This is a genomic window from Phytoactinopolyspora halophila, from assembly GCF_003287285.1.
GTDB classification, from domain to species: domain Bacteria; phylum Actinomycetota; class Actinomycetes; order Jiangellales; family Jiangellaceae; genus Phytoactinopolyspora_A; species Phytoactinopolyspora_A halophila.
The window spans coordinates 1-57,671 of the sequence record NZ_QMIG01000024.1 but is presented as its reverse complement, the minus strand read 5'-3'; the positions used below and the strand labels follow the sequence as shown (position 1 = coordinate 57,671).

The 57,671-nt window shown below is 67.4% G+C and carries 49 protein-coding genes (1 of these 49 running past the window's edge); 29 read left to right on the top strand and 20 right to left on the bottom strand.

Annotated elements, in window-relative coordinates:
- Nucleotides 1–60: the 3' portion of an MBL fold metallo-hydrolase gene (locus DPM12_RS18340; protein WP_112259803.1), read on the top strand. It extends 639 nt beyond the left edge of the window; the window shows 60 of its 699 coding nt (coding positions 640–699); its start codon lies beyond the left edge, outside the window; its stop codon occupies nt 58–60.
- On the top strand, nt 54–1,325 hold the full coding sequence (hisS, locus tag DPM12_RS18335) for a histidine--tRNA ligase (RefSeq protein WP_112259829.1): 1,272 nt from the start codon (nt 54–56) through the stop codon (nt 1,323–1,325). Before DPM12_RS18340 ends, hisS begins: the two co-directional genes overlap by 7 nt.
- Before the next feature lie 137 nt (nt 1,326–1,462).
- On the opposite strand, the gene DPM12_RS18330 is transcribed toward hisS, so the two are convergent.
- On the bottom strand, nt 1,463–2,905 hold the full coding sequence (locus DPM12_RS18330; RefSeq protein WP_112259828.1) for an alanine/glycine:cation symporter family protein: 1,443 nt from the start codon (nt 2,903–2,905) through the stop codon (nt 1,463–1,465).
- A 410-nt stretch (nt 2,906–3,315) separates the two neighbouring features.
- On the opposite strand from DPM12_RS18330, the gene aspS reads away from it, so the two are divergent.
- From aspS to DPM12_RS18295, 7 genes are all read left to right on the top strand, one after another.
- Entirely contained in the window at nt 3,316–5,088 is a 1,773-nt protein-coding gene (aspS, locus tag DPM12_RS18325) for an aspartate--tRNA ligase (RefSeq protein WP_112259802.1), read from the top strand.
- Between the two features lie 439 nt (nt 5,089–5,527).
- Nucleotides 5,528–7,321, top strand: coding sequence for an ABC transporter substrate-binding protein (locus tag DPM12_RS18320; protein ID WP_158542945.1), 1,794 nt, complete (start codon nt 5,528–5,530; stop codon nt 7,319–7,321).
- A gap of 103 nt (nt 7,322–7,424) precedes the next feature.
- The gene (locus DPM12_RS18315; protein WP_112259800.1) at nt 7,425–8,426 is read left to right on the top strand and encodes an ABC transporter permease; all 1,002 of its coding nucleotides are present in this window, start codon (nt 7,425–7,427) and stop codon (nt 8,424–8,426) included.
- 5 nt (nt 8,427–8,431) lie between these two features.
- Nucleotides 8,432–9,400, top strand: coding sequence for an ABC transporter permease (locus tag DPM12_RS18310; protein WP_425467612.1), 969 nt, complete (start codon nt 8,432–8,434; stop codon nt 9,398–9,400).
- Between the two features lie 4 nt (nt 9,401–9,404).
- A complete protein-coding gene (locus DPM12_RS18305; RefSeq protein ID WP_112259798.1) occupies nt 9,405–10,355 on the top strand; it encodes an ABC transporter ATP-binding protein in 951 nt (316 codons plus the stop codon).
- A gap of 2 nt (nt 10,356–10,357) precedes the next feature.
- The gene (locus DPM12_RS18300) at nt 10,358–11,143 is read left to right on the top strand and encodes an ABC transporter ATP-binding protein (RefSeq protein ID WP_112259827.1); all 786 of its coding nucleotides are present in this window, start codon (nt 10,358–10,360) and stop codon (nt 11,141–11,143) included.
- Between the two features lie 77 nt (nt 11,144–11,220).
- On the top strand, nt 11,221–12,240 hold the full coding sequence (locus DPM12_RS18295; RefSeq protein WP_112259797.1) for a LacI family DNA-binding transcriptional regulator: 1,020 nt from the start codon (nt 11,221–11,223) through the stop codon (nt 12,238–12,240).
- 136 nt (nt 12,241–12,376) lie between these two features.
- Here DPM12_RS18295 and DPM12_RS23275 read toward each other — a convergent pair whose 3' ends face one another.
- Nucleotides 12,377–12,532, bottom strand: coding sequence for a hypothetical protein (locus DPM12_RS23275; protein ID WP_158542944.1), 156 nt, complete (start codon nt 12,530–12,532; stop codon nt 12,377–12,379).
- 70 nt (nt 12,533–12,602) lie between these two features.
- Between DPM12_RS23275 and DPM12_RS18290 the strand changes: the two genes are divergently transcribed.
- Both DPM12_RS18290 and DPM12_RS18285 read left to right on the top strand, forming a co-directional pair.
- Nucleotides 12,603–13,265, top strand: a complete 663-nt coding sequence (locus tag DPM12_RS18290) for a 23S rRNA (adenine(2058)-N(6))-methyltransferase Erm(C) (RefSeq protein WP_112259796.1) — start codon at nt 12,603–12,605, stop codon at nt 13,263–13,265.
- 238 nt (nt 13,266–13,503) lie between these two features.
- Nucleotides 13,504–14,865 carry a replication-associated recombination protein A gene (locus tag DPM12_RS18285; RefSeq protein ID WP_112259795.1) on the top strand — a complete coding sequence of 454 codons (1,362 nt, stop codon included), beginning with the start codon at nt 13,504–13,506 and terminating at the stop codon, nt 14,863–14,865.
- Nucleotides 14,866–14,924: 59 nt separating this feature from the next.
- Here the strand turns inward: DPM12_RS18285 and DPM12_RS18280 are convergent, their stop codons facing one another.
- Together DPM12_RS18280 and manD are read right to left on the bottom strand one after the other, a co-directional pair.
- Entirely contained in the window at nt 14,925–15,938 is a 1,014-nt protein-coding gene (locus DPM12_RS18280) for a ketopantoate reductase family protein (RefSeq protein ID WP_112259794.1), read from the bottom strand.
- Between the two features lie 56 nt (nt 15,939–15,994).
- Nucleotides 15,995–17,221, bottom strand: coding sequence for a D-mannonate dehydratase ManD (manD, locus tag DPM12_RS18275; RefSeq protein ID WP_112259793.1), 1,227 nt, complete (start codon nt 17,219–17,221; stop codon nt 15,995–15,997).
- A gap of 254 nt (nt 17,222–17,475) precedes the next feature.
- On the opposite strand from manD, the gene DPM12_RS18270 reads away from it, so the two are divergent.
- The 7 genes from DPM12_RS18270 to DPM12_RS18240 are packed head-to-tail and all read left to right on the top strand — an operon-like array spanning nt 17,476 to nt 24,078.
- Nucleotides 17,476–17,868, top strand: coding sequence for a DUF948 domain-containing protein (locus DPM12_RS18270; protein ID WP_112259792.1), 393 nt, complete (start codon nt 17,476–17,478; stop codon nt 17,866–17,868).
- The gene (locus DPM12_RS18265; RefSeq protein ID WP_112259791.1) at nt 17,865–18,182 is read left to right on the top strand and encodes a DUF6167 family protein; all 318 of its coding nucleotides are present in this window, start codon (nt 17,865–17,867) and stop codon (nt 18,180–18,182) included. The genes DPM12_RS18270 and DPM12_RS18265 overlap by 4 nt, the downstream gene beginning before the upstream one ends.
- Nucleotides 18,183–18,185: 3 nt before the next feature.
- Nucleotides 18,186–20,867 carry an alanine--tRNA ligase gene (alaS, locus tag DPM12_RS18260; RefSeq protein WP_112259790.1) on the top strand — a complete coding sequence of 894 codons (2,682 nt, stop codon included), beginning with the start codon at nt 18,186–18,188 and terminating at the stop codon, nt 20,865–20,867.
- Nucleotides 20,868–20,880: 13 nt separating this feature from the next.
- A complete protein-coding gene (ruvX, locus tag DPM12_RS18255; RefSeq protein WP_112259826.1) occupies nt 20,881–21,336 on the top strand; it encodes a Holliday junction resolvase RuvX in 456 nt (151 codons plus the stop codon).
- Nucleotides 21,336–22,493 carry an endolytic transglycosylase MltG gene (gene mltG / locus DPM12_RS18250; protein WP_112259789.1) on the top strand — a complete coding sequence of 386 codons (1,158 nt, stop codon included), beginning with the start codon at nt 21,336–21,338 and terminating at the stop codon, nt 22,491–22,493. The genes ruvX and mltG overlap by 1 nt, the downstream gene beginning before the upstream one ends.
- A gap of 20 nt (nt 22,494–22,513) precedes the next feature.
- Entirely contained in the window at nt 22,514–23,377 is an 864-nt protein-coding gene (locus DPM12_RS18245) for a shikimate dehydrogenase (protein WP_112259788.1), read from the top strand.
- A complete protein-coding gene (locus tag DPM12_RS18240) occupies nt 23,374–24,078 on the top strand; it encodes a prepilin peptidase (RefSeq protein ID WP_112259787.1) in 705 nt (234 codons plus the stop codon). Before DPM12_RS18245 ends, DPM12_RS18240 begins: the two co-directional genes overlap by 4 nt.
- Before the next feature lie 78 nt (nt 24,079–24,156).
- On the opposite strand, the gene DPM12_RS18235 is transcribed toward DPM12_RS18240, so the two are convergent.
- Both DPM12_RS18235 and DPM12_RS18230 read right to left on the bottom strand, forming a co-directional pair.
- Nucleotides 24,157–24,774: a DsbA family protein gene (locus tag DPM12_RS18235; protein WP_164465294.1), complete on the bottom strand. Its 618-nt coding sequence runs from the start codon at nt 24,772–24,774 to the stop codon at nt 24,157–24,159.
- Between the two features lie 69 nt (nt 24,775–24,843).
- Nucleotides 24,844–26,007, bottom strand: a complete 1,164-nt coding sequence (locus DPM12_RS18230; protein WP_112259786.1) for a serine hydrolase domain-containing protein — start codon at nt 26,005–26,007, stop codon at nt 24,844–24,846.
- 212 nt (nt 26,008–26,219) lie between these two features.
- Here DPM12_RS18230 and DPM12_RS18225 point away from each other — a divergent pair, with 212 nt between their 5' ends.
- Together DPM12_RS18225 and DPM12_RS18220 are read left to right on the top strand one after the other, a co-directional pair.
- On the top strand, nt 26,220–29,093 hold the full coding sequence (locus tag DPM12_RS18225; RefSeq protein ID WP_158542943.1) for a discoidin domain-containing protein: 2,874 nt from the start codon (nt 26,220–26,222) through the stop codon (nt 29,091–29,093).
- A 25-nt stretch (nt 29,094–29,118) separates the two neighbouring features.
- Entirely contained in the window at nt 29,119–30,345 is a 1,227-nt protein-coding gene (locus DPM12_RS18220; RefSeq protein ID WP_112259824.1) for an anhydro-N-acetylmuramic acid kinase, read from the top strand.
- Here DPM12_RS18220 and DPM12_RS18215 read toward each other — a convergent pair.
- Complete coding sequence (locus DPM12_RS18215) at nt 30,320–30,901, bottom strand: superoxide dismutase family protein (RefSeq protein WP_123788487.1); 582 nt, start codon at nt 30,899–30,901, stop codon at nt 30,320–30,322. The two genes, DPM12_RS18220 and DPM12_RS18215, sit on opposite strands and share 26 nt — an antisense overlap.
- Before the next feature lie 104 nt (nt 30,902–31,005).
- Here DPM12_RS18215 and DPM12_RS18210 point away from each other — a divergent pair, with 104 nt between their 5' ends.
- Complete coding sequence (locus DPM12_RS18210) at nt 31,006–32,316, top strand: UDP-glucose dehydrogenase family protein (protein ID WP_112259783.1); 1,311 nt, start codon at nt 31,006–31,008, stop codon at nt 32,314–32,316.
- A gap of 4 nt (nt 32,317–32,320) precedes the next feature.
- Here the strand turns inward: DPM12_RS18210 and DPM12_RS18205 are convergent, their stop codons facing one another.
- Both DPM12_RS18205 and DPM12_RS18200 read right to left on the bottom strand, forming a co-directional pair.
- The gene (locus DPM12_RS18205; protein WP_112259782.1) at nt 32,321–33,703 is read right to left on the bottom strand and encodes a serine hydrolase; all 1,383 of its coding nucleotides are present in this window, start codon (nt 33,701–33,703) and stop codon (nt 32,321–32,323) included.
- Between the two features lie 541 nt (nt 33,704–34,244).
- Nucleotides 34,245–35,657, bottom strand: a complete 1,413-nt coding sequence (locus DPM12_RS18200; RefSeq protein WP_211659115.1) for an HAD-IG family 5'-nucleotidase — start codon at nt 35,655–35,657, stop codon at nt 34,245–34,247.
- Between the two features lie 124 nt (nt 35,658–35,781).
- Between DPM12_RS18200 and DPM12_RS18195 the strand changes: the two genes are divergently transcribed.
- Both DPM12_RS18195 and DPM12_RS18190 read left to right on the top strand, forming a co-directional pair.
- Complete coding sequence (locus DPM12_RS18195) at nt 35,782–37,134, top strand: pyridoxal phosphate-dependent decarboxylase family protein (RefSeq protein WP_112259780.1); 1,353 nt, start codon at nt 35,782–35,784, stop codon at nt 37,132–37,134.
- Nucleotides 37,131–39,218: a PLP-dependent aminotransferase family protein gene (locus DPM12_RS18190; RefSeq protein WP_112259779.1), complete on the top strand. Its 2,088-nt coding sequence runs from the start codon at nt 37,131–37,133 to the stop codon at nt 39,216–39,218. Before DPM12_RS18195 ends, DPM12_RS18190 begins: the two co-directional genes overlap by 4 nt.
- Here DPM12_RS18190 and DPM12_RS18185 read toward each other — a convergent pair.
- From DPM12_RS18185 to DPM12_RS18150, 8 genes are read right to left on the bottom strand one after another with little or no spacing between them, the layout of a single operon-like run.
- The gene (locus DPM12_RS18185; protein WP_112259778.1) at nt 39,194–40,063 is read right to left on the bottom strand and encodes an ATP-binding protein; all 870 of its coding nucleotides are present in this window, start codon (nt 40,061–40,063) and stop codon (nt 39,194–39,196) included. The two genes, DPM12_RS18190 and DPM12_RS18185, sit on opposite strands and share 25 nt — an antisense overlap.
- Nucleotides 40,060–42,630 carry an acylphosphatase gene (locus DPM12_RS18180; protein WP_158542942.1) on the bottom strand — a complete coding sequence of 857 codons (2,571 nt, stop codon included), beginning with the start codon at nt 42,628–42,630 and terminating at the stop codon, nt 40,060–40,062. The genes DPM12_RS18185 and DPM12_RS18180 overlap by 4 nt, the downstream gene beginning before the upstream one ends.
- Nucleotides 42,631–42,678: 48 nt before the next feature.
- Nucleotides 42,679–44,085, bottom strand: a complete 1,407-nt coding sequence (locus DPM12_RS18175) for a GH1 family beta-glucosidase (protein WP_112259776.1) — start codon at nt 44,083–44,085, stop codon at nt 42,679–42,681.
- Between the two features lie 14 nt (nt 44,086–44,099).
- A complete protein-coding gene (gene yicI / locus DPM12_RS18170; protein ID WP_112259775.1) occupies nt 44,100–46,382 on the bottom strand; it encodes an alpha-xylosidase in 2,283 nt (760 codons plus the stop codon).
- A 30-nt stretch (nt 46,383–46,412) separates the two neighbouring features.
- Complete coding sequence (locus DPM12_RS18165) at nt 46,413–47,306, bottom strand: carbohydrate ABC transporter permease (RefSeq protein ID WP_112259774.1); 894 nt, start codon at nt 47,304–47,306, stop codon at nt 46,413–46,415.
- Nucleotides 47,303–48,256: a carbohydrate ABC transporter permease gene (locus DPM12_RS18160; protein ID WP_112259773.1), complete on the bottom strand. Its 954-nt coding sequence runs from the start codon at nt 48,254–48,256 to the stop codon at nt 47,303–47,305. Before DPM12_RS18160 ends, DPM12_RS18165 begins: the two co-directional genes overlap by 4 nt.
- A gap of 21 nt (nt 48,257–48,277) precedes the next feature.
- Complete coding sequence (locus DPM12_RS18155) at nt 48,278–49,612, bottom strand: extracellular solute-binding protein (RefSeq protein WP_112259772.1); 1,335 nt, start codon at nt 49,610–49,612, stop codon at nt 48,278–48,280.
- A gap of 7 nt (nt 49,613–49,619) precedes the next feature.
- Entirely contained in the window at nt 49,620–50,639 is a 1,020-nt protein-coding gene (locus DPM12_RS18150; protein WP_112259771.1) for a LacI family DNA-binding transcriptional regulator, read from the bottom strand.
- Nucleotides 50,640–51,008: 369 nt separating this feature from the next.
- On the opposite strand from DPM12_RS18150, the gene DPM12_RS18145 reads away from it, so the two are divergent.
- Nucleotides 51,009–51,311 carry a DUF4193 domain-containing protein gene (locus DPM12_RS18145; protein ID WP_112259770.1) on the top strand — a complete coding sequence of 101 codons (303 nt, stop codon included), beginning with the start codon at nt 51,009–51,011 and terminating at the stop codon, nt 51,309–51,311.
- Here DPM12_RS18145 and DPM12_RS18140 read toward each other — a convergent pair.
- On the bottom strand, nt 51,308–51,799 hold the full coding sequence (locus tag DPM12_RS18140) for a DUF3093 domain-containing protein (protein ID WP_112259769.1): 492 nt from the start codon (nt 51,797–51,799) through the stop codon (nt 51,308–51,310). The two genes, DPM12_RS18145 and DPM12_RS18140, sit on opposite strands and share 4 nt — an antisense overlap.
- 54 nt (nt 51,800–51,853) lie before the next feature.
- Here DPM12_RS18140 and dut point away from each other — a divergent pair, with 54 nt between their 5' ends.
- Genes dut through DPM12_RS18125 form a run of 3 tightly spaced genes read left to right on the top strand, consistent with a single transcriptional unit; the run spans nt 51,854 to nt 53,823 of the window.
- On the top strand, nt 51,854–52,309 hold the full coding sequence (gene dut / locus DPM12_RS18135; protein ID WP_211659114.1) for a dUTP diphosphatase: 456 nt from the start codon (nt 51,854–51,856) through the stop codon (nt 52,307–52,309).
- Nucleotides 52,310–52,336: 27 nt separating this feature from the next.
- Nucleotides 52,337–53,098: a DUF3710 domain-containing protein gene (locus DPM12_RS18130; protein ID WP_112259768.1), complete on the top strand. Its 762-nt coding sequence runs from the start codon at nt 52,337–52,339 to the stop codon at nt 53,096–53,098.
- Entirely contained in the window at nt 53,095–53,823 is a 729-nt protein-coding gene (locus tag DPM12_RS18125; RefSeq protein ID WP_112259767.1) for a DUF3159 domain-containing protein, read from the top strand. The genes DPM12_RS18130 and DPM12_RS18125 overlap by 4 nt, the downstream gene beginning before the upstream one ends.
- Here the strand turns inward: DPM12_RS18125 and DPM12_RS18120 are convergent.
- Together DPM12_RS18120 and DPM12_RS18115 are read right to left on the bottom strand one after the other, a co-directional pair.
- The gene (locus DPM12_RS18120) at nt 53,815–54,483 is read right to left on the bottom strand and encodes a potassium channel family protein (protein ID WP_112259766.1); all 669 of its coding nucleotides are present in this window, start codon (nt 54,481–54,483) and stop codon (nt 53,815–53,817) included. The two genes, DPM12_RS18125 and DPM12_RS18120, sit on opposite strands and share 9 nt — an antisense overlap.
- Nucleotides 54,483–55,148 (bottom strand): potassium channel family protein, encoded by a 666-nt coding sequence (locus DPM12_RS18115; RefSeq protein WP_112259765.1) that lies wholly within the window; start codon nt 55,146–55,148, stop codon nt 54,483–54,485. Before DPM12_RS18115 ends, DPM12_RS18120 begins: the two co-directional genes overlap by 1 nt.
- A 47-nt stretch (nt 55,149–55,195) precedes the next feature.
- Between DPM12_RS18115 and DPM12_RS18110 the strand changes: the two genes are divergently transcribed.
- Nucleotides 55,196–56,467, top strand: a complete 1,272-nt coding sequence (locus DPM12_RS18110) for a class I SAM-dependent RNA methyltransferase (protein WP_211659113.1) — start codon at nt 55,196–55,198, stop codon at nt 56,465–56,467.
- A 13-nt stretch (nt 56,468–56,480) separates the two neighbouring features.
- On the top strand, nt 56,481–57,404 hold the full coding sequence (locus DPM12_RS18105; RefSeq protein WP_112259763.1) for an LLM class F420-dependent oxidoreductase: 924 nt from the start codon (nt 56,481–56,483) through the stop codon (nt 57,402–57,404).
- The last annotated feature ends 267 nt before the right edge of the window (nt 57,405–57,671 follow it).

Sequence of the window (57,671 nt, the reverse complement as noted above, 5' to 3'; positions counted from 1 at the left end):
ACGCTGGGCAACCAGCGCCTGACCAACCCGTTCCTGCGGAATGTACGAGGACTATCGTGAATCAACCCCTGTTCGCGGCCCCGAAGGGCACGTTCGACCACGTACCGCCGCGTGCGGAGACGATTCTGGCCGTGCGCGATGCCATGGCTGAACAGGTACGGCGCGCCGGCTTCGGATACATCGAGACGCCCTCGTTCGAGGAGACCGCCTTGTTCGTCCGTGGCGTCGGCGAGTCGACCGACGTCGTGACCAAGGAGATGTACTCCTTCACCACCAAGGGCGGCGACGATGTCACGCTGCGCCCCGAGGGTACGGCTCCGGTGCTGCGTGCCGCGCTGGAGAACAACCTGCACCGCGGCGCGCTGCCGGTCAAGCTCTGGTATTCGGGCTCGTACTACCGGTACGAACGCCCCCAGAAGGGCCGGTATCGCCACTTCTCGCAGGTCGGCGCCGAGGTGCTCGGAACCGAGGACCCCGCCAGCGACGCCGAGCTGATCGTGCTGGCCGTCGACGCCTACCGGGCGCTGGGGATGACGGGCGTGCGCGTGGTCCTGAACTCGCTGGGCTCGGAGGAATCGCGTCCGGCGTACCGGGAGGCGTTGCGGGAATACCTGCGTGGCCTCGATCTGGACGAGCAAACCGCCGCGCGGGTGGAGGCGAATCCGCTGCGGGTGCTCGACGACAAGCGTCCGGAGATCCAGGCCGCGCTGGCCGACGCGCCAGTCGTGGCCGACTTCTTGTCCCCGGCCGACCGCACTCACCACGACACGGTGTGCGAGCTGCTGGCCGAGGCGGGCGTGCCCTTCGAGCAGGACCCCCGGCTCGTCCGCGGTCTCGACTACTACACGCGCACGCTGTTCGAGTTCGTCCACGACGGCCTGGGTTCGCAGTCGGCCGTTGGCGGGGGAGGGCGCTACGACGGGCTGTCCGAGCTGCTCGGCGGTCCGCGCTTGCCGGGTGTGGGCTGGGCGCTCGGTGTCGAGCGCACCGCCTTGGCCCTGGAAGCCGAAGGCGTGCCGCTTCCTGGCCAGAACGGGCTTGACGTTTATGCGGTGCCGCTCGGTGGCGAGGCCTCCCGGCACCTGTTCGGGGTCGCGACCGAGCTCCGCCGCGCAGGTGTGCGCACCGACATGGCCGTCGGCGGGCGCGGGCTGAAAGGCGCCATGAAGGCGGCGGATCGCAGCGGGGCGCGGTTCGCACTCGTCGTCGGCGAGCGCGACATCGCCGAGGACGAGGTCCAGGTGAAAGATCTGCGCTCGGGCGAGCAGGAGGCGGTGTCGTTCTCCGACGTGGTGCCTCACGTCACCCGGCGACTCGGGCACTGAACGACGGACCCGGACACTGAACGACGAGAGCTCGCCCTTTGGAACGCTTGAACGATGGAGAGCTCGCCCCCTCCCGGCCGGCTGCGCTGGTAGCCGGGGAGGGGCGAGCTCTCATTCGGCTCTGCGGATTGGGGTTCCTACTCCGCTTCTGGCTTGACCGTGATCAGCTTCCACTCGGGGCGGCTGAAGAACTCGATGTTGGTCCGGCGGACCGTGACGGCTAGCAAGATCAGCCCGACCAGGTTTGGCAGTGCCATCAGGCCGTTGAGGATGTCCGCGATGTCCCAGACCAGATCGAGGCTGGCGACCGAACCCACCAGGATGAACAGGCAGAACACGACCCGGTAGGGCGTGACGGCCACCCGGCCGAACAGCCGGTCCATGCAGCGTTCGCCGTAGTAGGCCCAGCCGAGCAGGGTCGAGAAGGCGAAGAACACGACGGCGAGCGACACCAGCGTGCCTCCCCAGTCTCCGGGCAGACCTTCGCGGAACGACTCGGCCGTGAGCACGGCGTCCTGCAGCTGCTCGCCCTCGTCGTCGACCTCGGTGTACATGCCCGTGGTGACGATGACCAGCCCGGTGAACGTGACCACCACGAGCGTGTCGAGGAAGGTCTGGGTCATCGACACCATAGCCTGGCGGACCTCGTGCGTGGTCTTGGCCGCAGCAGCGGCGATACCTCCGGTGCCCAGGCCCGACTCGTTGGAGAAGATCCCGCGCGCGACACCTTGGCGCAGCACCAGCAGGATGCCGGCGCCGAGGAACCCGCCGGCTGCCGCCTCACCGGTGAATGCGCCCTCGAAGATGGTCGCGATGGCCTGCGGCAGGTCGGCGATGTTGAGGAGCAGGATGACGGTGGCGCCCAGGAGGTAGAAGATCGCCATGAACGGCACGAACGCGGCCGTGAACCGGCCGATGGATTTGATGCCGCCGAGGATGACCAGGGCGGCTACGAGCATGAGCACCAGGCCGGTGGCCCACGTCGGGAATCCCCACTCGTTGTCGAGGGTGGACGCGACCTGGCCGGATTGCACGCCGTTGCCGATGCCGAACGCCGCAAGCGCTCCGAAGATGGCGAAGAGGATGGCCAGCACCTTGCCCAGGGCGGCCATCTTGCCGTCGCCGTACTTCTCGCGCAGCCCCTCGCTGATGTAGAACATCGGGCCACCGCTTTGCTCGCCGGCGGCGTCCTGCCGGCGGTACTTCACCCCGAGGAACGCTTCGGAGTACTTCGTGGCCATGCCGACCAGACCGGTGACCCACATCCAGAACAGCGCACCCGCGCCGCCGACGGCGATGGCGCTTCCGACACCGGCGATGTTGCCGACGCCGACGGTGGCCGCAAGGGCAACGGTGAGCGCCTGGTAGTGGCTGACGTCTCCCAGGGCGCCTTCCTCTTTGCGTTTGATGAGCGCGAGCCACAGGGAATAGAAGAGCTTGGTGAACTGCACGCCTCGCAGCATGATTGTCAGGAACAGGCCGGTACCGAGCAACAGCGGTACCAGCAACCCGAACTCGACAACGGGAATGTCCAGGCCACCCCAGACGAACTCCCCGATGTATCCGATGATGTCTTCCAACGTTTCCACGCGTCGCCTCCTCGTTCCCGCATGGTGAGCGGGTACGGACCAGTAGGAACGCTAGGGCGGCGCACCTGGTACGTGATCCGCCCTTCCAGTGCCGGCCGCCCCGTGAAACTCCGGCGCATGCGTTCCGGATCGGAATGACCGGGACCTTAACGGTCCAGGTACTGGACCGGCAAGAATCCGTTCGAGATCGTTACGGAGGGCCAGGCCGTGGAATCGGGAACAACCAGGTCGCGTGTGAACCTGTAGGCAGGTGGGTATAAACCTGTGGCCAGGTGCGTGTGAACTTATGGGCACGTCGCGTGTGAACCTATGAGCAACGTAGGATCACAGGCGGCGGGCCGCCCGCGCGGCCCGCCGCCAGCCAGTCCAGCCCGTTCACGACCGAGAAGAGGTTCATCGACGTGCTCCGCACCCACCACGCCGGAACGCTGCGTGCCGGCCACGCCGGCCAGACCGTCACGCTCGCCGGATGGGTCGCTCGCCGGCGAGATCACGGGGGAGTCGCGTTTCTGGATCTGCGGGATGCGTCGGGCGTGAGCCAGGTCGTCGTCCGGGACGAGTCTGTGGCCCACGAGCTGCGCAGCGAATACTGCTTGAAGATCACCGGCCAGGTGGAGAAGCGCCCCGAGGGCAACGAGAACCCGGCGTTGCCCACCGGAGATATCGAGGTCATCGCCGGTTCCGTCGAGATACTGAGCACGGCCGATCCGCTGCCGTTCCAGATTGACGACGCCTCCACCGCAGCGCCCGTGGGCGAGGAGGTGCGGCTGCGTCATCGCTACCTCGACCTGCGCCGCGACGGTCCCGCGGCCGCCATCCGGCTGCGCAGCGAGGCGAACCGGGTGGCCCGGGAAGAGTTACTCGCCGATGGCTTCGTCGAGGTCGAGACGCCCACGATGACCCGCTCGACGCCCGAGGGCGCGCGTGACTTCGTCGTTCCGGCGCGCCTGCGGCCCGGCTCGTGGTACGCGCTTCCCCAATCGCCGCAGCTGTTCAAGCAGCTGCTCATGGTGGCGGGCATCGAACGGTACTTCCAGATCGCGCGCTGCTACCGCGACGAGGACTTCCGCGCCGATCGGCAGCCAGAGTTCACCCAGCTCGACATCGAGATGAGTTTCGTGGAGCAAGACGATGTCATCGAACTGAGCGAGCGCGTGGTCGCGGCGTTGTGGAAGCTGATCGACGTCGACGTGCGTACGCCGATGCCGCGGCTGACGTACCGGGAAGCGTTCGACCGCTACGGTACAGACAAGCCTGACCTGCGGTTCGGCCTGCCGATCACGGAGCTGACCGACCACTTCGCCGACACGTCGTTTCGCGTGTTCCAAGCTCCTTACGTCGGCGGCGTCGTGTATCCGCGGGGCGCGTCGCAGACCCGCAAGGAGCTCGACGGCTGGCAGGACTGGGCGAAGGCGCGGGGCGCGAAAGGTCTCGCCTACGTTCTGGTCGGCGAGGACGGCGAGCTGTCCGGTCCGGTGGCCAAGAACCTCTCGGAATCCGAAAGGGCGGCACTTCCCGATCTGGTGGGCGCCGATCCCGGTGATGCGATCTTCTTCGCGGCCGGCTCCCGGAAACCGTCGCAGTCCCTGCTGGGGGCGGCACGCCTGGAGATCGGCCAGCGAACCGGACTGATCGACGAGGACGCGTGGTCGTTCGTGTGGATCGTCGACGCACCGATGTTCGAGGCGGTTGCCGACACCGACGACGTCGCCGTCGGTACGGGTGCCTGGACCGCCGTGCATCACGCCTTCACCGCTCCCAAGCCCGAGTGGCTGGACAGTTTCGACGCCGATCCGGCGAATGCGCTGGCGTATGCCTACGATCTGGTGTGCAACGGCAACGAGATCGGTGGCGGGTCCATCCGTATCCACCGCCGCGATGTGCAACAGCGGGTGTTCGATGTGATGGGCCTCTCGCCCGAGCAGGCGCAGGAGAAGTTCGGTTTCCTGCTGGACGCGTTCAAGTACGGCGCGCCGCCGCACGGCGGTATTGCCTTCGGCTGGGACCGTATCGTTGCCCTGTTGGCTGGCACGGAGTCGATCCGGGACGTGATCGCCTTCCCGAAGACCGGGGGCGGCTTCGACCCGCTGACCGGCGCTCCGGCACCGATCACCGCGCAGCAGCGCAAGGAGGCCGGGGTAGACGTCATTCCCGGCGAGGACGAGAGCTCCTGACCGCGTTCCGCAGCCGCCGGCACCGAACGTAGAGGTCGTCAACGAACCGACATTATCGAGGCCATGACCTCGATAATGTCGGTTCGTTGGTCGCCCCCTCCCATGATCATGAACACAAACCGGCCACATAGGTCGATAGGTGTTCATGATCATGGGAGGGGGCGTGACGACCTTATTCGTTTCAGTTCCTATTTCATCTTCGTAACGACCAACGTACGTGCGTATTGACGTCAAATGTCCGCTGTGTTTCTCTTTGCGTTAGTGATCCGGTTCAGTAGGTCGCTCTCGGCGCCTCGGGCGGCCTAGCAGAGTGTCTGCCAACGCGACATCCCCCAACACAGCCAAGACATCGAGGGGTATCCGAAGCTCCCTCGGGAGCGCTCCCGAAATGTCCCGCGAACGCCACCCGCGACGACGTACCCGAGAGAGGAGCGACACGATGCGTCAGTGGAGGAGATTTCTGGTTCCGCTTGCCGGCGCTGGCCTGGTGCTGGCTGCCTGTACCGAGGACGTGACCGATGATGTAGCCGACGGCGAGAACGTCGACGAGGCCGAGGACACTGACGACGCTGATAGTGCAAACGCCGGCGAGTTTCCACGCAACGAGACGGTGTATACCGGCGGTGCGGAGTGGGGCACGTACGAGGACTGGAACCCCAACACCGACGGTGAGGCAACGTTCGTGCGCGGATTCCTGTACGAGACGCTGTTCTGGTTCGATCCCTGGGAAGCCGAGCTGAAGCCGTGGCTGGCCGAGAGCGGCGAATGGATCGAGGAGGACGTCTACGAGGTCGCGCTCCGTGATGGGATCACGTGGCACGACGGCGAGCAGCTCACCGCCGATGACGTGAAATTCACCTTTGACCTGCGCGACGTTCCCGGCGTCGAGTTTCCCGAGCTGGACGAGTGGCTCGACGAGGTGGAGGTCGTCGACGATCTGACGGTGCGCTTCCACTTCTCCGACCCCCGTGCCGGGCAGTGGGACAACGTGCTCTACGACCGCGAGATCGTTCCGGAGCACACGTGGGGCGAGATGGATCGCGAGGAGATCCCGGAGGCCTCGGGCGAGGACATCACGATCGGAAGTGGTGCCTACGAATACCACAGCCACGACGAGAACCGGGCCCGGTACGAGCGCTACGACGACTGGTGGGCCACGGAGCATCTGGGTCTGGAGATGGCCGCGCGTTACGTCGTGGATTTCCGCAACGAGAGCAACGAAGTTGCGATGAGCCAGATCCTGCAGAACGAGCTGGACCTGAGCAACTTCTTCTTGCCGGGAATCAACCAGGTGCCTGAGTTCGGTGAGAGCGTGCACACGTTCTATTCCGAGGAGCCGTACATGCTCTCGGCGAATACGGCCTCCCTGATCCCGAATCACGACCGGTCGCCGACCGACGACGCAGACTTGCGCCGTGCGCTGGCCTTCAGCATCGACGTGGACGACATCGTCGACACGGGTTACCAGGGCATCGTCGAGAAGGCCGACCCCACGGGGATGCTGCCGCTGTGGCTCGACCAGGGATTCCGTGACGACGAGGTGGTGGAGGAACACGGCTTCAGCTACGACCCGGAGGAAGCCGAACGCATCCTGGATGAGGCTGGTTACGTCGACGAGGACGGTGACGGCTGGCGTGAGACGCCGGACGGTGAGGACATGGAGCTGGACTTCATCGTGCCGAGCGGGTGGACCGACTGGGAGCTGGCGGCCGAGGTCATCGAGGAGAACTTGCACGACGTCGGTGTGAATGTCGTGCTCGACTTCGTCGACCCCGGACAGGAGCTGGATCCCCGGCGCGACTCCGGCGACTACGATCTGGTGTTCGACAACCAGATGCTCCTGCAGAACCACCTGTTTGCCCAGTACTTCTACCTGTATGAGCTACCCGTCCTGGACGAGCAGGCGAACCGGGACAACCCTCACCGGGTGGAGAACGAGCACGCGTGGGAGCTCACGCAGGAGCTCGCCCGGCTGGGCACGCCGCCCACCGATGATCCGGATGACGACGAGCGCTTCATGGAGATCGTCTCCGAGTTGCAGGAGATCACGCTGGAAGACATGGTGATCATTCCGCTTTGGTACAACGGCCTGTGGTCGCAGGTGAACGACTCCACCTGGACGAACTGGCCGTCCGATGATCCGGATACGCCCAACTACTACCCGACGACGTGGGCCAACGAGTTCATGCTCGGTGGGCTGATGACGTTCACCGAGATCGAGCCGGCTGGCTGACCACCGATCCGTCGGTCCCGGCCGGCCCGGTGACGGTCCGGCCGGGACCGATGTCACCCGATCACGAAGGGGGCCGGACGCCGGCTCTGGTCGAGGAGGTCCTGTGGGGCGATATCTCGGACGAAAAGGGCTGATCTACGCCCTGACCCTGTTCGTTGCCGTGACCATCAACTGGATGCTTCCGCGGTTCATGCCGGGTGACCCGATCTCGGACATGGTGTCCCGGGCGGGGCTGCGCGATCCGGAGGCGGCAGCCCGCATGCAGGCATATTACGAGAACCTGTTCGGCCTCGACGTGCCGATCTGGCAGCAGTATCTCAACTACTGGGGCTCTTTGTTCTCGTGGCCGCCAGATCTGGGAATCAGCATGTGGTCGTTTCCCAGGCCCGTGGGCGATCTGGTGATGGGGGCATTGCCGTACACACTCGCGCTGCTGATTCCGGCGATCCTGCTGAGCTGGTACGTGGGCAACAAGCTTGGTGCGCTGGCGGCCCGGCGGAAGGCACTCGACAACACGGTGCTGCCCGTCTCGTACTTGCTGACCGCGACACCGTACATGTGGCTGGCGATCTTGCTGGTGTGGTTCGGCGGGATGCAACTCGGATGGTTCCCGAGCTCGCGAGCCTACTCCGGAAACCTGGTGCCGGAGTTCTCCATGTCCTTCATCGGCAGTCTGGCACTGCACTGGGTGTTGCCGTTCTTGTCGCTGTTCCTCGTCGCGCTCGGGGGTTGGGCGATCGGGATGCGCAACCTGGTGATCTACGAGCTGGAGTCGGACTATTCCAACTACCTGGGCGCCCTCGGCGCGCCGCCACGGCTGATTCGCAAGTACGCCTTCCGCAACGCGATGCTTCCCCAGATCACCGGCCTGGCTCTGCAGCTCGGCGTGGTGCTGACCGGGAACATCGTTACCGAGGTGGTCTTCAACTACCCAGGGCTGGGTTTGCTGCTGCTCAACGCCATCACCAGCACGGACTTCTTCCTGCTCCAGGGCATCGTGCTCTTCGTGGTGATTGGCGTGTTGATCTGCAACTTCGTCATAGACATCGTTTACGTCTGGGTCGATCCGCGTACCCGGACCGGGCTACAGGGGGCGAGCGCATGACCGACATGAAGTCCAGCCCTGCCGGTCGCTCCGGCGCGGCCGCGCCGGCTCCCGATCCTGCGAGTGCCGCACCAGGCCAGACGGCGACGACCGATCCGCTCGGCGCGGCTCCCGCACTGGCCGGGCGCCGGCGCTCGGAGATGCTCTACTTCGCGTTACGTAACCCGAAGGTGATCCTCGGCCTGTCCGTGATCGTCGCGTTCCTCCTCTTCGGGTTGCTGGGCCCGTTGTTCAGCGAGTTCGGGCCGCGCGAGCGCAACGCCGGACCGCTGGGAGCGGCGCCGTCCAGCGATTTCTGGCTCGGCACAACCTGGACCGGCCAGGACGTGTTCACCCAGCTCGCACACGGCACCCGGGCGACGTTCCAGGTCGCGCTCATGGCCGCTGCCATCTCCGCGTTCATCGGCATGACGATGGGGTTCGTCGCTGGATACCGGGGTGGCCGGCTTGACGAGATCCTGATGATGATCACGAACATCGTCCTCGTCCTGCCCGTGTTCGTCGTCGTGATCGTCGTGACCGCGTACCTCGGCATCTCCAACACCGCCACGCAGGCGCTCGTGATCGGTTTGTTCAACTGGACCTGGGTCGCCCGGGCGGTACGGGCCCAGACGCTGTCCCTGCGAGCGCGGGACTTCGTCGACCTCGCGCGGCTGAGCGGAGTGCGCACGTTGAGCATCATCCGCCGCGAGATCGCGCCCAACATGGCGTCGTACCTCGTCATGACCTTCATCTTGCTGTTCGCGGGTGCCATCGTGTTCGCCGCCACGCTCGACTTCCTGAATCTGGGCCCGCGCGGCGGCATGTCGCTGGGGCTGATGTTGCAACAGGCAAACCAGCAGGCCGCGATGTCGTTGGGCCTGTGGTGGTGGTTCGTCTTTCCGGGCGCGGCAATCACGGCGATCACCGGATCGGCATATCTCACCAACGTCGGCCTGGACGAGGTGTTCAACCCCAAGTTGAGGGAGATGTGAGCGTATGAGCCTGCACGTGGACGACCTGCGGGTCTATTACCGCACCGTGCACGGGGACGTACAGGCCCTCGACGGCGTCACGTTCACCGTGGAGGACGGCGAGATCATGGGGGTGGCCGGGGAATCCGGCTGCGGCAAGACGACGCTCAGCAAGAGCCTGATCCGCCTCGACGGCCGCATGCGTCACATCGGGGGAACGGTCGAACTTGACGGCTCCGTGTTGCCCCTGGAAGACGACCGCGCGATGAACCGGTTCCGGTTCACCGACGTGTCGATCATTCCGCAGTATGCCATGAGCGCGATGAACCCGATCCGCAAGATCGGCACGATGATGCGCGAGTTGTTGGAGTCGCGTGGCGTCGACTTCAAACAGCTCCGTCCCGAGCTGGAGCGTCGCCTGGAGCTAGTGGGCCTGTCCCGGGATGTCTTGACCATGTTTCCGATCGAGCTGTCCGGCGGGATGAAGCAGCGCACCGTGATGGTGCTCTCGACGCTGTTGAACCCGTCCCTGCTCATCGCCGACGAGGTGACGTCCGCGCTGGACGTGTCCACGCAGCGGGCAGTTGCCGAGACGATGGCGGAGTTCCGCGATCGGGAATTCGTGACCAGCCTGATCTTCGTCACCCACGACGTCTCGCTGGTCTACCAGATCGCCGACACGATCATGGTCATGTACGCGGGAAAGCTGGCGGAGAAAGCCCCCGCCGACACGCTGGTGAAACAGCCGCGGCACCCGTACACGCAGCAGCTCATCTCGTCACTTCCCGAGGTCGGCGTGCGCTACGAGGAGCAGCAACTTGCCGGGATTCCGGGAACGCCACCGGGATTGCTCGATCCTCCCGGCGGATGCCGGTTCCGCGCCCGGTGTCCGCTGGCGTTCGACAAGTGTGTGGAAGAGCCCCCGTTCGTGGAGATCGAGCCCGGCCACTCGGTGGCGTGCTGGAAGGCGATGTGACGATGTTGACGGTTGATCGAGTATCGAAGGTGTATCGGACGGGTGCGTTCGGCACGAACCAGCTGACGGCGGTGCAGGATGTCAGCTTCGACATCAATCCGGGCGAGGTGGTGTCCCTGATCGGGGAGAGCGGCAGCGGCAAGACGACGATCGGGAAGATGGTGCTGCGCCTGGCATCGATCACCTCGGGCACGATCACGCTCGACGGCGTCGACATCTCCACGTACCGGGGCCGCGGTCTGAAGAACTACTATCGCCACGTTCAAGGTGTGTTCCAGGATCCGTTCAGCTCGTTCAACCCGATCTTCAAGGCGGATCGCGTATTCGCGATGCTCAAGGGCCAGTACTTCTCGTCGATGGGCCGCGACGCGTGGCAGCACAAGGTGGAGGCCGCTCTCGACGCGGTGCGGCTCGACCCGGCGGCCGTGGTGAACAAGTACCCGCACCAGCTCAGTGGTGGCCAGTTGCAGCGCCTGCTGATTGCCCGCGCGTTGTTGCTCGACATCAAGGTCCTCGTCGCCGACGAGATCATCAGCATGCTCGATGCCTCCACCCGGATCGACGTGTTGAACCTGCTTGCCGAACTCAAGGCCGACGGACTGGGTATCCTCTTCGTCACGCACGATCTCGCGCTGGGCAACTACATCAGCGACAAGACCGTCATCCTGCAAAAAGGGGTCATGGTCGAGACGGGCGAGACGACGGCCGTGTTCACCGATCCCCAGCACCCGTACACGCAGCAGCTCCTGGCGTCGGTGCCGCGCCTGGATCGACGCTGGCAGAAATGAGTGTTGGTGGTGCCGACGCCGGTGGAATGATGACGGTGCGAAGCGCGTCGGAATGCGCAGAATTCTGGGGAGGATGAGTGACCAAGCCGCCGACGATCGCCGACATCGCCAAGCGTGCTGGCCTCTCCAAGGGTGCCGTGTCGTATGCGCTCAACGGCCGGCCAGGGGTGTCGGAGGCAACCCGGCAGCGAGTCCTCAAGCTCGCGGCCGAGATGAACTGGCATCCCAACAGCGCAGCGCGGGCACTGTCAGGGGCTCGTGCCGGCGCGGTCGGGCTTGCCCTGGCGCGGCCGGCGAGCGTCCTCGGCATCGAGCCGTTCTTCATGAGATTGATTTCGGGGATCGAGACGGCGCTGTCTGCCGCATCGGTGGCGTTGCACCTGCAGATCGTGAGTGATCACGAGGCGGAGATCGCGATCTATCGCAGGTGGTGGGCCGAGCAGCGTATCGACGGCGCGTTCATCGCCGATCTTTGGGTGGGCGACTCGCGACTTCCCGTCCTTGAACAGCTGGACCTACCGGCAGTGATCATCGGTGGTCCGGCCGAGCGCAGCACGTTGCCCGGCGTCTGGGTCGACGATTCGGCCGGCATGGCGATGATCGTCGAGTATCTCGCTGCCCTGGGACATCGCCGGCTCGCACATGTCAGCGGATTGCCGAGCATGTTGCATACCCAGCAGCGCCAGGCCGCCTTCGACGCCGCGGTGGCGCGGCTGGGTCTGGACGAGCCGGCCGGAATGAGCACGGACTACAGCGCGGAGCAGAGCTCTCAGGTGACGCGGCGGCTGCTCAGCCTCACGCCACGGCCCACGGCCATCATCTACGACAACGACGTGATGGCAGTGGCCGGCACGTCGGTTGCCCACGAGATGGGCGTCGACGTTCCGGGACAGGTCTCGATCGTGGCGTGGGAGGACTCCGTGTTGTGCCATATCGTGCACCCGCCGCTGTCGGCGCTGAGCCGGGATGTCGTGGCCCACGGTGCCCGCGCGGCCGAACACCTGCTCGCCAAGATCGGGGGCGAGGATGTCGACGACTATCAGGTGGACACTCCCGCCCTGGTCACGAGGGGAAGTACCGGCCGGGCACCACGCTGAGCGGTGTCCCGACCACCAGCGACCCGCACGGTCACCTCCCGCGATCGGCTCGCACCGTCCAACCGTCCACGTGTCGGCCGACCCCGCACCCCGGGGGCGACGGACGACGGCGATCGGTTATCATGAATGACGTGATTTACGGTATTGCAGGCACGGCCTCCTGCCGGCTGCGTCGCACCAGCGCGGCGTAGCCGAACAGCTGGCTGATCACACACTCGGCAAGCGCGGGTACGCCGCATACCGCGCAGGTCCCGGCGAACTCTCGTTCCCGGTCGACCGCGCGGTCGCGCATTTCTCGATGACCGGCGTAAGCGGTTCTGGCTATATCCGCCGAACCGTTTCTGACCCGAGACGGCCGTGTGATGACAACTGCATGGAACAGGCACAATCGCAATTCACCGAATAACTCTCCTGGAATTCACCTCCTTCGTGACGCGTCGGTCGCGCGGCGGCTCGTGACGTCCGCGGCGGTGACGACCGGAGATCTCGTCGTCGAGTTCGGCGCCGGAACCGGCGCATTGACGGCATATCTGGAGCGTACCGGGGCGCGGGTGATCGCCGTAGAAGATCACCCCCGGTTCGTCAGGCGTCTCGAACGGCGCTTCGCCGCGGGCGGCACCGTTCGCGTCGTCGCCGAGGACGCCCGTGCGGTCCCGCTGCCGAACCGGCCGTACAGCGTGGTCGCCAGTATCCCGTACGCGATCTCCACCCAGCTTCTGCGCCGCCTTCTCGGTCCGGACGACACCGCGCTCGTCGCGGCAGACCTCGTCGTGGAGTGGGGTTTTGCGAAGCGTGTGACGTCGAGCCAACCCCGGAATTTCGACGTGGCATGGTGGCAGGCCCGGTTCGACATGTGGATCGCGGCACGAGTTCCGGCACGCAGCTTCCAGCCCTCGCCCCAGGTCGATTCGGCTCACCTGGTGGTACGGCGTCGCCCGGGCACTCGTGGTGGGCAGGCGCGGCGCATCCGTCGCGACGTGCGCGCCGCATATGGAAAGAGTCCTAATAAAAGGCGGCGACGGTAAACCGGGAAGTGCGCGATTATCGCACGATCATTGCTTCTGATCTTGCTGGAGGTGTTGCCATCATGACATTCACGCGACTCGGCTTGACAAGGAGAGATACTTCTGAGATTCTCTAAATCAGAAGCAAGGCCCCCCAAGTCAGTGGCGTGGTATCCAATCTGGATGCCACGCCACTGTTCTTTTGTCACCATCGCCGTCGATGTCCAGCATGTCGTGACCAGAGCATAGGCTCGATGACATGCATCAAGAGGGTCTCTTCGGCGCCGGGCAAGCTCAACCTGCGACGCCTGCCGGGTCACTGGCGGGCGCGGACGAGGCGCATGAAGGCCAGCCGTTGGCGGTACGGATGCGCCCGCGCCACCTCGACGAAGTCATCGCCCAAGATCATTTGCTGGGACCGGGAACGCCGTTACGCCAGCTGGTCGAAGAGGACCAACCCATGGCGCTCGTGTTGTGGGGACCGCCGGGCACCGGCAAGACGACACTCGCGTACGTGGTCAGCCGCGCCACGCAGCGGCATTTCGTGGAGCTGTCGGCAGTGACCGCCGGGGTCAAGGACCTGCGCGAGGTGATGGAGCGGGCACGCCGCGAGCTCGTGCGCACGGGGACCGGCACCGTCCTGTTCGTCGACGAGGTCCACCGCTTCTCCAAGACCCAGCAAGACGCCCTGCTGCCGGGCGTCGAGAACCGATGGGTGTCGCTCGTGGCGGCTACCACCGAGAACCCGTTCTTCGCGCTGATCAGCCCGCTGCTGTCGCGCTCGTTGCTGCTCACCCTCGAACCGCTGGATTCCGACGGTATCGACGCCGTGCTGACCAAAGCTCTGCACGACGAGCGCGGCCTGGGCGGGACGGTGACAATGGAGGACGACGCGCGCGAGCATCTGGTCCGGTTGGCCGGCGGTGACGCCCGGCGCGCGCTGACGTACCTGGAAGCGGCGGCGGCCGCCGTGGCGGGAACGAATGGAGTCATCACACTCGAGGTCGCCGAGAAGGCGGTGGACCGCGCCGCCGTGCGGTATGACCGCGACGGCGACCAGCACTACGACGTGGCCAGCGCGCTCATCAAGTCGGTGCGGGGCAGTGACGTGGACGCCGCGCTGCACTACCTGGCCCGCATGGCTGAAGCTGGCGAGGATCCCAAGTTCCTGGCACGGCGGTTGATGATTCTGGCCAGCGAGGACATCGGTATGGCCGATCCATCCGCGTTGCAGACGGCCGTGGCGGCGGCCCAGGCCGTACAGATGATCGGCTGGCCGGAAGCGCAGATCACGCTGGCGCAGGCGGTGATAGCGCTTGCCTTGGCGCCGAAGTCGAACAGTGTGGTCAAGGCCATCGGAGCGGCCTCGCAGGATGTGCGCGCTGGGCTTGCCGGCGCCGTACCGCCGCATCTGCGGGATTCCCACTACCAGGGCGCGAAGAAGCTCGGCCACGGAAGCTCGTACGCGTATGCTCACGATGATCCACGCGGTGTGGTCGAACAGCAGTACGCTCCGGATTCGGTGATGGACAAGCAGTACTACGAGCCGGGTACGCGGGGCGCCGAGCGCGACTACGCCGAGCGATACGCGCGCCTACGCAAGATCATCCGAGGGGAGTGAGATCGGCCAGGCCACGACGTCGATGTCCAGGCGTGCACCGAAACGGCCAGATTGGCGAATCAGCGCACGTTTGAGGGTGGACGTTGCGAGTCGGTGTTCGCCGTGAGGCGTTCGAAGAACTCGTCCTGCGAGATGCCGCCGGCCGGGAGCCGGCCAGCGGCGACGTCGGCGGCAAGCCGCTGGAGCAGCGCGTTGACCGGCGTCGGCACCCGATGGAGGCGTCCGAGCAGCACGATCTCGCCGTTGAGGTAGTCGGTTTCCACCGACCCCGCGCCACGCGCCACGCTCTGCCAGGTTGAACTGCCCGTTCGCGGCTGGTCGCCCACGGGCCGGACGCTGAGCAGGTCGCCGCGTCGGGCCTCGTCCTCCTCGCGCGAGGCGAAGGGAATGCCGGCTGCTTCAAGGCAGGCCACGCCTTCGTCGCGGGCGCGGGTGGCGATCTCGGCGCCAGCACGGTCCAGATCGTCGTGCGGGAACACGATCTGGACCGCGTTGGCGAGGTTCAGCAACAACTTGGCGTACTTCCAGCGCATGATGTCGGTCATCGGCCGGCTGTCGAAGCTGGCGCCCGACAGCTCCGCCGTGACCTGCTCGACGACCGTGTCGACACCCTGTGGGTAGCGGCCGATGTCGAGCAGTCCGGAGATCGGTGCCGACCTGGCCTGTACCACTCCGGGTTCGAGATACGTCGCCGGGCACATGACGTGCATGGCATAGACGAAGGGGAACCGCCGCAGCGCCTGACGTTCGTTCTCCACGCCGTTCTGGGCGCACACGATCGGAAGGTCCGGGGGAGCGGAGACGACGAGATCATCGAGGGCGGGCACCGTGTCCTGGCTCTTCATGGCGAGGATGGCGACGTCGTCGGCCCGCCAGTCGACGTCGCTCACGTGAGCATGGACGGGAACATCCAGCGTCACGGTGTCGTCGGGGTCGTCAAGGCGAAGGCCACGTGTGCGCAGTGCCTCGTACTGGGCACCCCGCGCCACCAGGGCGACATCGCTGCCGTACTGGTGGAGCCGCCCTCCGATGAGACCACCGACGGCGCCGGCGCCGATGATGACATAGCGCATGATCCAGCCCCATTCGTCGTTTACGCCCGCGCATCAGCCCGGAGGCACGTCCGCGCTCACCAGTCGTGCACGGTGCCGTCGGTCAAGCGGCTCACCGGCAGATAGGCGGGCTCGTATGGGAAACGCGCGGCCGCGTCCTCGTCGTAGTCGACGCCGATGCCGGGGTTGTTGCCCGGGTGCAGTAGCCCGCCCGAAAAAGTGTAGCTGGTCCGGAAGACCTCCAAGGTCGCCGGGGAGTGCCGCATGTACTCCTGGATACCGAAGTTGTGGATGGCGAGGTCGAGATGCAGCGCCGCCGCCATGCCGACGGGGGAGACGTCGGTGGGGCCATGCATGCCGGACTTGATCTGGTACTGCGCGGCGAAGTCGAGGAGCCTTCGCATGGCCGTGATCCCGCCGGCGTGCGTGATGGCCGAACGCACGTAATCGATGAGCTGCTCGCCGATGAGCGTGCGGTAGTCGACGACGCTGTTGAAGATCTCTCCGATGGCCAGGGGCGTGGTGGTGTGCTGGCGTACCGGGCGCAGCGCCTCCGGGTTCTCGGCCGGGGTGCAGTCTTCCAGCCAGAACAGGTCGTACGGCTCGAGTGCCTTGCCAAGCTGGGCAGCCTGGATGGGCGTCATCCGGTGATGGCCGTCGTGCAACAGCGGAAGCTCGGGGCCGAACTCGTTGCGCACCGCCTCGAACACGCTCGGCAGGTGGCGCAGATACGCGCGGGTGTCCCATTCCTCCTCGCTGGGATACGCCCGGGGCTGCGCGGGTTCGTAGTCATAGCGCTGCCCGATCCCCGTGCTGGTCGCCACCCCGTAGACCTGGTCGAGGCCAGGCACGCCGGTTTGGATGCGCACGGCCCGGTATCCGAGTGCCAGATGCTCGCGGATCGAGTCGAACAGCGCCTCGAGATCGAAACCACTGGCGTGCCCGTACGCGAGGGCGCCGGTCCGGCTCGCGCCGCCGAGCAGCTGATACAGCGGGAGGCCGGCTACCTTGGCTTTGATGTCCCATAACGCGACATCGACGGCTGCGATCGCCGTCATGGTCACGGGGCCCCGGCGCCAGTACGCACCCCGGTACAGGTACTGCCACGTGTCCTCGATCTGGTGCGCATCGCGGCCGACGAGTAACGGTGCGACGTGGTCTCGCAGGTACGACACCACGGCGAGTTCCCGGCCGTTGAGGGTGGCATCGCCGAGACCAGTGACGCCGTCATCGGTGGTGATCCGGAGGGTGACGAAGTTGCGTCCAGGGCTGGTGACCAGGACATCCGCATGAGCGATCTTCATGCTCTTTGGCGCATTTCGTACGGCACGTCACCATACGCTATCAGCGCCCACGCGGGGACATCGCGGCGGTGACACGAGCGCCGATTCCGCGACCGGAACCGATCGGCGATGCGTGGTGACAACCGGCGGCACGGCCAGATGGAACCGGCGGCGCGGCCAGATGGAATCCGGGCGCCGTGAGGGCCTCGGGCGCGGTAAGGTCGGCCCTTGGAAAAGAAACCGAACCACCATCCGCATGGAAGGGCGGCACACCCATGTCCGTAGGCGAGATTGCCGGACTTATCGCGGCCGTGGCTTTCGTCGCGCTCGTCGCCATCCTCGCTTTGCCGATCATCAAGGTCGGCAAGACGGTGGACGAGCTGACCGCCACAGTCCGTGACGTGCGGCGCGAGCATGTCGCGAAGTCGGCCGTGACGGTCGACGAGACGAACACGCTGCTGGCATCGACCAACACGCAGCTTCAGCGGATCGACGCCATCACCGCCAACGCGCAAACGGTCACCACGAACGCCGCTGCGATGTCGTCGTTGTTCGCGGCGACACTCGGTGGTCCGTTGGTACGTGTCGCCGCGTTCACCTATGGCGTCCGCCGGGCCGTCGTCGGCCGGCGTGAGGGCCGCGGCCGCCGGTGGGGAGGAAACCGATGAAACGAGTCTTCTGGATCGCTCTCGGCGCGACCGCCGGTGTCATGATCGTGCGCAAGCTGACGAAAGCGGCAGACAGTTTCACCCCCGAAGGAGCAGCCGACCAGATGACGAAGGCGGCGGGAACGCTGTCGGAGGCCATCCGGGAGTTCGCCGAGGATGTGCGCGCCGGCATGGCCGAGCGTGACCAGGAGCTACGCGAAGCACTCGGAATTGTCGGCAATGACGCCGACAATGGAAGCAGTGGTGGCCGCGAACCGGACATGGCCGCCGTCGACGACCTGTTGTCCACTCATCAACGGAGAGGCACGTTCTAAGCCATGGAGACCGCCGAAATCAGGCGCCGCTTTCTCGATCATTTCGAGCGGAACGGCCACACGGTCGTGCCGAGCGCCTCGCTGATCTCCCCGGATCCGTCGCTGCTGTTCACGGTTGCGGGGATGGTGCCGTTCATCCCGTATCTGACCGGCCAGCAGGCAGCTCCGTGGCCACGCGCCACCAGCGTGCAAAAGTGCATCCGCACCCAGGACATCGACGAGGTCGGCAAGACCACCCGGCATGGCACCTTCTTCCAGATGAACGGGAACTTCTCGTTCGGTGACTACTTCAAGGAAGGCGCCATCGAGTTCGCCTGGGATCTGATCACACGATCCCAGGACGACGGAGGGTACGGCTTCGACCCGGCCAAGATCTGGGTCACCATCTACCACGATGACGACGAAGCGGCGGCGCTGTGGAAGAAGGTCGCGGATCTCCCGGAAGAGCGAATCCAGCGCCGCGGGCTGATCGACAACTACTGGCACACCGGCCAGGCCGGGCCGGGCGGGCCGTGCAGCGAGATCTACGTCGACCGCGGACCCGAGTACGGCCCTGACGGTGGCCCGCTCGTGGACGAGGACCGCTTCCTGGAGATCTGGAATCTGGTCTTCATGCAGGAGGAGATCACCGACGTCCGCGCCAAGGACGATTTCCGGGTGGTGGGCGATCTGCCGTCCAAGAACATCGACACCGGCATGGGCATGGAGCGTGTCTCCTACCTGTTGCAGGGTGTCGAGAACATGTACGAGATCGACCAGGTGTATCCGGTCATCGAGCACGCTTCCGAGCTCTCCGGCAAGCGATACGGCGCGGAGCACGACGACGACGTGCGGCTGCGGGTGGTCGGCGATCACGTGCGCAGTGCGTTGATGCTCATCGGCGACGGCGTAACGCCGTCCAACGAGGGCCGTGGTTACGTGCTGCGGCGCCTGCTGCGCCGCAGCGTCCGGGCGATGCGGCTACTCGGCTTCGACGATCCCGCCCTGCCCGAACTGTTGCCGGTCAGCCGGGACGCGATGAAGGCTGCCTACCCGGAGCTGGAGTCCGACTTCGCGCGGATCTCCACGATCGCGTACGCCGAGGAAGACACCTTCCGCAAGACCCTGCAGACCGGCACGCAGATCTTCGATCTCGCCGCCACCGAGACGAAGCAGGCCGGGCGGGCCACGCTGGCCGGCGACACCGCGTTCAAGCTGCACGACACCTACGGGTTCCCCATCGACCTCACCCTGGAGATGGCCGCCGAGCAGGGCCTGGCCGTTGACGAGGAGGGGTTCCGCCGGCTGATGGCCGAGCAGCGCGAGCGAGCCAAGGCGGACGCGCGCGCGAAGAAGACCGGCCATGGCGACATGAGCGCCTACCGGCAGCTACGCGACATCGGCGCGACACCGTTCACCGGCTACCAAGAGCTCAGCACCGACACCCGCATTCGTGGCCTGGTGCGTGACGGCGTGGGCGTGCCCGCGGCCAGCGAAGGCGAGATCGTCGAGGTCATTCTGGACCGCACGCCCTTCTACGCGGAGTCCGGCGGCCAGGAGAGCGACGCCGGCACGATCACGGCGGACGGTGCGGAGCTCGAAGTGCTGGACGTCCAGCGCCCGATCAAGGGCCTGGTGGTGCACCGCGTGCGTGTCGTGAGAGGTGAGATCACCACCGGTCAGGAGGTCCTGGCCGTGGTCGACCCGGAGTGGCGGGTCGGTGCCTGCCAGGCGCACTCGGGCACGCACGTGGTTCACGCGGCCCTGCGAGAAGTACTGGGGCCGCAGGCGCTGCAGAGCGGCTCGTACAACAAGCCCGGCTACCTGCGCCTGGACTTCTCCTGGGGGCAGGCGCTGGGTCCGGAGACACGCAGCGAGGTCGAGGAGGCGGCCAATCTGGGGATCCGGCGCGACCTGCCGGTGTCGGCCACGTACATGCCGCTAGAGAAGGCGCAGGAGATCGGTGCGCTCGCGCTGTTCGGCGAGACCTACGACGAAGAGGTTCGCGTCGTCGAGATGGGCGGCGAGTGGTCGCGGGAGCTGTGCGGTGGTACCCACGTCGCGCATTCGTCGCAGATCGGCCTGGTGACACTCACCGGGGAGAGCTCTGTCGGTGCGGGATCACGGCGTGTCGAAGGGTTCGTCGGCATCGAGGGTTTCCGGTACCTGGCGAAGGAACGCACCCTGGTCAGCCAGCTCGCGGACATGTTGAACGTGCAGCCCGAGCAACTGCCCGAGCGGGTGTCGCGGCTCGTGGGACAGGTACGTGACGCGGAGAAGAAGCTGACCCAGATGCAGAAGTCGGCGCTCGGGGCGAAGGCAGCCGAGCTCGCGGCGTCGGCGCGGGATGTGTACGGCGTCTGGCTGGTCACCCACGAGATGGACGAGGGCAGCACCGCCGATGACCTCCGGAGCCTGGTGCTGGACGTGCGGGGCAGGTTCGGCAACGAGCGCCCGGCCGTGGCGGCGAGCGCGGCAGCCGGTCCCAACGGCCGCCCGGTGATCGTCGTTGCGGCCAACGAGGAGGCCCGCCGCCGGGGGGTGACGGCCGGGGGACTGGTCAAGGCTGCCGCCCAGGTGCTCGGCGGTGGCGGCGGCGGAAAGGACGACGTCGCGCAGGGAGGAGGCACCGATGCTTCCAAGATCGCCGAGGCGCTGGGTGAGGTCGAGCACGTCGTCGCCGAGACGGTGACGCGCGGTTCGTGACGGCGGCGTGACGATGCGCGTGGGAGCTCGGGTGGGCATCGACGTCGGCGGGACACGGATAGGCGTGGCGGCCTCGGACGCCGGGGGATTGGTCGCGACACCTGTCGAGACGGTGCGGCGCGGCGAGGGTGACCTGCAGCGGCTGGCTCAGCTGATCGCGGAGCGCGAGGCGGTGGAGGTTATCGTAGGTCTGCCGCGGTCGCTGCGCGGACAGGAGGAGCTTGCCGCCGGAGAGGTTCGATCCTTTGCTGCCGCTTTGGCACGATATGTGGCACCATGTCCAGTCCGGTTGGTCGACGAGCGGATGACGACGGCGGTGGCGACCCGGCACATGCAAGCTCGGGGGATCTCCTCCCGGCGCAGCCGTAAGACGATCGACCAAGCGGCCGCTATGGTGATCTTGCAGGAGACCCTGGACATCGAGCGTGAGCACGGCGCACCGCCGGGAGAGGTTGTGACAGCAGCGTGATGACTCGCGCGGAATCGCCAGCCGATACACCACCGGGCCGGCGACGTGCAGCACGGCGCAAGAAGCGCAAGAAGCGTCGTCTCGGATCGTTCATGGCCGTGGTGCTGTCACTGGCGGTGGTCGGAGGGCTCATTGCGGGGCTCTACTACGGCGGCAGCGCCGTCATCAACGCCATGTCCGGGTTCATCAGCGATCCCGAGGACTATCCGGGTCCGGGGTTCGGCGAGGTGACGGTCACCATCGACGAGGGGGCGACACTGCGGGCCATGGGCTCCACACTCGCCGAGTCCGATGTCGTCGCCAGCCAGCAAGCATTCATCCACGCGGCCGAACGCAACCCGGGCGCGCGCCAGATCCAGCCCGGCACGTACACGCTGTCGCGGAAGATGAGCGCGGACGACGCCGTCGAAACGCTCGTGGAAACCGGCGGTGACCACGACCAGATCGTCATCCCTGAAGGATTCCGGCAGGATCAGATCCTCGAACGGCTGGCCCAGGACTCGGAATTCGAGGTGGAAGAGTTCGAGGAGGCACTCGACACGGTCGACCTGCCCGACTATGCCGACGGCGAGTTCGAAGGGTTCCTCTTCCCGGCCACGTACGAGCTTCGTGCCGATGCCACTCCGGAGTCACTGGTGCAGGCGATGATCGACCGTTTCGAGGATGCCGAACAGTCCCTGGATCTGGGCGAGAGAGCACAGGAGATCGACCGCAGCCTGTACGAGGTGGTGACCGTCGCCAGCATCGTCCAGCGTGAGGTCCGGCGGGACGAGGACATGCCCCGCGTCGCCGAAGTGATCTACAACCGGCTCGACGGGCAGTGTGCGGATGCCGGCGTTGGCAACCGGCTGCTGCAGATGGACTCCACCGTGCACTATGCGGCCAACGACTACTCCACCGTGTTCACGTCGGCGGAGATGCGCGAGATCGACTCTCCGTACAACACCTATCGCAACCCCGGTCTGCCGCCCGGCCCCATCGCGGCGCCCGGAGAGGCAGCTCTGGAAGCCGCAGTGGATCCGGTCGACGAGGGCAACTGCTTCTTCGTCACCGTCAATGTCGAAACCGGTGAGACGAAGTTCGCGCCCACCGAGACCGAGCACGAGAGCAACGTGCAGGAAATGCGGGAATACTGCCGCGAGAGCGGGAACTGCTGAGAGACGGGTCGAAAAGAGCGATGCCCGAACGCCATGCCGAACACGATCCCGCCGCACGCCGCTGCGCGGTGCTGGGATCACCGATCACCCATTCGCTGTCGCCTGCGATCCATAGCGCGGCCTACCAGTATCTCGGGCTGGACTGGCAGTACACCGCGCACGAGGTCGACGAGGACGGCCTGGCCGGTTTCGTCGCGGCACTTGACGAGACCTGGCGAGGGCTCTCGCTCACCATGCCGCTCAAGCGGGCCGTCTTCGATGTCGCCGGCGACGTGTCCGAGCTGGCCCGCACCGTCGGAGCGGCGAACACGTTGCTGCGCTCCGACGGCGGCGAGATGTTCGCCGACAACACCGATGTCCCCGGCGCCGTCGACGCGCTCCACGAGCGCGGGGTGGCCGCCCCGTCGACGGCGTGTGTCTGGGGCGGTGGGGCCACCGCCGCGAGCATGCTGGCGGCGCTGGCCACCATGGGTGCCGGACCCGCGCACGTACATGCCCGCTCGGAGCAGCGGGCCCGCCCGGCACTTGCCGTCGCCGACGCGATGGGCCAGCCTGCGACGACGTTGCCGTGGCAGGTCGCACCGCCGTGCGGGCAGGCAGAACTCACCGTGAACACTGCCCCGGCCGGAGCGCTCGATCCGCTCGCGGCCGAACTGTGTACCGCGGCCGGCCCGGATCGGGTGCTGTTCGACGTGCTCTACGACCCCTGGCCGACGGCCGTGGCGGCCGGCTGGCAGGAGCGTGACGGGATCGTCGTCGGCGGTCTCGATCTCCTCATTCACCAGGCCCTCGGCCAGTTGAGGCTGATGACCGGCCACGACGTGCCCGTGGCCGTCGCCCGCCGGGCGGCAGAAGACGCCCTGGCCGCGCGCGTCTCGTCGTGATCGCACTGCTGGCCGTATCCGGCCTGGTCGCGGGGGCGATGCTGCCGTGGATCATCGCCCGCATTCCGGATCGCCCACCAGCCGAGGGCACACGCCCTGCCAGCTCATACAGCTCCTATCGCGATCTGGCGGCACGGCGGGGCCTGCCGGTCATTCTCGCGCTGGCCACGTGCGCGAGCTGGACGCTCATCGGGTGGTCCGGGACCGACCTCGGCGTCGCGACGACGGCCGTGTACGCCCTGGTGGCTGCGCTTGGTGTGGCGATGGCCTACATCGACATCCGCGAGCACCGGCTGCCGGACTGGCTGACGTTCCCGGCGCTGGGCGTCGCGGCCATCGGCATGGCTGCCGCAGCAGCACTGTCGGGGCAGTGGACAGACTACGGACGGGCGTGGGCTGGCGCCGTAGCTGCGGTGGCGTTCTACCTTGTGCTCGCACTTTTGCGCCCGTCGGATCTGGGACTGGGTGATGTGAAGCTGGCCGGCACGATCGGGCTGCTGCTGGGCTGGATCAGCTGGCCCGTTCTGATTTTCGGGATCTTCGCCGGATTCGTCGTCGGGGCACTCGTAGGCGTCGTGTTGCTCGTTCTGGGCCGGGCCGGGCGTCGCAGCGCGATCCCGTTCGGCCCGGCCATGTTGGTGGGGGCGTTGATAGCCGTGACCTGGGGCGAATCCGTGGTTGAGGCGTATCTGGCGCTCTAGACCGTCGATTCCGTTCCACTCGTCTCGTCACCGCAACGGCAGATCCTGGTGCAGCGGGATGTGGGCGGCGATGCTCCATCAGTCCAGCTTGGGCTCCTGATGTGGCGTGCCCTTGAGCTCGTGGAACGCGGGAGTTCCCGCCACCAGGACGGTCCCGTCCCACAGCGCGGCAGCCTGCTCCCCGGTGGGGATCCGAGACAGCACGGGGCCGAAGAAGGCGATGCGTTCGCCCTGTTCGCCGGTGGTCGCGACGATGGGAGACCCGACGTGCGAACCGACTAGCTCGATGCCTTCGGCGTGGGAGGCGCGCACCACCGCGTCGTAGTCACTCGACGCCCCGACATCCGCCAGCTGCCGCGGCAGCCCCGCGCCGTCCAGCGCACTGTGAAGGTCGCCCAACCAGCCTTCCGCCCCGTGTGCACGGCTCCACATGGCGGTGTAGAGGCGGCCCAGCGCCGCGTGTCCGTATTCGTGCTGCACGGCGGCGCAGATCCGGACGGGTACCCAGAGGTATCCTTCCGGGTCGCCTTCCGGATCGTCGTCGCGACCCTCGTTGAGCACGGACAAGCTCATCACGCGCCAACGAATCGCGATCGCCCGGAGCTCGGAGACTTCCAGGAGCCATCGCGAGGTGATCCAGGTGTACGGGCAGGAGGGGTCGAACCAGAAGTCCACGATCTGCTGCTCTGCCGTCACTGCCGCTCCTTGCCCGATTCGGTTCCTCGCCCGGTTCCGGGCCGCCGCTGCGTGGCTGCCACCGACAGGCTAGACCGCGAGGGTCAGATCCGCGACTCGCCGGCGGATATCGGAAATCTGTGACCACTCTCGTGAGGGGTGAACCCGGTTGGTGAGCAAGATCGTCACGGTTCGCAGGTACGGGGTGACGACGAGTGACGTTCCGGTGAAGCCGGTGTGCCCGAACGCCCCGTGGGCAGCGAGATCGCCCATGAACGAGCGATCGCCGATACGCGGGCCGAGTCCCTGGCCGTAGCCGGGATCGATGGTGGCGGGCAGCTGGTTCGAGGTGAGCAGCTCGACGGAATCGGCGCGCAGGATCCGTTCGCCGCCGAGCTCGCCACCGCGCCGCAGCATCTCGGCGAACCGGGCGAGGTCGGTGGCCGTGCTGAAGAGGCCGGCGTTGCCCGCCGTACCACCCAGCGACCAGCTCGTCTCGTCGTGGACCTCGCCTCGAACCATGTTCCGGCCGGTGTACGGCTGATACTCCGTGGCGGCGCTGCGCTCGATGAGCTGGCGGTTCGGGAGGTAGCGCGTATCGCTCAGCCGCAACGGGGTCAGGATCGCCTCGTCGACCAGGCGCGCGAGCCGGGTTCCGGTGACGCGTTCGAGCAGGAGTCCGAGCACGATATAGCCGACGCACGAGTACTCGTGGTGCGAGCCCGGCATCCGGTTCAGCGGCGTCTCGAAGATCGCGGCCCGCCGGCGGCTCGGGGACGGTACCTCCCACAGCCGCTGAATGGCGGGCAGCCCGGACGTGTGCGTCAGGAGCTGCCGGACGGTGATCTGCCCGCGCTGGTCCTCGCTCCACTCCGGAATCTTCGACGCGACCGGCGCGTCGAGGCTGATGACCTCCTCTTCCACGAGCGTCATGGTGGTCACCGCGGTGAACAGCTTGCTCAACGAGGCGATGTCGAAGACCGTGTCGGTGCTCATCGGCACCCGCTCGTCTGGCGGTAACTCGACAACCTCGACAACTTTGTCGGCAGCGCCATCGTCCGCGGCGCCGTAGCGCACGGCGTCGCCGACCGCGACGTGGTCGAGGACCTCGCCGTCGCGCATGAGCAGGGCCACCGCGCCAGGGTAGAGCCCCCTCTGGGGCGGCTGGTCACCTCCGCCGAGCTGCTGAGCGGTGTGCGACCGGGGAGGCTCGGCGTACAGCTCGGCATCGAGGAGATCGCGGAGTTTGCTCATCCCTGCCACCTTAGCGTCGGGGGCGCGGGAGCAGAGCGGGCAGCCGATCACGCGGCGTCGAGGGTTGACACCCCAGGGGCGGGACTCTACGTTCAGAGGTCAGACCTTTGCCCCGATGTTCGTGGCGATCACGGCGGACCAGGAAGGGCGTGCTGTCCGACATGCGTGGTACGAGCAGGCTAGTTCGATCATTAGGGCTGGGCATGGTGGCCATGGTCACCGTGCCCACCGCGGCCGTGACCGTCGGAGCGCAGGCGCCCGCCGGGCAGGTCGCCGCCGATCACGTCGTCACGATCGACGGCGGCGACTCGGGGCGCGCGTTCGACGGTGTCGGGGGTGTGAGCGCGGGTGCGTCGTCGCGGCTGCTGGTGGATTATCCGGAGCAGGAACGCGACGAGATCCTCGACTACCTTTTCGCGCCGGCCTACGGGGCGGCCCTCGATGTCTTGAAGGTCGAGATCGGCGGCGACATCGACTCCACCGCAGGCGCCGAAGCGAGCCATATGCGCTCTCCGGATGAGGTGGACTGCTCGCGTGGTTACGAGTGGTGGCTGATGGCGGAGGCGCAGGAGCGCAACCCGGACATCGCCTTTTACGGGCTGCCATGGGGAGCGCCGGGCTGGTTCGAGGAGTACTGGTCGGCTGATCGCATCGATTACCTCATGTCCTGGATGGACTGCGCGAAGCAGCACGGATTCGAGATCGACTATCTGGGCGCCGCGAACGAGAGTGGCGCCGATCGCGACAGCTACGTGAACCTGCGAAACGCGCTCGACGCCAACGGGTACTCCGACACCGACGTCGTCGCGAGCGACAACCACGCGCCGCCGGACTACTGGTTCGTTGCCGACCAGATGCAGGACGACCCGGAGTTCGCCGACGCCGTCGACGTTCTGGGCGAGCACGACGTCTGCGTGTGGCGCACCGAGCAGCGCACATGCCATGTCAGCGAGGCGGCGTTGGCGCTGGACAAGCCGCTGTGGGACAGCGAGAACAGCACCCAGGACTACGTGGTCGGCGCCCAGCCGCTGGCGCGCGCCATGAACCGGCACTACATCGACGCGCAGGTGACCGGGAACCTCAACTGGGCGCTGCTCGGGGCCTGGTACGACAACTTCCCCATCGGCGGGACGGGATTGATGCTGGCCGACCGCCCGTGGTCGGGCTACTACGAGGTCGGACCGAGCATCTGGGTCGACGCCCACACCACCCAGTTCACTGACCCGGGCTGGCGGTACCTGGACGGTGCGAGCGACTACACACCTGCCGGTGCGAGCTATGTGAGCCTGCGCTCGCCGGAGACGGACGACTACACGGTCGTCATCGAGACGCTCGACTCGACGACCGCCGAGACGCTGACCTTTGACGTGACCGGGGGGTTGTCGACCGATCCCGTCCACGTGTGGTCGACCGATCTGGAAACGGCCAGCACGGAGGACGACTTCATCGACCAGGAAAGCGTGGACGTGCACGACGGCTCGTTCGACGTCACGGTCGAGCCGGGACACGTCTACACGCTCTCCACGACGGCCGGTCAGGCGAAGGGTTCGGCGCAGTCCAGCGCTGACCCGGGTGAGCAGCTGCAGGTGCCCTACACGGAAGACTTCGACGACGTCGACACGGGCGGCCTGGCGCCGTACTTCTCCGATGTCCACGGCGGCTTCGAAGCCGTGCCATGCGCCGGTGACCGGGAGGGAACGTGCTATCAGCAGATGGTCACGCAGGAGCCGATGTCCTGGCACGGCCACTCGATGTCACCGACCACCATGGTGGGAGACCCGCGATGGTGGGGGAACTACGAGGTCGGCGTCGACGCCCGGATGCTCGATGCGGGCTACGTGGAGCTCGCGGGCCGAGTGGACAGCCAGCAGCACGCCGTCGCTGGTTATCACGTGCAGGTGACACATGACGGCGAGTGGCGCCTCTACAGCCAGGACGTGCAGGGCGAGGACACCGAGCTAGCGTCCGGCGAGACAGCACCGCCCGGTACAAACTCGTGGCACCGGCTCGGCCTGCGTTTCCGCGGCGAGACGGTCACGGCGTTGCTCGACGGCGAGGAACTCGCCACGGTGGAGGACGCCAGCCACACCACCGGACAGGTGGGCCTGCGGGTCAGCGGCTGGAACCGCGCCCAGTTCGACGATCTCAGGGTGACACCGAACGGTCCGGCGCCACGTTTCGTGCCGCATTCGCAGATGACCGCCACGGCCACGAGCGAGCATGCCGGGAACGACGCGGGACACACGTACACGGTGGATGAGGCGATCGACGACCGGCTCTGGTCGGAGTGGCGCTCGGAGTACGCGCCGCCCGCCCCGCTGCCGCAGTCGATCACCCTCGATCTCGGCCGTACCCGGCAGGTGCACGGAGTCGCCTACACGCCACCAGTGACCCGGGCGCCCGGACTGATCACGTCGTACGAGGTGTATACGAGCCAGGACGGTCACGACTTCGCCCAGGTGGCCAGCGGCCGGTGGGACGAAACCAGGGCAACCAAGACGGCACCGTTTTCCGAGCCGGTCAAAGCTCGCTACGTTCGCCTGCAAGCCACCGAGGCTACGGGCTGCCCGCAGCCGGCCACGGTGACCGAGCTGAATGTGGCGACGACGCCCCTGGCCGAGCTGGGCGCCGACGGGTCCGGAGACGGCCCGGCACCGGAGTTCCCGGCGGTCGTTCCGCGGGCCGAGATGAGCGCCAGCGCGACCAGCCAGCAGCCCGGCTACGAGGCGGACAAGGCCATCGACGGTGACTGCCAGACCATGTGGCACCAGTCATTCGATCCGTACGAGGCGCCACCGCAGTCGATCACGTTCGACCTGGGGGACACCTACGACACGTCGGGATTGGTCTACGAGCCGCGGCAGGACGGCAACCGCAACGGGATGATCACGGATTACGAGATCTCGGTCAGCTCCGACGGCGAGACGTTCACCGAGGTGCAGGCCGGCCAGTGGGCCGCTGATGACACCACGAAGTACGCCGAGTGGAGCGCGACGGCCGCGCGGTACGTGCGGCTACACGCGCTCGAAGGCTTCAACGGACACGTCTCCGCGGCAGAAGTCGGCATCGCTCACACGAGCGAGTGATCGTGGCACGGTTATCATGACGACGTTGCGAGTGCTCGGCATGATCTCTGGTACGAGCCACGACGGGATCGACGTGGCCGTGGTGGAGTTCGACCTGGAGGACGGCACGAACGGCGCCGGCCACGGCGAGGGCGAAGGCGTGCTGCACGGAAACGTGCTGTACACGACGAGTCATGCCTACGACGCGTCGTTGCGCTCACGGTTGCGGGAGAGCCTGCCCCCGTCGGAACCGGGATTCGCGGAGATGTGCGAGCTGGATACGTCCATCGGGCAGGCCTTCGCCGCCGCGGCGGCCGATGCCGCCGATGTCGCGGGACCGCTGGACCTGATCTGCTCACATGGCCAGACGGTGTACCACTGGGTCGAGGGCACCCGCGCCCGGGGCACGTTGCAGATCGGGCAACCGGCGTGGATCGCCGAACGTACCGGCGTGCCGGTGCTCTCGGACGTGCGCGGCCGCGACATCGCTGCCGGTGGCCATGGCGCGCCGCTCGTGCCGCTGCTCGACGTGCTGCTCCTGGCCGGCGTGCCGGGGCGCCCGGCGGCGCTGAACCTGGGCGGCATCGCGAACATCACCGTGCCGGGCGGTACCGGATCCCGTCCCGTCGCCTACGACGTCGGCCCCGCCAACGCCTTGATCGACGCCGCCGCGCTGCTGGCAGAACCCGACGGGCCGGGTTACGACGCCGGCGGCGCGCTCGGCGCTGCCGGCACGGTGCACGACGACTTGCTGGAGGATCTGCTCGCCGAGCCGTACTACGCGCTGTCCCCGCCCAAGAGCACGGGCAAGGAGCTGTTCCACGACGCGTACCTGGCCCGGATGCTGGCCCGGTACCCGGACGTCGGCTACTCCGACGTGGTGGCGACGGTCACGGCGCTCACCGCCCGGACCGTGGCGCGGGCGGCCCGTGGCCACGGCGTCGACACGCTCGTCGTCTCGGGCGGCGGCTGGCACAACCCGGTGCTGCGTTCGCTGCTGGACGCCGAGATCCCCGAGGTCACGCTCCGGCCCTCCAGCGAGCTGGGCGCGCCCGTGGACGCGAAGGAGGCCATCGCGTTCGCCCTGATCGGCTGGCACAGCTGGTTCGGCCTCGCGGGAACCGTGCCGGCATGTACCGGCGCGGTGCGGCCGGTGATCCTGGGGAGCTTCACGCCCGGTGAGACGCCGCTGACGCTGCCCGAGCCCCGCACCGCCGCGCCATCGGTGCTGTACCTGGGAGACGGGATCAGTCGAAGTCGGGGGAGACGTTGACGCAACCGAGGCGGTCTCCCGCCGCGCCGGCCTCGCCCTCGGCGGTGGCGGTGTGCCGCTGGTGCAGCACGACCGAGTTCGCTTCTCCGGAGCGGGGAAGCCAGTCCACGGTGGCTTCCGACTCGCCGTGGCCCGCGCCATCCGTGGTGAGGTCGAGCCAGACCTCGTTCTCCGGATTGGCGTATTCGGGATCCGTCGACGGCTGCTCGGGGTCGGGCTCGTCCTGATAGTGCGGCCCGGAATCCTCCGGCTCCTGCCCGCAGGGATCGGTGTGCAGGTGAGCGCCGAAGTCGCGATCGGCCTGTACGCTGTCGAGCACGAGAGTGTACGTGGAGCCGTCGCCGGTGGAGCTCGCCGTCAGCTCGACGTCGCTTCCCGCCGGCAACGCGCCCTCGTCGTACGTGACGGCGACGGCATCCTCGTCGAACGGCTCGGCCGGTTGGAAGCTGGCGTTCACGCTCGTCTCCGTGTGGCTCGTGCATCCCGCGATGGCCAGCAGGAAGGCGGCGAGCACGACGGAGATCAGCAGGCGGGCCGCGGATCCGGAATCGTGCATCGGCAGCGAGAGTACCTGCTCGGTTACCGAGCTGTACGCCCGATCGGGAGAATCATGTACCGTGCCGCCAGTCGGCTGAAGCATTCGAGAGGAAGGTCCGCCCGGTGCGAATCTCCGTCATCGGCACTGGCTACCTCGGCGCGGTCCATGCCGTCGGGATGGCCGAGCTGGGTCACACCGTCGTCGGCGTCGACGTCGACGAGACAAAGGTCGCGGCGCTCTCGCGAGGGGAGGCGCCGTTCTACGAGCCTGGCCTGGACGAGCTCCTGCGCAAGCACGTCGGCACCGAGCGGCTGCGATACACGACGGACATGGCCGAGATCGAGGGCTGTGACGTGCACTTCATCTGTGTCGGAACGCCGCAGCGGCGCGACGGGCTCGGTGCCGACCTGACCCATGTCGATCGTGCAGTGGACGCCCTCGCTCCGCATCTGAACGGCTCGTGCGTGGTGGTCGGCAAATCGACCGTACCGGTCGGTACCGCCCGCAGGCTCGCCGATCGGCTGGCCAAGCTCGTCTCCTCCAGTGCCGACGTCGATCTGGCCTGGAACCCGGAGTTTCTCCGCGAGGGCTTCGCCGTCTCGGACACGCTGTATCCGGACCGGCTGGTGCTCGGGGTGAGCACGCAGCGCGCCGAAGAACGGTTACGCGAGGTCTATGCCCGTGCGATCGAGGCGACGACACCCGTGGTCGTCACCGATCTGGCGACGGCCGAGCTGGTCAAGGTGTCGGCGAACGCGTTCCTGGCCACCAAGATCTCGTTCATCAACGCGATCTCGGAGATCTGCGAGGTCGCCGGAGCGGACGTGACGCAGCTGGCGGACGCGATCGGCCACGACGAGCGGATCGGGCGCAAGTTCCTCAACGCCGGCCTGGGATTCGGGGGTGGCTGCCTGCCCAAGGACATCCGGGCGTTCATGGCGCGGGCAGGTGAGCTGGGCGCGTCGCACGCGCTGAGTTTCCTCGGCGAGGTGGATGCGATCAACGTGCGGCGGCGGGAGCGGGTCGCCGAGATCGCCCGGGAGCTGGCGGGCGGCCACCTGATCGGGCGGCGCATCGCCGTTCTCGGGGCGGCGTTCAAACCGGAATCCGACGACGTCCGCGACTCCCCGGCACTCAACGTCGCCGGGCGGCTCCAGCTCCAGGGCGCACACGTGGCCGTCTACGATCCCAAGGCGATGGAGAACGCACGTGCGGTCTTCCCGACGCTGGAGTACGCGCCGGCGGCCGTCGACGCGTGCCGTGGCGCCGACGTGGTGCTGCACCTGACCGAGTGGCGGGAGTTCCGCGAGCTCGACCCGCGCGAGCTCGCGGACGTCGTGGCAGCACGCAACGTTGTCGACGGGCGCAATTGCCTGGACGCCGCCGGCTGGCGGGCTGCGGGCTGGACGTATCGCGGCCTGGGCCGGCCGTAGAGTCTCAGCCGTCAGCGAGCAGCTCGATGCCTTGCTCGGCGATACCCGCGATGAGCGCGAGTTGTTCGACCAGGGCGGCGTCGTCGCTTGCGAGCTGGACGACCAGGGTGTGTGCCACGCTGGCGTCGTCCTCCAAGTACCACGACAGCGAGAGCACACCCGGTGCGCTGCCTCCCTTGTAGGCGACATATGGCCAGTCGTCCTCGTTGACGGCCACACCGGGGTTGATGGTGAGCAGGTCCCGCACCGTCCCGGTGTCGTCCTCGGCCGCGAGCTCCTGGAGTTCCTCGTACGCGGCGGCGACATCAGCTCCGGTGGCGAACCAGCCGATGCCGGATGACCAGACGGGATCGGTCACGGCGGCGGCGTCGACGTCCAGCTCGCCACGGGGAACGTCGTCGAGGATGGCGCCGCGCCGCTCGGGGTCCGCGTGCTGCCATTCTTCCCGTCGTTGCGGATCCGACCATCCCAGCCAGAACAGCTCCCGCGTGGTGAGGAAGGGGTCGAGCAGCCGGGGGTCGTGATGGCCCATGGCGGCGACCGCTTCTTCGACGGCGTCGCGTCCAACCAGCTCGATGAGCATGTCCGTGGCCGTGTTGTCACTGATAGAAATCATCTTCTCGGCAGCCTCGGCCACGGTCACGGATGTGCCGGTGTCCGCCTCCTGCAATTCTCCGCTGGGCAGGCTGCGCACCTCGTCGGTGACGGTGACCTGGTCTTCCCAGGAGATCTCGCCGTCGAGAACGGCGCGCTGGACGGCGCCGAGAACGTACAGCTTGAAGACGGAGCCGAGCGGCAGGATCTCGTCGCCGGCGTTCTGGTGGACGGCTTCCCAGGAGTCGCCATCGTGGTGGGCGGCATAGACGCTGACCTGCGCGCCGGTCTCGGTCAAGGCGGCGTCGAACTCCTCCCAGCTATCGACCTCGGGAACGTCCGCGGCCTCCTGGATGTAGAGCAGGTTGATCCGCTCGTCGTCGTCGATTCCGACGTGCAGCTGCCATTCGGTGTCGTCAGTGCCGGCGAGGATGAGCGTGGCCACCTGCCCGTCGCTCTGAAAGGACGTCGGCGTGTACGGTCCGCCCGCCCGCAGCTGCGCGAACATCGGGCCGACCTCGTCAGGCTCGACCTGGTTCAAGAACTCGTCGTCGAAGCGCTCGGCCGCCGTCTCCGGATCCGGGCCGGAGCCGGCGGCGAGCTGGTCGAGCACCCATTGGACCTGGGATCCGAGGGGATCGTCGGGAATCTCGACCTCGCCCTGCGCACCGGCCTCCTCGGTGGCCGCGGTGTCCCGCTCGGGGCCGTCGTTCCCGGTGTCGCCATCGTCGCCAGAACAGGACGTGAGCGCGAGCACGAGGGCGATAGATGCCTTGAGGACCAGTTGCCGCACGTAGTTGTTCTAGCATTGCCCGCGCACGCACGACACGGCGGGTGCCAGCAGGACGCCACGTGCCGCATTCGGGATATGACAAAGTGAATATCGGGTCATGACATATCGGTCAAGCCGCCTCCTGCGTTGCATGACTAGAGATATGCCTAGCTCGAAATTTATTTGTCACACCTCTTTACTCTCTGTAGCGATCTGGTTATAGTCATTGCATCGCCCGCCGGATCTTCCGGAAATGGCTAGCCAGGGTCAGGCGGGGAGACACCCGGAGGTACTCGAAGGAGGGTTCATGTATCACCTCTTGGATTCGCTCGCCAACCTCGTCGAAGAAATCCTCAAGGCACTAGGCCTCGCCTGATTAGAAATTTGGCCACACCATCGTCAGGCTAGATTTCCGGCGGTTTCACCGAACGTTCACAACACGGGGGCCGCGTGTCACGGGGGAGCGCGGTAAACGTCCGGTCCGTCGGAAATCTAGCCGGCGAGGAATCACGGGGGAAAGGCCCGTGTGTGCCACAGATTCGCTCTGGCACACACGGGCCTGTCATGTGTCCCCGGGCGTCACGTCATGCGGCAACGTGGTCCGCGCCGCGCGCAAGAACGCGTAGGGCGTCCGGCGGCCGAAGTTGGCCACCCGGGAGGTGTACACGTCGGCATAGCGCTCGACCTGCCGGGCGAACAGGCTCTTGTCGTTGCCGGCACGCATCAGCGGACCCCAGGTGGGGTTGCCGAGCTCGGCTGCCGCCTTGGCCAGCGGCGTGATCTGCTGATCCAGCTCGCGTAGCTGCTCGAGCAGCTTGCCCACCGACGGGCCGTCCGACGTCGGCTGGCCGTTGTGCGCGGCATCGTGCCGCACGTTTGCCAGCCGGGTCTGAGCCACCTGATCTTCGAGTTCCACCTTCCGCGCCATCAAGCGCTGTAGCTGCTCCTCGTCGCTCGCGAACCGCGCGGCGTCGGCGATCTCGGCTTCCAGCTCGCGCATGATCAGCGCGGTACGCCAGCGCAGGACGGACTTCGTGACGTGTACGTCGCCAAAGAGGTGGTCACCGGCATACAGGATCTGGGCCCCGTCGAGGCCGAGGCTCTGCTCGACGAGGCGGGCACAGGCACCGTGGTAGATCTCGCCGACCTCCAGCAGCCCCGGATGTGGTTTGAGCAGGCCCTCATCCGGATCGACCACGCGAAAGGCCGGGATGTCCTCGGCGAAGAAGCGGGGCTTGCTCGCCGAGACGACAACGATGTCGAACAGGTCACGCCACGATCCGCTGGGCAGGTGACGGTCGAAGACGTAGCTCATCATGGCGCGGGTGTACGGCAGCTCGCTGTTCGTGATCAGTAGCAGCCGTTTGCCGGCGAGGCGCTGATCGAGCAACGTCTCCGCGGTCTCGGGATCGAGTTCGCAGAACCGATCCGGATCCGCCGCGATCTCCGCCTTCAGCGTGCCGACGGCGTGCGACTCGTCAAGGGCGGACGACACCGCGCGGTAGAGCTCGTCGTAGCCGAGCGGTCCGTCGAGGAGGCCGGCGTCGAGGCGGTCGACGAGCTGGGCGTACAGGGCGGCCTCGGAGATGGAGAACAGCGTGTTCAGGAATCGGAAGCGCGGTTCGGCGAGGTCGACGAAGACCCCGGCATAGGCGCGGCGCAGCTCGTCAAAGGTGAGCTGGCGGGTACCGTGCTGGGCCTGGATGACATAGCCGAACCGGGTCGCCTTCACGAGGTTTCCCAGGTCGAGATCGATGACCAGGCCCTGGGTGTAGTGATCAGCGTCGAACGCGACGTCGTGGACCGGAAACCCGCGTTCGGCCAGCAAGCGCCGCCCGTGCTCGAAGGCGGATCCCTCCCACTCGTCGGTACGGTAGTGGATGAGCGTGTAATCCATGTCGTAGCCGATCGCTTCGACCGACCGCAGGTTGAGCGTCCGGTTGGCGTAGATGCCTCGCTCGGGCTGGGATGTCACGTCCTCGACGCTAGCATTCGCCGTTATGCTTCCTCGGGGTTTGTTCGGCGTCGGTACCCCACGATAAGGTGCGCGCATTGATAACGGGTAGATCACAACTTGATGAAGGTGTACTTCCACGGCTATGAGTCTTGCGGAATTCGAGCCCCCAGAGCAGCAGGTCGCTCACTTTCCCGCCGAAGGACTGTCCGGAGAGGAGGTCCGGGAACGATTACGCGCACACCGTGCTGCGGACGTGGATTGGCGCAGCGGGCGCATCTGGAGTCTCGTCTACTCTGCAGGCCCAGAGCATGACGACGTTGTGCACGACGCTTATCGCGAGTTCGCGGCCGAAAACCTCCTCGGCCCCACCGCGTTTCCGAGTTTGGCCACGATGGAGAAACAGGTCGTGTGGATGCTCCTCGACCTGCTTGGCGCCGATCCGCGCACCAGCGGCGGCACGATGACCTCGGGCGGCACGGAGAGCATGATCCTCGCGGTGAAGGCGTACCGGGATCGGGCACGGGCCGAACGGCCCGAGATCACCGATCCGGAGATGGTGGTGCCGGTCACGGCACATCCGGCGTTCCTCAAAGCGGGGGAACTCCTGGGCGTGCGGCCGGTACCGGTGCCCGTGGACCACACCTTCCGCGCGGATCCTTCCGCGTTCGCCGCGGCCATCTCCGAATCGACCATCCTCGGCTGCGCCTCGGCCCCGTGCTTTCCGTACGGGGTGGTCGACCCGATCGAGGATCTGGGCGCCATCGCGGCCAGTTACGGAATCGGCTTGCACGTGGATGCCACGATCGGCGGCTTCGTGCTGCCGTTCGCTCGCGAACTGGGCTACGAGGTGCCCGCGTTCGACTTCGGTGTCCCGGGTGTCACCTCGATCAGCGCCGACATGCACAAGTACGGGTACGGCCCGAAGGGGTCATCCACCGTCTTGTACCGCGATCGAGAACTGCGCCGTTACCAGTTCTCCGCGTACACCTCGTGGCCGGGCGGGATCCTCGGATCGCCGACAATCCTCGGTACCCGGCCCGGTGGCGCGATCGCCGGCGCGTGGGCGGCGATCGTCTACGAGGGCAAGGCAGGATACCGGGCGATCTTTACCGAGGTCATGAAGGCGACCGATCGGCTGCACGAGGGCATCCGGGCCATTCCGGAGCTGTACGTCCTCGGTGATCCACCGGTGAGTGTCTTCGCGATCGCCTCCGAGCAGGTGGACATGATGGCCGTGGCGGATCGGCTGGAAAGCCGGGGATGGTGGATCGATCGCCAACGCGATCCGGACAGCATCCATCTCATCGTCAACCCCACACACGTTCCGGTGGTCGACGAGTTCCTCCGGGATCTCGGCTGGGCTGCGGGCGGAGCGCCTCCTGCGGGCTCGACCGATGGCGGCGCAGCGCTCTATGGCGTGAGCGCGCGCCTGGACGCGAGCACCGACGTCGAGGCTGCAGTGCTGGACCAGCTGGAAAGCCGGTACGATTCGTGACCGACGCCTCGCTGGTACCCGCCGTCCTCGACAGTTCAGGTGACACGCCGCGCGTACCGTGGCCGGTCATCGAAGCGTGCGGCATGCCCGAGATCGGGGCCCGGCTCGCCGGGTTGTCCGTTCGCATCGATCCAGGGTTGCAGCGCCCGTTCGCGCTGGACCGTTCCACGGTGATATTGCGGCCCGACGAGGCCGTCACGGTGACCGGTTCGGCGTTGGTGCTGCGCGAGGCCATCGAGCTCACCATCTCCGGTGCGGCGTCCGATCCGGGCTGGGAACGCCGAATCATCGCGCACGCCACCGCGCTGACGTTCGGGGTCACGACGCTGGCTCGGCACGACGAACCGGACGCGGTGGCCGCGTTTTCGCCCCTCGCGGATCAGGCATACGAGATTCTGGAACTTCACGACCGAGCCGATGCGGCGGCCAAATCCGAGGAGCTCGCCGAACGGATCGCCTCATATCTCGCGCGCCGGGACGGTTCGGAGCAGCCATGCCCGGCCGCGCAGATCACGCGGGTGGCGCGGGCGCTACCGTTCGCCATCCCGACGGAAGCGCTGATCGCGAGCGGCGGCGACAATCGCCAAGTGGTCGATTGGCACAGCGGCGTCAACGCGTACGGAGTCACGCCGAGTCCGACACCATGGACGTGCCTGTTCGGGTCCTGCACCGCGTCGTCACCTACGGCGCGATCGTTCGACGCGGCGGGGGAGCTGCGGTCCCGGTTGATCTCTGCGGCACTGCGGGACGAACTGGACGAGGTGGTGGCGGCACACAGTACGGTGATGCGTGACATCCTGCAGGCCGCGCTCGGGGTGACCGCGGACGTCGAGGTCGTCTTCACGCCATCTGGGACCGACGCGGAGCTGGTCGCGCTACTCGTCGCGCTCGCTCCAGGGGATCCCGTGCATGTGATCGTGGTCGGCCAGCACGAGATCGGCAGTGGTGGGCCGCATGCAGCGGCGGGTCGCCATTTCAGTGAGCGGTTGCCGTCCGGCGCCCCGGCGTGCGTGGGCAAGCCGATTCGAGGGCTCGACGGATCTCGCATCGTGACGTCCACCGTCGACCTGCGCGACGATGCCGGCGAGATGTTGACGGCGCACGAGCTGGAAGCCGCGGTTGAGGATGCCATCGCGGCGCGGGCCGATGGGTATCGCACCCTGGTGCACGTCGTCGAAGGGTCGAAGACCGGCATCCGCCTGCCCCGTCCCGAAACCGTGCGGCAGTGGCGGCAGCGCTACGGTGAGCGGCTCGACGTCGTGGTCGATGCCGCCCAGATGCGTGTCGATCAGCACACGGCGGTCGCTCACCTCGGTGACGGTCACATGGTGATCGTGACAGGTTCCAAGTTCTTCGGGGGACCGCCGTTCTCCGGAGCGGTCATTCTTCCGGCCGGCCTGACCACCAGGCTGAGCCAGGGCCGGGAGCTACCCCGAGGCATGGGTGACTACCTCGCCGCGGCGGACGTGCCGGTCTCGCTCGCCGACCTGCACGCCGTGACGCGCCCGGGACTCAACGCCGGTCTACTGTTGCGCTGGGAGGCGGCGCTGGCGGAGATCCGCTCGTTCCACAACGTCTCGCCCGAGATCCGGGACGAGGTGCTGCGCTTGCTGACCTCCGGTCTGCGGGACATCATCGAGCGAACACCGCAAATCGGTCTGGTGGAGAGCCCCTACACGACGATCCCCGATCCCGACCCGCGAGGCCTGGACGACCTGCCGACGATCTTCACTTTCCTCGCCTACGGCCCCGACGGGCACGCGCTGACGATGGAAGAAGCCAAATCGGCACAACGGTTGCTGGCACAGGACCTGCGCGGTCTCGGCGGATCCGACGATCCAGTATTGCGACGCACGTTCCAGATCGGGCAGCCGGTCAAGATACGTGCCCAGGGCGATACGTGGGTGGGCGGACTGCGGGTCGCCATCGGCGCCCCGACGGTTTCCGAGATCGTCTTCGATCACACCCGTGGACGTACCTGGACCGAACGCGTCGACCGCACCCTCGCCGACATCAGCGACGCGCTGCGCAAGCTGCTACTGGTCCTGCGGCACCTCGATCAGGCATCCGTCATGGAGCGGTAGGGCGTCTCCCGCACGATCGTCCAACGCGGCGAATACCGGTAGTGATCCACGATGGCGCCGGCGACCGCCTCTGCTCGCTCCTGGGTGAGCGCTTGGACCTGCCGTCGAAGCAAACTGTCCACGTGGGTGACGACGGCCCGTGGCTCGCTCTTCCCGTGGCCAGGACCGTCGGTGCCGGTGGGCGCGGTGATCTCGACGCCGCCGTACGCGAGGCCCGGTATCGCGGTGACCGCCGCCGCCGCGAGCTCACCGAGCGGCGCGCCGATCACGTCGGTCACGTCGACTGTATCGCCGGCTGACACGTCGGCTGTATCGCCGGCCGGGGAGTCGACCAGCTGCGCCGCAGCAACGACGGCACCATCGACCACGACGACGTGGAAACTGGTGCCGGCCACCTGCTCCTCGACGAGCACTGGTCCGCCCGTGCGTCCACCGGACGCCTCGACGGCGCGGTCCCATGCCTCGGCGAACGCGGACTCGTCGGCGACATCCCGGCTAACGCCCTCCTCGCCGCCGCGGCGCGCCGGCCGGACGGTGACAGGCCAGCCGAGACGGTTCGCATAGCGCAGCGCCCGCTTCGGATCGATGGTTGCGAACGTGGCCGCGTCGGGCACGGCGATGCCCCGGCTGCGCAGGATGGTGCGCTGCCCGTCGCGGTGCGTACCCAGGAGCCGGCCAGCCTCGCTGGCATCGGGACCGTTGAGCTCGTGGAACGGCAATGTCGCCGCGCCCAGGCGGACGAACACGAGCGCGCGGTCCCACCGCCGTACCTCGAAACCCCTGTGCCGGGCGGCGTCTTCGAGCAGGGCGGACGCCACATGCGGCGTGGCCGTGGCGGCGCTCATGCCCGTACCTCCGACACTTCGAAGCGGTCGTCCGGGTGGACATCGGTGACATGCGTGGTGGTTACCCGGTCGACCCGGCTGCGTTGCGACCCCATCATGGCACACGACGCCAGCAGGCTGGCGTCGTCGCTGGCGCCGGACACGAAAGCTGTGACGCTGCCGGAAGCACGGTTGTGGATCGAGCCGACAACACCCCGGGAGTGCGCGAGGCGGGCGAACCATTGCCGGTACCCGACTTTCTGCACCCGGCCTTCGACGTCGATCCGCAACGCCAGCCGCTCACGCGCGGGACCCGGATCTATGCCGGCCAGCACGCAGCTGCGCGCGACCAGGTCGCTGGAGACATCGCGTGCCGATCCGGCGAGTGGGAAGTGGTGAAAGGTCGTCGCGGGTTTGGCGTTCAGCTCGATGACGGCCGCCGCGTGATCATCCAGGCCGGCGAGGTGATCAGCCATCACGTCGACGCCGGCGTGATCGAGTCCGGGGACCGCGTGCACCGCCCGGACGGCCAGGTCGAGCAGGCTCGGGTGGGTCTCGTCGAGGACCTCGATACTCTCCCCACCTGTGGCGATATTCCCGGCGCTGCCCAGGCGCACCGCCGTGCCGGGCGCTGGAACGCTCTCCGGCGTCAGGCCTTGCCGGTCGAGCCAGTGCCGCGTGTCGGTGCCGAACCGCAACAGGCAGCCGCGGGTATGCGGATTCTCCAACCGGTCCCTGTTCTTCTGCACGACCAGCTCGGCGATGGTGGATGTCCCGTCGCCGATGACCGACGCTGGACGTTTCAGGACCACCGAGACGACCTGTCCGCCCACGACAAGCAGCCGGTAGTCGTCGCCGGGTACGTAGCTCTCGACGACGAACGGCTGGCCGCCGAACTTCGTCTCCGTCAACGTCGTGATCGCCTTGCGTACATCCGCCTCCTCGCGCAGGTCCGTGGATACCCCGGTACCGTGCAGACCCCGAGACGGCTTGACGACCACGTGCGTGCCCTGCGACACGATTGACATCGCGTACTGCACGGCAGCGTCGACCTCGTCCGGACCGAATGCGGCACCCTGCGGAACCGGTACGCCCGCGTCCCGCAAGACCTGGCGGGTCAGCTCTTTGTCGCCCGTAACCTGTTGCGCCGGGCGGGCGATCCACGCGGACATGTTCGGGCTGAAGAACAGCGGGGTGGCGAGGTCGGAATGGTCGGCAAGCACGATGCGGCGCGACAGCCGCACCGTGTCCAGACCACGGCGCAAGGCGGCCCGCTCGATCAGCGGAGTGGTAACCCGAATATCACCGTTGCCGCTCGCGAAGGGCAACAACGCGTCGATGTCGAACTCGTTGGCGGGACGTCCGGCGTAGGTGGGCCGTGGACGCCGGGACCGGGCCCCGTCGGCGGCCCGCGCGATGTACCCGACGCCAGACGCCCAATCGATACGGGCACCGAGGCCCGGACCGTCGCCGGGTACGGCATGGTGGTCACCGTCCGCGTATCCTACCGGCGGCTCGATGTCCGTCGTCGGGCTCACGGTGGACGGCATCACCGCGCAATAGTCGAGGCGTGGCAGCGCCGTGGCGAGCTCCATGACGGCCCGTGCCGTGATGCCCGGTAGATGCGATTCGGTGGACAAGCCGACTCGCACGTCGGGATGGTGCGTCTTCAGGTGCGCGGCGATCCGCAGCGCACCCGAGATCCCGCCAGCACGCTGGGGTGTCAGACCGACCGCGCGGATCCCGTGACCGGCGGCGGCGTCAGCGTCGTGCGCGTCCCCCACCTCGGCCATGAGCTCGATACCGGCCGCCTCCGCCGTCTCCTGCAACGCGGCGACCTCGAGATAGCTCTCGGCGCTCCAGACCGGCTGCACGATGAGCCGCCCCGGTAGCTCACCGGCTGCCATTCGAGCGGCCAGCGTGTCGACGAGCGCGAGCAGCTCCGATCGCTCGCACGCAGCGTCCAGTTCCAGCCAGAGCGGCGTGTGACCCGCCGTGGCGTTCGCCATGGCCAGGGCGATATCGAGCGCGGCCTGCCGATCCGGAAGATCGGTGAACTTGAGAACCGGTCCCGCCGGTCCGCCCGCCACGTGTTTCCGGAGCACGTCCTCGGGCTGGCGGGCGCTGAAGACCTGGCCGGTCGGCAGCGGCCCACGCCTTCCACCCAGGAAAGCGGCCATGGAGATCCCCTTGGCTTGCGCCGCGACGTCGGCGAGCGCGACATCGACGGCGGCAAGGACGGCGTGCTCTCCGGGGCTTCGTTCACCCGGGATCGATTCCCGCAAACCGTCCGCTATCTCCCCGAGTAGGGCCAGCGCCTTCGGGGGGTGAGCGGGGAGTGACGCCCCTTCCACCTGGTCGAGTGCGGACTGTACGACGTCCCAGTACGATCGCTGTTGGCCGAGTTCCGTAGCTCGACGGTGGACGCCAGCCGCGCCGACACCGCGCACGGTCCGCCCGCGCGCAGCGCCGTCGAGTTGGATCATGAGGTCGTACGCGTCGGAGCGCGCGGCGCGCGTCCCACGCGATGAAGGCACCCGGAATTCCAGAGCCGAGGCTCGCGTGATCGTGACGCTCTTCCGTAACACCCGCTTTACCTTACGTGAATGGTGAGGCGTCATCGGAAGGCGACGCGCTCACGTGGCGCGACCGGCGATTAAATCACGATACCAGTAGGCGGAGTCCTTCCACATTCGTTCACCGGTTTCATAGTTCACCCGGATGATCCCGAACCGCCGGTCGTATCCGTACGACCACTCGAAGTTGTCCATCAGCGACCACAAGAAGTAACCCCGCATGTCGGCCCCGGCGTCCCGGGCATCGGCCACCGCCGCGATGTGATCGCGCACGTAGTCCACCCGCCGGGCGTCGTGCACCGCGCCGTCGTCAGAGACGACGTCGTCGAACGCGGCACCGTTCTCCGTGATCATCAGCGGCAACTCGGGGTACTCGCGGTGCAGCCTAAGCAGCAGCTCGGTCATCCCGCTCGGATCGATGTCCCAGCCCATGGCCGTGTACGGGCCGGGTGGGCGGACGAACTCGATGTCGTCGGCCGCCACCCACGGCGACCCCGCGGCGTTGCCGTGGCCGTCGTTGGCGCTCGGGTCTCCGCTGCCGTCCCAGAGCCGAACCTGCTTGGTCGAGTAGTAGTTCACGCCGAGGATGTCCAGCGGCACGCATGCCATGTCGGTGTCCCCGTCGTGGACGAATGACCAGTCGGTGACGTGCGCGGTGTCGTCGAGCAGGTCCTGCGGATACGCGGCATCGAGCTGCGGGCCGAGGAAGGCCCGGTTCGCGATCGCGTCGATGCGGCGCACCGCCTCGACGTCGCTCTCACTGCCGGGATCGACCGGCCGCACGACGTGCAGGTTCAGCGTGACCGACAGCCGCGCCCCGGGCAGCTCGGCACGGATGGCGCGCCCGGCCAGGCCGTGCGCGAGATTGAGATGGTGCACCGCCGCCAGCGCCGACGCGGGCTCCGTGCGCCCCGGGGCGTGCACACCCGAGGCATAGCCCAGGTAGGCCGAGCACCACGGCTCGTTGAGGGTGGTCCAGGTGTGCACCCGGTCACCGAGAACGCGCGCCATGTGCTCGGCGTACTCCGCGAACCGGTAGGCGGTGTCGCGCGCCGGCCAACCGCCGGCATCTTCAAGCTCCTGGGGAAGGTCCCAGTGGTAGAGGGTGGCCACCGGCTGCACCCCGCGTTCGAGCAGGCCGTCGACGAGCCGCTCGTAGAAGTCCACGCCTTCCTGGTTGAGCGGGCCGATCCCGCTGGGCTGGACGCGTGGCCACGCGATGGAGAAGCGGTACGCGTCCAGACCGAGGTCGGCGATGTGCCCGAGGTCCTCGTTCAGGCGGTGGTAATGGTCGCAGGCGACGTCGCCGGTGTCACCGTTCAGCGTCTTGCCCGGTGTGTGGGAGAAGGTGTCCCAGATGGACGGCCCGCGCCCGCCTTCCTTGGCCGCGCCTTCGATCTGGTACGACGCGGTGGCCGAGCCCCAGATGAAATCATCCGGGAATCGGTCTCGAAGATTCGTGCTCATGGGCGCCTATCTCCTCACAGGTTCAGGGTCAGTTCGGTGCTGCCGGCGGGGGCCTCGACGACGGTGCCGGTGCCGGCAACGCCAGCTTGCCATGGCTTGGGAGCGTTCCCGAAATGCGCCGCGCGGATCGTGACGGTTGATCCGCGCCGCGTGATGGAAAACACAGTCTGCGCAGTGCCGGTCGAATCGGGAATGGTGAGCTCGGAGTCGTGGCCGTCGGAGAGCTCGTACAGCCACAACGTGACGCCGTCGGCGTAATCGTAATCCGGGCGGTCGTCGACGGCGCCGATAGGCAGCACCGTGTCGGGCCGCACGAGCAGCGGCAGGCTGTCGAACCCGTGCGTCTGGGTGAACCACCGCGGTCCCTGCACGGTCGAGCCGTCGAGCAACGACGTCCACGTCCCATCCGGCACGTAGTATGACACCTGGCCGGCCGCCGACATCACCGGAGCAACGAGCAGCCGATCACCGAGCATGTACTGCAATTCCACATGCGTCGTCGCGCGATCCTCCGGGAATTCCAGCACCATGGGCCGCATCATCGGTGTGCCGTGCTCGCCGACGTCACGCGCCGTTGCCGCGAGGTAGGGCATCAACCGCATCTTCAGCTTCGTGAACGCGCGCAGCACATCGGTCGCCTCGTCGTCGAACACCCACGGCACCCGGTAGGAGCCCGAGCCGTGCAGCCGGCTGTGCGACGACAAGAGGCCGAAGGCGCACCACCGCTTGAACACGGCCGGGTCCGGCGTGTTCTCGAACCCGCCGATGTCGTGGCTCCAGTAGCCGAATCCGGACATCGCCAGGGACAGCCCGCCGCGCAGCGATTCGGCCATCGAGGCGAACGTGGAATCGCAATCCCCGCCCCAATGCACCGGGAAGCGCTGGCCGCCCGCGGTGGCTGAGCGCGCGAACACGACCGCCTCGTCCGCGCCACGGTGCTCGCGCAGGAGCTCGAAGACCGTCTGGTTGTACAGGTGCGTGTAGTAGTTGTGCATCCGGTGCGGGTCGGAGCCGTCCTCCCAGATCACATCCGTGGGGATCCGCTCGCCGAAGTCGGTCTTGAACGTGTCGACCCCCATGTCCAGCAGGCGGCGCAGGTGGGAGGCGTACCAGTCACGCGCGGCCGGGTTGGTGAAGTCGACCAGCGCCATGCCGGCCTGCCAGTTGTCCCATTGCCAGACCGAGCCGTCCGGCCGCCGAACGAGATAGCCCTTGGCCTTGCCCTCCTCGAAGAGGTGCGAACGCTGCGCGATGTACGGGTTGATCCACAGGCAGATCCGCACGCCCCGATCCTTCAGGCGGTCGATCATGCCCTGGGGATCGGGGAAGGTACGCGGGTCCCACTCGAAATCGCACCAGTGGAACTCGCGCATCCAGAAGCAGTCGAAGTGAAAGACGCTCAGCGGGATGTCACGCTCGGCCATGCCGTCGACGAACGAGCTCACGGTGGCCTCGTCGTAGTCGGTGGTGAACGACGTCGACAGCCACAACCCGTGCGACCACGCGGGCACCGGGGCGGGCCGGCCGGTCAGTGCCGTGTAGCGGCGCAGGATGTCCTTCGGGGTGGGGCCGTAGATGACGAAATATTCCAGTTCCTGGTCCTCGACACTGAACTGGGTACGCGAGACGATCTCGGAAGCTACCTCGAAGGACACCAGCCCCGGATGGTTGACGAAGATCCCGTAGCCGGCATTGGTCAGGTAGAACGGGACGTTCTTGTAGGCCTGCTCGCTGGCCGTGCCGCCGTCGTTGTTCCAGATGTCCACCGACTGGCCGTTCTTCACGAACGGGCCGAATCGCTCGCCCAGCCCGTACACCGTGTCGCCCGGGTTCAGATCTAGCCGCTCGAGCGCGTAGTGAGAGCCGTCGGCAGTCGTCATGAAGCCCATGCCGGTGGAGCCGGACGACGTGAGTACCCGCTCGCCGGCGAGGAAGTCGACCCGCCAGCTGTCGCCGCGCCGCACCCGGACCGTGAGATCGCCACTGGTGAGCTCGGCCGCTCCGTCGTCCACCCGGACGTCCACGTCGGGAGAACCGGTCCCGGGAAGCTCGAAGTGGGGCGGACGCCGCAGGCCACCGGCGTGATGCGTCAGGCGCACGGAGATCACCCCGGGCATGGGCGACGAGAACCGTGTGGTCACCAGGGGGCGGTTGAGAGTGTCACCGCGGCGGGCGATGTGCCGGGTAGGGGCATAGACGGTGAATCCGGTATCGCCGGGCTCGACATCGTACGCCTCGGCCGGGTGTAGTGCCTGGACACCGGGGCGCATGCCCCAATAGCCGTCGGTGAACTTCAACGCGGGATCCTTTCGCTGCTTGTTCGGGTACTACTTGACCGCACCCGCGGTGATGCCGCGTGCGAGGGTGCGCTGGAAGATGAGGAAGAAGATGACCGCCGGAATCACGCCCAGCAGCGCGGCCGCGCTCGTGGTGGTGGCGTCCATCAGCCGCTCGCCCTCCAGGACACCCAGGGCGACCGGCACGGTCTGGCGATCATTGGAGATGAGGAAGATCAGCGGTATGAAGAACTCGTTCCAGGTCCAGATGAAGAAGAACACGAACAGCACCGAGAGCGTGGGCCGGCTGATCGGGAAGACGACCCGCCACAGGATCTGCCACTTCGAGGCACCGTCGAGCTTTGCCGCCTCGAGAAGCTCCTGCGGGAACGTACCGAAGACGGACGCCAGGAGGTACGTACCGAAGGCGCTCTGGATCACCGTGAAGATGATGATCACGGCGAGCTGCGTGTTGTAGAGCCCGACCTGGTTGGCCATCCAGTACAGCGGATACACCAGCGCCTCGTGCGGGAGCATGTTCGCGATGAGGAAGAGCACCACGATGCTCAGCCGCCCCTTCACCCGGCCGATACCGAGCGCGTAGGCGTTGAACAACGACACGACGACGCCGAGGACCGCCACCGAGCCGGCGATCATGAACGAGTTCCACAGCTTCCGGCCGAAGTTGACCTGGTTCCAGAAATCGATCATCCCCTCGACGTAGATCTCGGTGGGGAAGGCCAGCGGTCCCGCGTTCGAGTACTCCGTCGGCGACTTGAACGCGTTCAGCAGGATGATCGCGAACGGGAAGAGGACTACGGCCGCGCCAGCGATCAACAGGGCCAGCACGAGCCAGCGCATCGGGCCGCGCCGGTAACGGTCGCGCCTACCGGACGGGGCGGGCGTGCTGACGGGGGCGCGGGGTGCGGTGTCGGTCGCGCTCATCGGCCGCGCTCCTTGCGCTCACTCTTGGCCTGGAACCTGATGAAGATCACGCTCAGCACGATGATGATGAGCGTGAGGATGGTGGAGATGGCCGCGCCGTACCCGACGTCGGCCCGCTCGAAGAAGTTCTGGTAGGCGAAGTACGACGGCACGTTGGTGGCATCACCCGGCCCGCCCCGGGTGAGCACGAAGACCGGTCCGAAGACCTTCATCGCCGCGATGGTGCAGGTGAGGGCGACGACGAAGGTCTCCGGGCGGATCTGGGGGATGGTGATGGCCCGGAACCGGCGGAACCAGCCCGCGCCGTCGATCTCGGCCGCCTCGTACAGCTCGGGATCCACCCGCTGCAGCGCGGCCATGAAGATGACGACCGGGTAGCCGATCTGGACCCACACCATGATCGCCATCACGCTCGGCAGTGCCGTGCCCGGATCGCCCAGCCAGTTCTGGGTGACGTCACCCAGCCCCACCGCCTCGAGCAGGGTGTTGAGGGCGCCGTCCTGGGGACGCAAGATCCAGCCCATGACGATCCCGGCGATCGCCACGGGCAGGATCTGCGGCAGGTAATACAACGCCCGCAACGTGCTCGCGGTCCGGCCGCCGAACCGCTTGCCGATCACGTCGAACAGCACGGAGGCCAGCAACAGGCCGACCGCGGTGGGGACGACGACCATCGCGATGATCATCGCGACCGAGTTGCGGAACGACGCCCAGAACGTTTCGTCACCGAACAGCCGGACGTAGTTCTCCGTTCCGGTCCATTCGATGTCGCCGACACCGGGCCAGGAGGCGAAGCTCAGCCCGAGGTTCATCCCGAACGGGAGGATGATGACCGCGGCGAAGAGCAACCCTCCGGGCAGCAGGTAGAGCCAGTACCCCCGACTCGAGCTGCGGTCCGGCGTCCCGGTGCCGCTGGCCCTTGTAGCTGGTGGCTTGGTGAGTGTGGACATGGCGATACGAGGACCTGACTTCTAGTTCGTGATGTCCTCGACACCCGCGTCGTAGGCGACTTGCAGCTGCTCGAGGACCTCCTCCGGCGTCGCGTTCTGGTTGATCAGTTCCTGAAGCGCTCCCACGAGATCGTCGTAGAAGCCGGGGACCGGCCAGTCCGGGTAGTAAGCGAGACCGTCGCTTTCCGCGGCCTCCTCGAACAGGCTGATCAGCTCGAGGCTCTTGTCGTCGTCGATGTCATCCGGCTCGGCCGCGACCGGGACGCCACCGTTGTTGCCGAGCGTGGCCTGGATCTCCGGGCGCATGGTGATCTCGATGAACTCGTAGGCGAGCTCCTCGTTCTCCGCGGCCGTGGGAACGACCCAGAGGTTGCCGCTCGAGCCCGGGTGCAGGTCGGAGCCGGGGAACAGGGACACGCTCCAGTCGAAGCTCTCGATCTCGTCCACGAAGCGGCCGTACCACCACGACCCCGAGTACAGCATCGGGTAGTCACCGGCGATGAAGGACGTTCCCATGTCCTCGGCGGCCAGGCCGGCGGTCTCGTCGCCGATGTATCCGGCCTCGACCCACTCGCTGAACGTCTCGGCGCCGTACCGAAGCTCCGGGCCGGAGAAGTCCACCGGGTTCTCGTACAGCTGGTAGTCGTTGACGAACTGGCGGTCGGCCTGGGTGAGGGCGAGCTCGTAGAACAGCTGCCCCGCGGGGTACTCGGCCCCGGACATGGCCAGCGGTGTCACGCCGGCGTCGACGAACTCGTCCATGGCGGCCACGAGATCGTCGTAAGTCTCCGGTATCTCGATCCCGTGCTCGGCGAACAGGTCCTCGTTGTAGTAGACCATGACGAACTCGCCGTAGTTGGGAATCCCGTACCACGAGCCGGAGCCCATCACGCCGTTGTCGTCATAACGGGCCGTGGTCTGCACCGTCGGGGCGAGCTTCTCGTCCCAGCCGTACTCCTCCACGGCGTCGGAGATGTCGGTGAGCAACCCCTGGGAGGCGAGCAGGCCGGCGCTGGCGTTGCCCTTGTTGTACTCCATGATGTCCGGCGCCTCGTCGGTGTTGAGCACCATGTTGGCCGTCTGGCGGATCTGCTCGAAGGACTTCTCCTCGAACTCGACCGTCGCGCCGGTCTCGTCCTCGAAGATGTCGATCGCCTCGTCCCAGGCGATCCCCATCGCGCTGTTGTCGCCTTCGTAGTGCCAGAGCCGGAGGGTCTCGCCGGCGAAGGAATCCGCCTCGCCGGAACCGGTCTGCTCCCCGTCGTCACCGCCACAGGCGGCGAGGACGAGCGCGCCTGCGGCCAGGAGACCGATCGGTGCGAAGCGGGTTGAGATGAGCCGGGGTGGGGTGTGCATGGCCGTGTCACTCCTTCGTTCGGGGGGATGTCGTGGCCTGGATGTCGAGCCGGCAGGGAACGAGCTCGTGCAGCGTTGCGCTCTGCGAGCCTTCGATTCGCTCGATCAGCGAACGCACTCCTGACCGGCCGAGCTCCGTTCCGGGGGCGGCCATCGTGGTCAGGCGGGGATGGCTCAGCGCGGCGACCCGCGGCGACGACGCGATCGACAGCACCGAGACGTCCCGTGGCACTTGCCGGCCGTCGTCGGCGAGCTGGGCCATGGCGCCGAACGTGGCCGCGTCGTTCATGGTGATCAGCGCGGTGATGTCCGGGTGAGCGTGCCAGAGCTCGCTCACCACGGCGCGTCCCGCGTCGGCGGATTCGTCGCAGTGACGCGCGACGACGGGGAGGCCCCGTTCGGTCATGTGACGTTCGAACGCCTCCCCGGCACGCACGGTAGGTCCGTAACCGGCGTCGAGGCTCGCTTTGGAATGGCTGACGAACGCGATGCGCTCGTGGCCGAGCCCGATGAGGTGATCGAGCGCATCGCGCACGGTCGTGTCGAAGTCGATGTCGGCGTAATCGAGCCCTGCCGCGTCTGCCGTGCGCCCGATCAGGGTGAACGGCGTCTGGCTCTCGCGCAGGAGGTCGACTCTCGGATCGTCGAGGCGGACCTCCATCACCAGCACACCATCGGCGAGCTGCTGATGGATGAGATTGCGGGTCTCACCGACCTCGTCGTCGCCGATCGGCCACAACATCAGGTGGTAGCCCTCTTCGCGGGCGGTCTCCGCTGCCGAGGTGACGAACTCCAGCGCGGTGCCCGAAAGGCCCAGCTCGATGCCGGGAAAGAGCAAGGCGATGATGTGCGTGCGACGGCTGGCGAGGCTGCGCGCGATGGCGTTGGGCTGGTAGCCGAGCTCGTCCATGGCGGCGTGGATGCGGGCGCGGGTCTCCGGTGTGACGGGGCGGACACCGGTCAACGCGTACGAGACCGTGCTGACCGAGACGCCGGCAAGCTTCGCGACGTCGTTCATCGTGGCCATGCGAGGTCTCCTTCCACCGACATGTCGAAACGCATCGTCGAAGCGTTTCGACATCACCATAGAAACCTATGTTTCGTCCGCATGGCGGCGCGCGTCAATGAGAAAAGGGATTACGAATTGGTCTCGAATATCCCCTCCGAGGTAGATTTCTGCGACGGCGGTAGTTAGGCGGCGCAGCGCATGATCTGCATCACATCGGCGAGCCGAGGTGCAGATCGGGTAAGAAGTCAGGCAAAATCTCGGCTTCGGGCCGGGCACAACCACGGGCTCTCATGCGTTACGAAAGGGCACGACGGAACGTGGTGCCGCCTGGTGCCACCGACCCGTAGTGAGTGAACCGTTATACGCCCATCGAGGGGGTCACGCCCTATGGCAACCGATTACGACGCACCGCGCAAGTCCGAGGAGGAGATCTCCGAGGACTCGCTCGAGGACCTCAAGACCCGGCGGCTGGACTCGGCCTCGTCGGGCATCGTGGATGTCGACGAGGCCGAGATGGCCGAGTCCCTCGAACTTCCCGGTGCAGACCTGTCGAACGAAGAGCTCGCGGTACGGGTTCTGCCCCGGCAGGCCGACGAGTTCACGTGCGGCGAGTGCTTCCTGGTGCATCACCGCAGCCAGCTCGCCAAGGAAGACGGGGGGAAGCTCGTGTGCCGCGATTGCGCGGCCTAGCTGCTTCCCGCCGAGGTACGCGCCGCCCGCGCCGTCCCGATGGCTGCGGCAAAGCGATCGGGACGGCGACTCGACACCAGCCAGTACGGTGTCGGATCGTCGTCGCTCACGTGGATACGCACCACCGGATCGACGTATCCACGGATGACGCGGTAGGCCCGCGGGTCGAGCTCGGGCCCACGGGCCCAGCGTGCCGCGTCACCGGTGAGTACCTCGACGGTGCCCACGGCATCGAGCGGCAAGCGGGCACGGCCGGCGGCGACCACGTCGGCGGTGACCGTGAGGCGCGCGCGGCCGTAAAGGACGAGTACCGCCGCGCCGCACGCCAGCCCGGGCAGCGCCACCGGAAGCGATACCCGGGGACCGTAGGCGTGCTGGTAGATGAGCCAGATGGCGCCGGCCAACAGGACCAGCAACAACCACCAGCGCGCCGGGACGAAAAGCCGTTCCCGGTACAGAGGTTCGCCGGTGCCGGGTTCGCGAGTCATATCAAGGAGGGTGCCACGTCGCCCGGGCAATCACCACGGGTAGGGTCTGCGGGCGTGAACACCGCCATAACGCCACAGGTTGAGGTACTGGTCTCCCGGTTGGACCCGGAGATCCCGTTGCCGTCCTACGCACACGCCGGCGACGCCGGCGCGGACCTCGTGACCACCGAAGCGGTCACGATCGCTCCGGGTGAACGCGCTCTTGTCGGCACCGGGATCGCGATCGCGCTACCCGCGGGATACGCTGCGTTCGTCCACCCCCGCTCGGGGCTCGGGCATCGGCTGGGAGTGAGCATCGTCAATACACCCGGCACCGTCGACGCGGGGTATCGTGGCGAGATCAAGGTTGTGCTGGTCAACCACGATCTCCGCGAACCGGCGGTGTTCGAACGCGGCGACCGGATTGCCCAGCTGGTGGTCCAGCGCGTCGAGAGCGCCGTGTTTCACGAGGTCGAGCGGTTGCCCGGATCGGCACGCGGTGATGGTGGCTACGGATCGACAGGTCGTTGAGGGCAACGACACGAGGGAGTAGTTCAGGTGTTCCGACGCCGGCGACGAGATGATCGAGACGAAGGTTCCGAGACGGCCGAAGACGAGGAGACGGCTGCTGCATCCGAACCTGCGGACCCCGCCCGCGCGGACGGCCCGTTCGACGCTGCCGAGGTCGACATCGAGGAAGCACGCCGCACCCGGATCGATCTGGGCGGGTTGTTGATCAAGGGCGTCGAGGGCATGAAGATCCAGCTCCAGATGGACAAGCGCTCGGGGCGGGGCAGCAGCGCCCTGCTGGCCGTGGGCGACGCCGCCGTGCAACTCGTCGCGGTGGCCGCGCCACGCAGCTCGGGGATGTGGGAGCAGACCCGGCTGCAGATCGCGGAGGACGCCAAACGCCGCGGGGGAAACGTCCAGGAGGGCAGCGGCCCGTTCGGCACCGAGGTGCGCATGGTCGTGCCGGTTACCACCAAGGACGGCAAGCAGGGCCATCAACCGTCGCGAGTGTCGGGAATCGACGGCCCGCGCTGGATGCTGCGTGCGACCTTCCTCGGCAAGGCGATCAACGACGCCACGGCCTTCCAGAACCTGGTGGACGTGGTTCGCCAGGTCGTCGTCGTCCGCGGGGAAGGACCGATGCCACCCGGCGAGGTGATCACGCTCACCCCGCCGGCCCGGCGCGAAGCAAGTGACGAGGTCGCCACCGTCACCGATTCCGACGCGGCATCCGATGCCGAGGCGGCGGCTCCATCGGTGGCCGGCGCCGCGAGCGATGACGACGTCGACGATCCGGAGCAGGAACGATGAGCGCGCCCGGGCGCGCCGGCTGGTTCAACGCGATCACCTCGGACGAACGCTTCCGCCCGGCCGACGCCCTGACACCGGCAGCCCTGCTCGATGCGGGGCTGCCGCTGGCACTGTTCACGGTGATCTACACGGTCGGCGGGCACAACCTCACCGTGTCGCTGTGGGTAGCCCTGGCTGCCGGGGCGGTGCTGGCGGTGATCCGGCTGGTGCGGCGGGATCAGCTGCAAAACGTCATCGCCGGGTTCCTGGTGCTCGGGGTGGGCGTGTTCGTGTCCAGCCGGACCGGACGGGCCGAGGACGTCTTCCTGCCCGGCCTGTTGATCAACGTCGGCTATGGCTTCGCCTATCTCGTTTCCATCCTGATCCGCTGGCCGATCATCGGCGTGCTGGTCGGGTTCATCACCGGCCAGGGCACGGCCTGGCGCCGCGACCGCCGCATGATGCGGGCGTACACGAACGCGAGCCTGCTGTGGGTGGCGATGTTCGCAGTCCGGCTCGCCGTCCAGGCGCCCCTGTACTTCGCCGGCGAGTCGCAACTGGGCTGGCTGGCCACCGCGCGGCTGCTGATGAGCTGGCCGCTGTTCTTGATCGTCGTCTACCTGACATACCTGGTGGTCCGTCCGGCGTACCACGCGTACCAGGCGCGTGAAGCGGGCGACGAGCCGCACGAACTCGAGGAGTCGCAAGAACTCGACGAGCGCGAGCAGGACGAGCCGTCAGGCTGAATCCTTGGGGGAGAGCAGATCCTCCAGGAAGCGCTCGCGTTCCGGCGCCGCGACGAACAGCAGCTCGTCGCCGGCTTCGAGCCGCATGTCGGCACCGGGGTCGTGCACGTGACGGCCCCGGATGATCGCCACGAGCGCGGTGTCCTCGGGCCAGCTGACCTCGCCGACGGCGGTTCCGGAGATCGGGGAGTCCGGTGGCAGCGTCAGCTCGACGAGGTTGGCCTCGCCCTGGCGGAAGGTGAACAGGCGGACCAGGTCGCCCACGCTGACGGCCTCTTCGACCAGCGCGGACATGATCCGCGGCGTGGACACCGACACGTCGACGCCCCACCCCTCGGTGAACAGCCACTCGTTGTCCGGCTGGTTGACCCGCGCGACCACTCGCGGCACTCCGAACTCCGTCTTGGCCAGCAGCGACACGACGAGATTCACCTTGTCGTCCCCGCTGGCGGCGATAGTCACGTGGCAACGCTCAAGCGCTGCCTCTTCCAGCGTGGACATCTCGCACGCGTCGGCGAGCAACCATTCGGCCTGGGGCACCGACGCCGCCTTGATCGCTGCCGGGTCCCGATCGATCAGCAGCACCTCGTGCCCGTTGGCCAGCAGCTCAGTGGCGATCGAACGCCCCACGTTGCCGGCACCGGCGATGGCGACCCGCATCACTGCCTGCCCTCCGCGTCGCCCGCGAGTGTACGCGCCAGCCCTTCCGATTTGGCCGGATCCATCATGGCGTACACGCGGTCGTCGTGCTCGATGACGGTCTCGCTCGTGGGAATCATGCCGCGGCCGGACCGGGCGAGAAACGCGACGCGGCAGCCGCTGGAGCGCTCCAGCTCGGCCACGGACGTGCCGGCCCACGCCGGACTGGCGGGAATCTGTGCCAGCTGCACCGCGCCGGACGGGTCGGACCATTCCGGGATGATGTCGTCCGGCAGCAGGCGATGCAGCACCTGATCGGCGGCCCACCGCACGGTGGCGACCGTCGGGATGCCCAGCCGCTCGTACACCTCGGCACGCCCGGGGTCGTAGATGCGGGCGACGACGTTATCGACGCCGAAGGTCTCGCGCGCCACCCGTGCCGAGATGACGTTCGAATTGTCGCCGCTGCTGACGGCAGCGAAGGCGCTGGCTTCACCGATACCGGCCGCCTGCAAGACGTCGCGGTCGAAGCCGATGCCGGTGATCGTCGCACCTTCGAAACCGGGGCGAAGCCGGCGAAACGCATCGGAATCCCGGTCGATCACGGCGACCGTGTGCCCGCGAGCTTGCATACTGTGCGCGAGGGTGGACCCCACCCGGCCACACCCCATGATCACGACGTGCACGCGACTCCCTTGTCCCCTGACACAATGGCTTTCCTACCATAGCCGTTGTGCCTGCCGCTGTGGAGATCATCGTCGACGTGACCGGAGTGGGTCACGGCGGCTTCGGTATCGCCCGTCACGACGGCCGTGTCGTCTTCGTGCGACACGCCCTGCCGGGTGAACGGGTTCGCGCCCACGTCACCGAGGGCACGGAGGACTCGCGGTACTGGCGGGCGGACGCGGTGGAGATCCTGACACCCTCGGCGGACCGGGTCGAGCCGCCGTGCCCGTATGCCGGCCCGGGCAAGTGCGGCGGGTGCGACTGGCAGCATGCGAGCCTCCCCGCGCAGCGGCGGCTGAAGGCGGACGTGATCGCCGAGCAGCTGTGGCGACTCGCGGGGATCGAGTGGGACGTCGAGGTCGAGCCGGTGCCGGACGAGCACGACGGGCTGGGCTGGCGTACCCGGATGACGTACGCGGTCGACGAGGAGGACCGTGCCGGGCTCCGCAGGCACCGTTCCCACGATGTCGTCCCCATCGACGAGTGCGCGATCGCCCACCCCGGAATCCGGTCGTTGCAGATCGAACAGCGGCCGTGGCCGGGCATGGAGTCCGTGCAAGCGGCCGTGTCCGGCACGGGGGAGCGGTTGGTGATCGCCGAACCCGGGCAGCGCGACGTCGACGTCCCCGAGCTGCCTGCCGACGTGTCCGTCGCGATGACGGACGAGCACGGCAAGATCCGCACCGTCGAGGGGCACGCCGAGCTGACCGAGACCGCCTGGGGCCGAACGTGGCAGGTGAGCGCCGGGGGCTTCTGGCAGGTGCATCCCGGCGCGGCCGATCTGCTCGGCGAGGCCGTGGCGCAGGCCGTGCGTCCCCGCCCGGGCGAGCGCGCCCTCGACCTCTACAGCGGGGCCGGCCTGTTCGCCGCCGTGCTCGCCGACGGCGTGGGGCACGACGGCTCGGTGGTGGCGATCGAAGGTGATCGGCGCGCCGCCGCCGACGCCCGGAACAACCTCGCCGATCTCGAACAGGTGACATTTCGCACGGGACCGGTGGACCGGGTGCTGGGCAAGGAGGACGAGCTTGGCGCCGACGTCGTCGTACTGGACCCGCCCAGGGCCGGCGCCAAGCTGAACGTCGTCCACGAGATCGCGCGCCGGCACCCGCGCGCGATCGCCTACGTGGCATGCGATCCCGCGGCGCTCGGGCGAGACCTGGCGACGTTCGCCACCGCCGGCTATCGCCTGTCCGGGTTGCGCGCCTTCGACCTGTTTCCCATGACCCACCATGTCGAGTGCGTGGCGACGATAGTGCCGGCGGACGAGCCGGCGACGTGAAAGGCTTGACACCATGCAACTACGGATCTTCACCGAACCCCAGCAAGGCGCCACCTACGAGGACCAGCTCCGGGTGGCACAAGCCACCGAACGCCTGGGGTTCGACGCCTTCTTCCGCTCCGACCACTTCCTGGCGATGGGCGACACCCGAGGGCTGCCCGGGCCGACCGACGCCTGGCTGACACTCGCCGCGCTGGCCCGGGAGACCACCCGGATTCGGCTGGGAACGCTGGTGACGGCGGCGACGTTCCGCTATCCGGGGATGCTGGCCGTCCAGGCTGCGCAGGTGGACCACATGTCGGGTGGACGCCTGGAAGTCGGGCTGGGAGCCGGCTGGTACGCGGCCGAGCACGCCGCCTACGGGGTGCCCTTCCCACCACGGCGGTTCGAGCTGCTCGAAGAACAGCTCAAGATCATCACTGGTATGTGGGAGACGCCGGTGGGAGGGCGCTTCGACTTCGGCGGTGACTACTACACGGTCGCCAATTCGCCCGCCCTGCCCAAACCGGTGCAGGACCCGCTGCCGCTGATCATCGGCGGTCACGGGCCCAAGCGCACGCCGGTGCTCGTCGCCCGGTACGCGACGGAATACAACGCGCCGTTCCCGCCCAAGGACGAGATCGGTGACCGGTTCGCCCGCGTCCGCAAGGTGTGTGACGACGGCGGCCGCGACCCCGGGGAAATGGCGTACTCGGTCGCGCTCGTGCTGGCGTGCGGCCAGAACGAAGCCGAGTTCGAGCGCCGCGCGGCGGCCATCGGCCGCGAACCCGCAGAGCTGCGGCAGAACGGTATCGCGGGCACGACACAGGAGGTCGTCGACGAGCTCGGCAGGCTGCGCGACCTCGGTGCCGACCGGGTATACCTGCAGGTCCTCGACCTCTCCGACCTGGAACACCTGGAGCTCGTCGCCAGCGAGGTCGCCCCGCACGTTACCTGAGCCGTGCCTGCCCCCGCGCCGTCCCGCGCGGCCCGGCCCTGCCCACCGTCGCCGCTGGACCCCGGCACCGCCCGCCGACTCGCGCGGCCCGGCCCTGCCCGTCGTCCCGCATCTTCTTGGGTCTGCGGAACGCACAGAGCCAGATTTAGGCCGCTGGGCGTTCCGCAGACCCAAGAAGTAGGTGCTGTGTGGGATGGGATGTCGGCTAGGGCATGTCTGACAAATGTGCGGTCCAAGCGATCACTGCGTTGAGCACGACAGCAGCCC

Bases quoted from the DNA above. Each gene is read 5' to 3' on its own strand.
- DPM12_RS18320 (WP_158542945.1), top strand. From the start codon at position 5,528: ATGCGTCAGTGGAGGAGATTTCTGGTTCCGCTTGCCGGCGCTGGCCTG.
- DPM12_RS18310 (WP_425467612.1), top strand. From the start codon at position 8,432: ATGAAGTCCAGCCCTGCCGGTCGCTCCGGCGCGGCCGCGCCGGCTCCC.
- DPM12_RS18305 (WP_112259798.1), top strand. From the start codon at position 9,405: ATGAGCCTGCACGTGGACGACCTGCGGGTCTATTACCGCACCGTGCAC.
- DPM12_RS18300 (WP_112259827.1), top strand. From the start codon at position 10,358: ATGTTGACGGTTGATCGAGTATCGAAGGTGTATCGGACGGGTGCGTTC.
- DPM12_RS23275 (WP_158542944.1), bottom strand. From the start codon at position 12,532: ATGCGCGACCGCGCGGTCGACCGGGAACGAGAGTTCGCCGGGACCTGC.
- DPM12_RS18290 (WP_112259796.1), top strand. From the start codon at position 12,603: ATGACAACTGCATGGAACAGGCACAATCGCAATTCACCGAATAACTCT.
- DPM12_RS18285 (WP_112259795.1), top strand. From the start codon at position 13,504: ATGCATCAAGAGGGTCTCTTCGGCGCCGGGCAAGCTCAACCTGCGACG.
- DPM12_RS18280 (WP_112259794.1), bottom strand. From the start codon at position 15,938: ATGCGCTATGTCATCATCGGCGCCGGCGCCGTCGGTGGTCTCATCGGA.
- manD (WP_112259793.1), bottom strand. From the start codon at position 17,221: ATGAAGATCGCTCATGCGGATGTCCTGGTCACCAGCCCTGGACGCAAC.
- DPM12_RS18270 (WP_112259792.1), top strand. From the start codon at position 17,476: ATGTCCGTAGGCGAGATTGCCGGACTTATCGCGGCCGTGGCTTTCGTC.
- DPM12_RS18265 (WP_112259791.1), top strand. From the start codon at position 17,865: ATGAAACGAGTCTTCTGGATCGCTCTCGGCGCGACCGCCGGTGTCATG.
- alaS (WP_112259790.1), top strand. From the start codon at position 18,186: ATGGAGACCGCCGAAATCAGGCGCCGCTTTCTCGATCATTTCGAGCGG.
- ruvX (WP_112259826.1), top strand. From the start codon at position 20,881: ATGCGCGTGGGAGCTCGGGTGGGCATCGACGTCGGCGGGACACGGATA.
- mltG (WP_112259789.1), top strand. From the start codon at position 21,336: ATGACTCGCGCGGAATCGCCAGCCGATACACCACCGGGCCGGCGACGT.
- DPM12_RS18245 (WP_112259788.1), top strand. From the start codon at position 22,514: ATGCCCGAACGCCATGCCGAACACGATCCCGCCGCACGCCGCTGCGCG.
- DPM12_RS18230 (WP_112259786.1), bottom strand. From the start codon at position 26,007: ATGAGCAAACTCCGCGATCTCCTCGATGCCGAGCTGTACGCCGAGCCT.
- DPM12_RS18225 (WP_158542943.1), top strand. From the start codon at position 26,220: ATGGTCACCGTGCCCACCGCGGCCGTGACCGTCGGAGCGCAGGCGCCC.
- DPM12_RS18215 (WP_123788487.1), bottom strand. From the start codon at position 30,901: ATGCACGATTCCGGATCCGCGGCCCGCCTGCTGATCTCCGTCGTGCTC.
- DPM12_RS18195 (WP_112259780.1), top strand. From the start codon at position 35,782: ATGAGTCTTGCGGAATTCGAGCCCCCAGAGCAGCAGGTCGCTCACTTT.
- DPM12_RS18185 (WP_112259778.1), bottom strand. From the start codon at position 40,063: ATGAGCGCCGCCACGGCCACGCCGCATGTGGCGTCCGCCCTGCTCGAA.
- DPM12_RS18175 (WP_112259776.1), bottom strand. From the start codon at position 44,085: ATGAGCACGAATCTTCGAGACCGATTCCCGGATGATTTCATCTGGGGC.
- DPM12_RS18165 (WP_112259774.1), bottom strand. From the start codon at position 47,306: ATGAGCGCGACCGACACCGCACCCCGCGCCCCCGTCAGCACGCCCGCC.
- DPM12_RS18160 (WP_112259773.1), bottom strand. From the start codon at position 48,256: ATGTCCACACTCACCAAGCCACCAGCTACAAGGGCCAGCGGCACCGGG.
- DPM12_RS18155 (WP_112259772.1), bottom strand. From the start codon at position 49,612: ATGCACACCCCACCCCGGCTCATCTCAACCCGCTTCGCACCGATCGGT.
- DPM12_RS18150 (WP_112259771.1), bottom strand. From the start codon at position 50,639: ATGGCCACGATGAACGACGTCGCGAAGCTTGCCGGCGTCTCGGTCAGC.
- DPM12_RS18145 (WP_112259770.1), top strand. From the start codon at position 51,009: ATGGCAACCGATTACGACGCACCGCGCAAGTCCGAGGAGGAGATCTCC.
- DPM12_RS18140 (WP_112259769.1), bottom strand. From the start codon at position 51,799: ATGACTCGCGAACCCGGCACCGGCGAACCTCTGTACCGGGAACGGCTT.
- DPM12_RS18125 (WP_112259767.1), top strand. From the start codon at position 53,095: ATGAGCGCGCCCGGGCGCGCCGGCTGGTTCAACGCGATCACCTCGGAC.
- DPM12_RS18120 (WP_112259766.1), bottom strand. From the start codon at position 54,483: ATGCGGGTCGCCATCGCCGGTGCCGGCAACGTGGGGCGTTCGATCGCC.
- DPM12_RS18105 (WP_112259763.1), top strand. From the start codon at position 56,481: ATGCAACTACGGATCTTCACCGAACCCCAGCAAGGCGCCACCTACGAG.